Below are 57,404 nucleotides of genomic sequence, written 5' to 3' on the forward strand. Positions count from 1 at the left end.
CCAACGCCTCGCTGGTATGCGGTGCAGCATGCAGGATCGTCAGCAAGGGATGCCTGGAAGAGGAGGCAGGCTGCTCAGGCCCGGAAGCGGCGGGTGTCAGACGGTGCCAGTGCTGCAGGGCTTCAAGAATGTGATCGACGGTTTCGACCAGCACAGCGCCATCGCGGATCAACTGATGACAACCGCGAGCACCCGGGTGATGAATGGAACCGGGAATGGCATACACCTCTCGACCATGCTCGGCCGCAAGTCGCGCCGTAATCAACGACCCACTGCCCACACTGGCTTCCACCACCAGTACCCCCAGAGACAAACCACTGATGATTCGATTGCGGCGCGGGAAGTTGTTGGCCTGTGGGCCGGTATCCAGCGGGAACTCTGAAATCACTGCGCTACCTTGCGCAATCATCTGCGACGCCAAGTGTCGATGGCGCTGTGGATAAAGTTTTTCGAGGCCCGTCCCCAACACGCCGATTGTTGCCCCGCCAACGTCCAGAGCACCTTGATGCGCTGCGCCATCGATCCCCAAAGCCAGGCCACTGGTAATGACAAAACCGGCACCTGCCAGGCTTCGGGCAAAAGCGCTGGCCGTGTCCATCCCCGGCTTCGACGCACGACGACTGCCGACCATTCCCAGTTGGGGCCGCTCAAGAATCGAAGGGTTTCCAGCAATGAATAACAGAGGCGGCGGGTCGGCAATTTCAGCGAGCAACGCCGGGTAGCCAGGGTCGTCCCACATCAATAAATGCTGGCCCGGACACTCAAGCCAGGCCAGTGCGGCGCTGGCCCCATCACGCACCAGCGGGTCGCGACGGGCCTCGGCACAGGCCGTCGGCAACCCCAAGGCTCGCCATGCACTGGCGGGCGCAGAGAGTGCTGCCGAGGCTGAACCGAATGCATCAATGAGTCTGGAAAAGCGTTTGGGTCCTACCTCCGGCAAGCGATGCAAGCGCAGGCGCGCTTCCAGTTCGGCAGGCGAAGGAACAGCTTTTTCAAACAGCGGCATAAGATCGTCCTTGATCCATAGCCCACTTCAAGGAGTGGGCAAACCTGTGGATAACTCTGTTGACAACAATTTGATAAGTGAAAGGCCCGGTGGAAAAACCTGTATCAAACCTGAAACATAGCGTCAGGGATTGCGGACCTTGTCCATAATGGCCAAAGATCTGTTCGCGTGCAGGACCAAGGCGTAACTGAGCTTTTCATAGGTGCGGAAAACCATCAGCAGCCCGGAACGTTCGTCGGGAATTTTCACCTGCTCGCCGGTCACCCGGTCACGGACCATTTCGCCCGTCTTGAAGATCGCCAGCACATTGCCCTCGACCAGACCGTCACGCCTGCCTTTGTTGAGCGTCACCACGTCGTAGACGCCAACCTGGGTCACGCCTCTGGGCACATCGAGAATCAGACCTTCGATGGCGCTCTGTGGAGAACTGGGCAGGAACGTCGAGTTGATTGCCCGCTCTTCACTGCTGAACAGACGGTCACCCAGGCGAACTTCCTGGGTAGAGCGCTGCAACACCAAGGTGGATATATCGCCTTCGGTGGCAACGACTTCACCGCTGCCAATATCGTCGGCATTGATGCCCAGCACTTCCTTGGTGGCCGGATCGGTATAGACCTTGCCCTGACGGAAAATGCCATAGCCCTGCTGATCCTGGTCCAGATTTCCGCGGGCGTAGATGCGGTCGCCCCGGCCACTGAGTACACGCTCGGCATTGCCTGCGACAATGTACGGGGCGTCCTCGAACTGGTCGGCGCTGTCGACGATCCGGTTGCTGATCAGAAACGCATTGATCGCTCCCAGCGGGATGCTCGGGATCGCTTCGATCGTCGGCGTACTGCGCACACGAGGCGACAATTTGATCGTTCCGCGGGACTCTGCACGGTTGAGGACAACACGTGGCTGACCATCGATGTAGACCAGCGACAGCGAATCGCCGGGATAGATGAGGTCCGGATCGCGTACTTGTGGATTAGCCCGCCATAACTCGCGCCATTTCCATGGTTCGCGCAAGAATTTGCCGGAAATGTCCCAAAGTGTGTCACCGGCAACGACGGTGTACGTTTGCGGGTGGCCTTCCTTGAGTTGCACTTGCGCCTGAACAAGACCGCTGGCGGTCAAAAGCAGCAGGGCGAGTAGTGATTTCCTCATGCGGTGAATCCCTTTATCATGTTGTCTCGCGTGAACATAAGTCCCATCAGTCATGGGGCTGCTCGCTTCGACATTCCAAGCCTGGCAGCCAATTTTGACTTTACCCTACAGTGCAGCCCTTACGTATATGGCCATTCTAAACATTCTCGAATTTCCCGATTCGCGCCTGCGCACCATCGCTAAACCCGTGGCGATAGTAGACGACGGCATACGCCAGTTGGTCGACGACATGTTTGAAACCATGTACGAGGCTCCTGGCATCGGTCTGGCAGCGACCCAGGTCAACGTCCACAAGCGTGTGGTCGTGATGGACCTGAGTGAGGATCGCACCGAGCCTCGCGTATTCATCAACCCTGAAATCGAAATGCTGACCGATGAAATGGATCAGTATCAGGAAGGCTGCCTCTCGGTGCCCGGTTTTTATGAAAATGTCGATCGTCCCCAGAAAGTTCGCATCAAGGCTCTGGACCGTGACGGCCAGCCTTACGAACTGATTGCCGAAGGTTTGCTCGCGGTCTGCATCCAGCATGAATGCGATCACCTGAACGGCAAGCTGTTCGTCGACTACCTCTCCAATCTCAAGCGTGACCGGATCAAGAAAAAGCTGGAAAAACAGCATAAGCAAAACGCCTGATCCCTCATCCAAAAAGGCCTGTGAAGGCCTTTTCTTTTTTACAGAACGAGAAGTCCATGACTGAGCCACTGCGCATCGTCTTCGCCGGTACTCCGGAATTTGCCGCCGAACACTTGAAGGCCCTGCTCGACAGCCCTCATCAGATCATCGCGGTCTACACCCAGCCTGATCGCCCGGCCGGTCGTGGACAAAAACTGATGCCAAGCCCGGTCAAGCAACTGGCGTTACAGCATGGCCTGCAAGTACTGCAACCGCCAACGCTGCGTGATGCAACGGCTCAACAGGAGCTGGCAGAACTCAAGCCCGATCTGATGGTGGTGGTCGCTTATGGCCTGATCCTGCCGCAAGTGGTGCTGGATATTCCACGCCTGGGCTGCATCAACAGCCATGCCTCCCTACTGCCACACTGGCGCGGTGCGGCACCAATCCAGCGGGCCGTGCAAGCTGGCGATGCCGAAAGCGGTGTAACCGTCATGCGCATGGAAGCAGGGCTTGATACCGGTCCGATGCTGCTCAAGGTCGTCACGCCGATCACGGCAGAAGATACCGGCGGCACCTTGCACGACCGTCTTGCCGAACTTGGCCCGCCCGCTGTGTTGCAAGCCGTTGCCGGTCTGGCTGATGGCTCGCTGATTGGCGAAGTACAGGACGACAGCCTCGCCACTTATGCTCACAAACTGAACAAGGACGAGGCGCGCATCGACTGGAGCCGCCCGGCAGACGAGCTGGAGCGCCTGATCCGCGCCTTCAATCCATGGCCGATCTGCCACAGCACACTGAACGAAGAAGCCCTCAAGGTTCTGGCCGCCAGCCTTGCCGAAGGGCAGGGAGCGCCGGGCACGATTCTCGGCGCCAGCAAGGACGGCCTGATCGTAGCCTGTGGACAAGGTGCGCTACGCCTCACCCGTCTGCAACTGCCGGGCGGCAAGCCGCTGAACTTCACTGATCTGTTCAACAGCCGTCGCGAGAAATTCGCCACCGGCACGGTATTGGGCCAATGAACCCGCGTCTGGCCGCAGCCAGGGCATTGGCCGCCGTGCTGAGCGGCAAGGCCTCACTGAACAGCTCATTACCGACACAACTGGATAAAGTCGAAGTCCGTGATCGCGGGCTGACTCAGGATCTGGCCTTCGGCACCGCACGCTGGCAGCCGCGCTTGTCGGCGCTGGCGGCCAGGTTGCTGCAAAAACCCTTCAAGGCGGCTGACGCCGATGTCGAGGCGCTTTTGCTGGTCGGGCTTTACCAATTGCTCTACAGCCGCATCCCCGCCCACGCCGCCATCGGTGAAACGGTGGGTTGCGCCGACAAGCTCAAAAAGCCTTGGGCCAAGGCATTGCTCAACGCCGTTCTGCGCCGTGCGCAACGTGAAAGCGAAGCGCTGCTGGCTGAACTGGAACACGACCCGGTGGTGCGCACCGCTCACCCGCGCTGGCTGCAAAAAGCCCTGAAGGCCTCGTGGCCCGAGCAGTGGGAAGCCATCTGCGCCGCCAACAACGCTCATCCGCCCATGATCTTGCGGGTCAATCGTCGGCATAACAGCCGTGCTCAATACCTTGAGCTGTTGAAAGCGGCAGGCATCGAAGCCATTGCCTGCACCTTCAGCCAGGACGGAATCCTGCTCGCCGAGCCGGGTGATGTGCGCTCACTGCCAGGTTTTGCCGAAGGCTGGATCAGCGTGCAGGATGAAGCAGCCCAACTGGCTGCCGATCTGCTGGAACTGGCTCCCGGTCAACGTGTACTCGATGCCTGCTGCGCGCCGGGCGGCAAGACTTGCCACCTGCTGGAAGTACAGCCACAGCTCAGTGGCGTGGTGGCTGTGGATCTGGAAGCCAAGCGACTGGTTCGCGTTCGGGAAAACCTTGACCGCCTTGGCCTGGATGCCGAACTGATCGCCGCCGACGCCCGCGAAACCACGCAATGGTGGGACGGCAAGCCATTCCAGCGCATTCTGCTCGATGCACCGTGCTCGGCAACAGGCGTGATCCGCCGTCACCCGGACATCAAACTGACCCGTCAGGCGGATGACATTGCCGCCCTGGCCACGCTGCAAGGCGAACTGCTGGACGCGCTCTGGCCGACCCTGCAAGTCGGAGGCATTCTGTTGTATGCCACCTGCTCGACGCTGCCAACGGAAAACACGGAAGTGATCGAAGCCTTCCTGGCACGCACCAGCGGTGCTCGTGAACTGGATATCGCCGGGCAGCTCGGCCAGCAACCCGCAGGCATCAAGCAACCGCACGGTCGCCAGTTACTTGCACAGGAAGGCGGGCATGACGGCTTCTATTACGCAAAACTGATCAAGATCGCGGCGTCGGTCTGACAGGGAGATAGCAGTTGAAAATCATCATCCTGGGTGCAGGGCAGGTTGGCGGCACGTTGGCCGAACATCTGGCCAGTGAAGCCAACGACATCACGGTCGTCGACACCGATGGCGACCGTCTGCGTGATCTGGGCGACCGCCTGGATATCCGCACGGTTCAAGGCAAAGGCTCGTTTCCAACAGTGCTGCGCCAGGCCGGGGCCGATGATGCCGACATGCTGGTGGCCGTCACCAACAGCGACGAAACCAATATGGTCGCCTGCCAGGTTGCCTACACGCTGTTCCACACGCCGACCAAGATTGCCCGTGTCCGCGATGCGGCTTATCTGACCCGCGTCGAGCTGTTCGATAACGATGCGATTCCCGTGGATGTACTGATCAGCCCGGAACAGGTGGTAACCAACTACATCAAGCGTCTGGTCGAATACCCCGGCGCCCTCCAGGTGATCGACTTTGCCGAAGGCAAGGCACAACTGGTGGCCGTCAGAGCTTATTACGGCGGGCCGCTGGTGGGCCAAAAACTACGCCAGTTGCGGGCGCACATGCCCAATGTCGATACCCGCGTGGCCGCGATCTTCCGTCGCGACCGCCCCATTACTCCCCATGGCGACACCGTTATCGAAGCCGATGACGAAGTGTTCTTCATCGCGGCAAAGGCCCACATTCGTGCCGTGATGGGCGAGATGCGGCGTCTGGACGAAAGCTACAAACGCATCGTCATCGCAGGCGGTGGCAATATTGGGGAGCGCCTGGCCGAAGCCATCGAAAGCCGCTATCAGGTCAAGATCATCGAGATGAACCCGGCACGCTGCCGTCATCTGTCGGAAACCCTCAACAGTACCGTAGTGCTGCAAGGCAGCTCTTCGGATCGCGACCTGTTGATGGAAGAAAACATCGGCAATACCGACCTGTTCCTGGCACTGACCAATGACGACGAAGCCAACATCATGTCATCGCTGCTGGCCAAGCGGATGGGGGCACGCAAGGTGGTGACTCTGATCAACAACCCCGCGTATGTAGACCTGGTGCAAGGCGGGGAAATCGATATCGCCGTCAGCCCTCAACTGGCAACCATCGGCACCTTGCTGACCCACGTGCGACGCGGCGATATCGTCAGTGTACATTCGTTGCGCAGGGGAGCGGCCGAAGCCATCGAGGCCGTAGCCCACGGCGATGCCAAATCCAGCAAGGTCATCGGCAAGGCCATCAAGGACATCATCCTTCCGCACGGCACCACCATCGGAGCCATTATCCGCGACGAAGAAGTCCTGATCGCCCACGATATCACCGTGATCGAATCAGGCGACCACGTGATCCTGTTCCTTGTGGATAAAAAATACATCCGCGATGTGGAGCGGCTGTTTCAGGTGGGGTTGAGCTTCTTCTGATCAATTAATGCACAAACAAAACCTGTGGGAGGCAGCTTGCTGGCGAAAAGGCCTGAAAACCGGCAGATATTCTGCGTCTGTACGCTGAAGTCGCCAGCAAGCTGCCTCCCACAAAGTGACCTTAACTGATCGGCTACTCCCACACGTTGTTCAATACCAGCGCGCTTCGCCCGCTGGCCGCTTCTTGAAGCGCTTCATGGTCCACATGTACTGGCTCGGGTAAGCCCGCACATATTTCTCGACCACTTTGCTCATGGCTGCCGCCGAGGTTTCGGTGTCAGTGCTGTACATCTCTTCGGGCGCAGCTTCCAGGACCACTTTGTAACCCGAGCCATCCGGCAGGCGCATGGCGTGCAGAAATACGCCAACAGCCTTGCCGCCCGCCAGCATGTTGGGCACGAACTTACTGGTCAGAGCCTGGGTACCGCAGAAAGGCACGAAGATACCGGCCGACTCTGCCGGCTCCGGATCAGCAGGAATCCCTACCGAGCCCCCTTTGCGCACTTCCTTGATGACGCTGAGGATGCCTTCCTTGGTCGAGGCCGCCACACGGTTGCCCAACTGCACCCGCTGCTTGCGCAGCAGTTCGTCCACCGCTTTCAGCTTGGGCGGGCGATAGAAAATGATCGGTTTGCACTGGCTGCAATAGAAGTGGTTGAGCACTTCCCAGTTACCCAGGTGGCTGGTGATGCCGACCACGCCCTTGCCGGAAGCGAGGGCATCCTTGAGCACATCGAGGCCTTCGACTTCACGCACCAGATCGATGGACTTCTGGGCAGGCCAGATCCAGGCGCAGGCGCTTTCCGTCAGGGTCTTGCCGATATCCATCAGGCTGCGGCCTACCAATCGGTCAAGCTCGGCCTTGTTCAACTCAGGAAAGCACTTGGACAGGTTGATCCGCGCCACTTCACGGGAACGGTTAGGAAGCTTCCACATCAACCAGCCAATCGAAGTGCCGACCCATTGCACGGCACGCCAGGGCAACAGAGCAAACAACCGCAACGCCCCGACAATCATGGCACCTTTGAACTTATCCACAGATCACTCCCAAACTCTTGAGGCAGGCATTGTAACCGCCAGCGCCATTGGCTGCGTATTGATCGCAGTAAACCACCCCGAATGCCAATGCTTGCAAGCTCTGAGCACGCATCAGCAGTGCTGCATGTAGCCGATGGCTGTAGTTATCGGCCTACTCATTTCACCTAATCGACTGACAACGTACTTCGGGCCGCTACCCGATGGCGTCCCTCTTTTTTATCCATCCTCTCCCAGACATCCGAATAACCGCATGGAGGCGAATATCGAGCAGGGACAGGCAACGCAATGGAGAAAGGGCATTTCATTGGCCTGGGTGACCAGACCACCTGTGGCGGCAGGGTTCTGGAGGGCGACCATCGTTTGAGCATGTGCGGTCTCGCCCGCTCCCGTACAGGTGATCGGGTGACCTGCGGAGCGAGCGGCAAGACCTATCGCATCACCGGCGGTATCCCGTGGATGCACAGCCAGGGGCTTTTGCTGGCCGGCACATTTCATAGCTCAAGCACTTGCCCCTGCAGCGCCAGGCTGATTCCCTCGGTTCTTACCGCCACCTATGGATGGCCGGACGCTCATGCCCGGCAGGCTTTCCGATCTGTAATCACCCCCCTCTACGGCTTTGACGCATCGGCTACGCAAGACCGTTCTAGCAAGGACAAACCTCTGGAAATAGAGGAAGAAGAGGAGGAGGTCGAGCAGGAACAGTTGATTACCCTGCGACTTGGCGTGTTTTTCGATGGTACCGGCAATAACCAGTCAAACAGCGAAAGCGTTGCCGGATGCATGGCACGCGACGTCAACTTGCAGGACATGGCCGAAGAGGTTCGTCGATTCTGCGCAGAGCATGGTTATGACGGTAACGGCAGCTCGCCTGACAACAGTTACGGCAATGACACCAGCAATATTGCCCGGCTTTATGATTTGTATCGGGATCAGGCGGATATCACCATTGACTCGGACGCCGAAGAGGCGGCCTTGAAGGTTTACATCGAAGGCATCGGCACAATCAGTGGTGGCACTGATTCGCTGTATAGCCAGGGGAGTGGGCGTGGGGAGACGGGGGTTTTGGCGCGGGTTGAACAGACTCAAACGCTAATTTTCTCAAGCATGCGCAGGCTTAAAGAAAAAAACCCGAACCTCAAAATCAGACGCATTGAAGTAGATATTTTCGGTTTCAGCCGAGGTGCAGCAGCAGCCCGACATTTTGCCAATAACGTACTGAAAGGCTCCCAAAGCCTTTTGGCCAAAGCCCTGCCAACAACCATGCTGATCGAAGATTTTGCATGGCGCAGACAGCACGATATAACACTCAACTTCATCGGCCTGTTCGACACCGTGGCCGGGATCGTCTCACCGCTGGCAGGCGATTTCAGCCCGGGCAACGCCCATAACCCTGGCCTGGATCTGGGTTTACCGACCAGCGCCGCACGCAAGATCGTGCAGTTTGTGGCAAGGGATGAATACCGCCTGAACTTTGCCCTGACCCGCACTGGCAACGACATTGTCCTGCCTGGCTCCCACTCGGATATTGGCGGAGGTTACCTGCCTCGCACCCGTGAAAGGCTGCTGCTCAGTAAACCGGTGAGCAGCCTTGAGCGCCTGGATACACCCGACGAAAACTCATCGGCCTACCGCCAGACATTGCGCACCACCGACCCATTGCTCAATCGCCTGATCGAACAGGGCATCAAATTCAAGCCGGCAATCTGGTCAGTAAGGCAACCCCATAGTCGCGATGCGCTATACCCGGAAAAACGGGTCTATGTGGCCGCCAGAATCGACCGGGAAGTGGACGGTGATTTATCGAAGGTTTATCTGCGTGTGATGCGTGAGCTGGGGTTGCGTCACCAAGTCCCCTTCCAAAAGCTGGCAGAAACATCTTCAGTGGCGCTGCCTGCCGAGCTGCTTCCTGTCCTGAAAAAAATCCAGGCGTTTGTCCTGGGAAACGGTTCTGCTCTGAATTTAACCCGATCAGAGGAAGCCATGCTGCTGCATCGTTACATCCATTTTTCCGCCAACTGGAATGCCATGAAAAACTGGAACAGCAGTGATCTGGACGTGGTGTTCATCAACCGGCCCACGGACGACTACAAGCGTGTGGTGCATGCCAATGAATAAGCTTCAGGTATCGGTAGTATTGATTGCTGCTTTGCTGATCAGCAGTTGCAGCGGCAACTATGGGGCCAAGCTGCCGTATGACTCTTGGCGACTCGGTTTTTTTGTTCCCGACTACATGGAGGTCTGGATCGAAACCGCTGACGTAGTGGATATGCAAGACCGCTGGTTCAAACGCGCCATGAGCGGATTGGCAGCAATCCAGACTCCTCCCCATCTGAAAGGAAACCCTAAAGGCTGGCCAATACGCGCCGGTGCGGGATCGGGAAAGCAAGTCACGGGGGCCGATCTGCCGCGCTTTATCTATGTCAGATGGCAGTCCCTGGCAGAACCTCAGACTTATCAGGCCTACATTGAGATTCCAGATGCCATTCGACAAGCCATGCGTGAAGGAGGAAAAACCTACTGCGAGGCAAGCAATGAATGGATCACTGACTATCGGGAAAATTTGGCTATTGGTCTAGCGCCAGGTGGAATCGCCAAAACATGGATCAGCGGGACATGCCTTGGCCCCATTGAAGTCAGCCGCGTACAAGGCACCATAGTCAAAAAAGGCCCACATGGAGGTGCATCAGGGGGCTATTACTATCGCAACCCAAACCCAGAATCCCAAGCCTACATCGACAAGTTCGGCATCCCCTATGAATCGTGGTGAAAGGAATACTCTAGTCGTCCTGGCTCTGGCAATGCTGCTTTTGGGATGCAGCGGCACCAATAGCTATGGGGCCAAACTGCCGTATGACTCTTGGCGACTGGGCTTTTTTGCTCCCGATTACATGGAAGTCTGGATCGAAACCGCTGATGTAGTGGATATGCAAGACCGCTGGTTCAAACGTGCCATGAGCGGGCTGGCAGCAATCCAGACGCCTCCCAACATGAAAGGAAACCCGAACGGCTGGCCTAAACGCGCCGGTGCGGGGTCGGGAAAGCAAGTCACGGGAGCCGATCTGCCGCGTTTTATCTATGTTCGATGGCAGTCTCTGGCAGAACCTCAAACCTATCAGGCCTACATTGAAATTCCGGAGTCTATTCGGCAAGCCATGCGTGAGGGAGGAAAAACCTACTGCAAGGCAAGCAATGAATGGATAACTGATTATCGGGAAAATTTGGCTATTGGTTTAGCGCCCGGTGGAATCGCCAAAACATGGATCAGAGGGACATGCCTTGGCCCGATTGAAGTCAGCCGTGTACAAGGCACGATATTTAAAAAAGGCCCGGATCTGGGACGAACCAACGGGCGTTATGCATTTGAGCTGGAGCCAGAATCCCAAGCCTACATCGACAAGTTCGGTATCCCCTATGACTCGTGGTGAAAGGGGCAGTCTGCTAAAAGCCCTAAGCACCTTGCCCTGACGCGGGAGCGAGCACGGCGTATCGGTCACAATCCACGGTATGGTCCATGACCATGCCGCTCGATTGCATATAGGCGTAGCAAATGGTCGGACCAACGAAGGTGAAGCCGGCTTTCTTCAAGGCCTTGCTCATGGCTTCGGCTTCTGGCGTGATGGCCGGGACCTGGCTGCGGTCCTTGAAGTGGTTGACCTTCTGCTGCCCTCCGACAAACGACCAGAGAAACCCGACCGGGTCGTCCAGTTTCAACCAGGCCTGGGCATTGCGGCGGGCCGCGTTGAGTTTGAGGCGGTTGCGGATGATGCCCGGTTCCTGCATCAACACTTCAATCTCGGCGTCGGTCATCGCGGCGATGCGATGGACGTCAAAGCCGAACATGACTTCGCGATATCGCGCGCGTTTTTTCAAAACCGTGATCCATGACAGACCGGCCTGGAACCCTTCGAGTAAAAGTAACTCGAAGAGCTTCTGCGCATCGCGCAGCGGCACTCCCCATTCCTGATCGTGATAAGCGATGTAAATAGGGTCTTCATTGCACCAAAAGCAGCGAGTCATAGGCCTTCCAAGGGTGGACGTGCAGCCGAATCGGGTATACTCCCGCTCTTTAAATCGCAGCCCAGCACAGGTGAATTTTGTGAGCCAGCCTACGCCAGCCGTGCGTACCTTCCAAGACTTGATCCTCGCCCTCCAGCAATACTGGGCAGAACAAGGTTGCGTGGTACTTCAGCCCTACGATATGGAAGTAGGCGCCGGCACTTTCCACACCGCCACGTTTCTGCGCGCCGTAGGCCCGGAAACCTGGAACGCCGCTTACGTACAACCAAGCCGTCGCCCGACTGACGGCCGTTACGGCGAAAACCCGAACCGCCTGCAGCATTACTATCAGTTCCAGGTCATCCTGAAACCGAACCCGGACAACTTCCAGGAACTGTACCTGGGCTCGCTCAAGCACATCGGCCTCGACCCGCTGGTGCATGACGTCCGTTTCGTCGAAGACAACTGGGAATCGCCAACTCTGGGCGCCTGGGGCCTGGGCTGGGAAATCTGGCTCAACGGCATGGAAGTCTCGCAGTTCACCTACTTCCAGCAAGTCGGTGGTCTTGAGTGCTACCCGGTGACCGGCGAAATCACCTACGGCCTGGAACGTCTGGCCATGTACCAGCAGGGCGTGGACTCGGTCTACGATCTGGTCTGGGCTGACGGTCCGTTCGGCAAAGTGACTTACGGCGATGTGTTCCATCAGAACGAAGTGGAGCAATCGACCTATAACTTCGAGCACGCCAACGTTGAAAAACTGTTCGAGCTGTTCGACTTCTATGAAAGCGAAGCCGCACGCCTGATCGAGCTTGAGCTGCCATTGCCAAGCTATGAAATGGTCCTCAAGGCCTCGCACACCTTCAACCTTCTGGATGCGCGCCGGGCTATTTCCGTGACTGCGCGCCAGCAGTACATCCTGCGTGTGCGCACGCTTGCCCGCTCTGTTGCCCAGAGCTACCTGCAAGCCCGGGCCAAACTTGGCTTCCCGATGGCACCGCCCGATCTACGCGATGAAGTGTTGGCTAAGCTGGAGGCTGCACAATGAGTGCTCAAGATTTTCTGGTCGAACTGGGCACCGAAGAACTGCCACCCAAGACCCTCAGTTCCCTGGGCGATGCATTTCTGGCAGGTATAGAGAAAGGCCTGCAAACCGCTGGCCTGACCTACAGTGCCAAGCAGGTTTACGCTGCGCCGCGTCGTCTGGCTGTGTTGATCACCGGTCTGGCCACGCAACAACCGGATCGCAGCGTCAATCTGGATGGTCCACCTCGTCAGGCCGCTTTCGACGCCGAAGGCAACCCGACTCAGGCAGCACTGGGCTTCGCCAAGAAGTGCGGCGTCGATCTGAGTGAAATAGATCAGAGCGGCCCCAAGCTGCGCTACAGCCAGAGCATCATCGGCAAGCCGACAGCCACGCTGCTGCCGACCATCGTCGAAGACTCGCTGAACGACCTGCCAATCGCCAAACGCATGCGTTGGGGTGCCCGCAAGGAAGAGTTCGTGCGTCCGACCCAATGGCTGGTCATGCTGCTGGGCGAGCAAGTGATCGACTGCACGATCCTGGCTCAGAGCGCAGGCCGTCATTCTCGCGGTCACCGCTTCCATCACCCGGAAGACGTGCGTATTTCTTCGCCTGCCAGCTACCTCAGCGACCTGCGGGCAGCTCATGTACTGGCCGACTTCAACGAACGTCGCCAGATCATCAGCAAGCGCGTCGACGAGCTGGCCGCCCAACAGGAAGGCACCGCTATCGTGCCTCCAAGCCTGCTGGACGAAGTGGCAGGTCTGGTCGAGTGGCCGGTTCCGCTGGTCTGTTCGTTTGAAGAGCGTTTCCTTGAGGTTCCTCAGGAAGCCCTGATCACTACCATGCAGGACAACCAGAAGTATTTCTGCCTGCTGGACAGCGAAGGCAAGTTGCTGCCGCGCTTCATCACGGTTGCCAACATCGAGAGCAAGGACCCGGCACAGATCATCGCCGGTAACGAGAAAGTGGTTCGTCCACGTCTGACCGATGCCGAGTTCTTCTTCAAGCAGGACAAGAAGCAGAAGCTGGAAACCTTCAACGATCGCCTGAAGAATGTTGTATTCCAGGCTCAGTTGGGCAGCGTCTTCGACAAGGCCGAACGTGTTTCCAAGCTGGCGGCATTCATCGCGCCACGCATTGGCGGCGACGCTCAGCGTGCAGCACGTGCCGGTATTCTTTCCAAGTGCGACCTGGCGACCGAGATGGTCGGCGAGTTCCCGGAAATGCAAGGCATTGCCGGTTACTACTACGCCAAGGCTGATGGTGAAGCAGAAGACGTCGCACTGGCACTCAACGAGCAATACATGCCTCGCGGTGCAGGCGCAGAGCTGCCTACCACCTTGACCGGCGCTGCCGTGGCCATTGCCGACAAGCTCGACACTCTGGTCGGTATCTTCGGTATCGGCATGCTGCCAACCGGCAGTAAAGACCCGTACGCATTGCGCCGTGCAGCGCTGGGTATCCTGCGCATCCTGATCGACAAGAAGCTGGATCTGGATCTGATCGAGACCGTCAAGTTCGCGGTCAACCAGTTCGGTGCCAAGGTCAAGGCCGCTGGTCTGTCCGATCAAGTGCTGGAATTCATCTTCGACCGCCTGCGTGCGCGTTATGAAGACGAAGGCGTCGAAGTTGCGGTTTATCTGTCGGTTCGTGCCTTGCAGCCAGGTTCTGCTCTGGACTTCGATCAACGGGTCCAGGCCGTACAGGCATTCCGCAAGTTGCCACAGGCAGCGGCGCTGGCAGCGGTGAACAAGCGCGTATCGAACCTCTTGAGCAAGGCCGAGGGCAACATCGCCCAGACCGTCGAGCCCAAGTATTTCGACAACGCCAACGAGTTCTCCCTGTACTCGGCCATTCAACAGGCAGACCACGCGGTCCAGCCAATGGCAGCCGAGCGTCAGTACAGCGAATCCCTGGCACGCCTGGCAACTCTGCGCGAGCCTGTGGATGCGTTCTTCGAGGCAGTGATGGTCAACGCTGACGACGCCAACGTGCGCGCCAACCGTTATGCATTGCTGGCACGTCTGCGCGGCCTGTTCCTCGGCGTTGCCGATATCTCGCTGCTGGGTTGAGGAATAGAGAGTGAAGCTGCTGATTCTCGATCGGGACGGAGTCATCAACCATGACTCCGACGCTTACATAAAGTCGGTGGAGGAGTGGATTCCCATTCCAGGCTCGATCGAGGCCATCGCAGCATTGAGCAAGGCCGGCTGGACGGTGGCAATTGCCACCAACCAGTCCGGCATTGCCCGAGGTTATTACGATCTGGCGACTCTGGATGCCATGCATGCGCGCTTGCGCGAGCTGGTGGCAGGGCAGGGTGGCGAGGTTGGCTTGATCGTTTATTGCCCGCATGGGCCGGATCAAGGTTGTGACTGCCGCAAGCCCAAACCGGGCATGCTGCAGACCATCGCCAATCATTACGCAGCAGACCTGAAAGGTTTATGGTTCGTGGGCGACAGCAAGGGTGACCTGCAGGCCGCTTTGGCCGTCGATGCTCAACCAGTTCTGGTAATGACCGGTAAAGGCCGCAGGACAATGGACGGTACGGTGCCGGCCGGCACTTTGATTTTTGACGATCTGGCGGCAGTTGCCGCAGAACTTATCCACAATAGCGTTTCGCTGTAATCCCTCAGGTTCAACGGTACGCTGAATGAGCGGGCACCTGCCCGTACGGTAAAAGCAACTATGTCGATCATGCAGGCAATCAGGACCTTTTTCTTTTACCTGTTGCTAGGCACCAGCTCTCTGCTGTGGTGCACACTGAGTTTCTTCATTGCGCCTTTTCTGCCATTCAAGGCTCGCTACCGGTTCATCAATGTCTACTGGTGCCGCTGCGCTATCTGGCTGACCCGCGTGTTTCTGAATATTCACGTGGAAGTGACCGGCGCGCACAACGTTCCAAAGACACCTTGCGTGATCATCTCCAACCACCAGAGCACTTGGGAAACCTTCTTCCTTTCGGCCTACTTCGAGCCCCTGAGCCAGGTGCTCAAGCGTGAGTTGCTGTACGTGCCGTTCTTCGGCTGGGCCATGGCCATGCTGCGTCCTATCGCGATTGATCGCGAAAACCCCAAGGCCGCACTCAAGCAAATCGCCAAGAAGGGTGACGAATTGCTCAAGGACGGCATCTGGGTACTGATCTTCCCGGAAGGCACCCGAGTCCCGTTCGGTCAGGTTGGCAAGTTCTCCCGTGGCGGCACCGCACTGGCCGTCAATGCCGAACTGCCCGTGCTGCCTGTAGCGCATAACGCTGGCAAGTACTGGCCGAAAGAAGGCTGGGCGAAAAAGCCGGGTACTATCCAGGTCGTCATCGGTGAACCCATGTACGCCGAAGGCACCGGCCCTCGCGCCATTGCAGCGCTCAACGACCGCGTCCAGGCCTGGAACGAAGCCACGCAGAAGTCCCTTGGGTCAGACGTTGCACCTGTCTCGAGCACCGAGAAAGCTGAAGTCTGATTTTGTGGATAACCTGTGCACCATTTTTGCGAAACCTTCAAAAAAATCGGCTAAGTCATTAATTTAGCTGCTTATTTCTGAAGCTGATTAATGAGCTAAAAACGTGCATAAGTTTTGCGAGTAGATAGAAAGCCGACCTTGAGGGTCGGCTTTTTAGTGGGCGCAACGCAAGCTCTGACTCACCTCTGAATCGACAAGGACGGCAAATGAAAGAAGTGATGCTTTTAGGCTCTGGAAGCAATTCTCTGTTTTGGGGAGGAGTGCTCGGATATTTATTGATCCTTGTACTGACGCTGATAAAGCAATTGATCCAACTGCACAACTCTCCTGTCATCAAGGAGTTTGCAGAGTATGCCTACTGGATTCTTGCAGGGGGTGCAGTGGTCGCTTTATCCATAGGATATGTCAGCCCCAGTGAACAGGGAGATCGCGTCTTTTCAACCTTGTGCTTTTACACGGGTCTGCTAATTCCCTTCATATGGAGAGCAAGAAAGCCTGGCCACCAATCATTGGATGGCGCTCTTTCAAGTGAGGCGTTATCGAAAGCGGCACTTGTTCTCTGGATAGTTTCGCTGTTTTTTCCGGTAGCAATCAAACATGGTCATAAAATCACCATGGGATGGAACCTACTGACTAGCGGATGGATCGGGCCATTGCGATTTCAATTTGCCTGGTATGCAAACCCTCTCTTTCTCATCAGTTTTCTAAGGCTGCAATCCTCACAAAGCACGACAGGACCCGCTTTTCTGGCGCTAATGCTATCGCTCAATACGATCACTTTCTTTTGGGACAATGCTTTGAGTTATAGCTATGGCTGGGGCTTGCTGCTCTGGTTCATGGCGTTATTCCTCATGGTGGCTGCAGCAGGTGCTTTTGAAATCAGTAAGGGGGAAGAGCGGGAACTGGGAGAGTGGCTACGTTCACTAGGGCTTGTTGCCGCGATACTGATAGTCGGTATCGGTATTTCACTTTAACCAAAGATTCGAGTGGTGAATCGATCACTCGAACGTCTGCTTTATCTGAGTGCTCCTGATTTAAACGTCCGCCTGGGGTCTTCTGTATGCCATCCCCACAGAACGGGGTGCGGTGTGTACAAAACCGAACTGCGCATAGAGGTCTTGTGCCTGACCATCCGCAATGAGACTGACGTAGCCGCTTTCAGGAACGGTGGCTTCAATGTATTTCATAATTTCGGTCATGATGCGTTTCCCTAGACCATTGCCTTGGTGCTCCCTAAGGACGGCAATGTCCACCACTTGAAAGAAACATCCCCCGTCACCAATGACTCGTCCCATCCCAACCGGGAGTGCCCCATGAAGTATCTGCACAGCAAAGAGAGTATTGGGTAAGCCCCGTACCGATGCCTCTTCGGTCTTTGCACTGAGGCCAGAGCCAATACGAAGCGCTTGATAAGTCTGAAGAGAGGGCGTCTTCAGCAGGCATGAATAAGTGGTCAATCGAATCACCGAGGCAAATGGGTTTCTAAGGTAGGGATTCACGGATACGGCAGCAGCAACGGCTCACGCTGTGCAGAAAGTCACGGTTAATTCGTCAACTTACCAGGGCTCATCAGCCACTACGGATAAGTGAAGTTACATCGAGTTGGCGGTATTCTGCAGGAAACCGATCGCGTAATAACAACGCTAATTTTTAGAGTCTCAAGGATCGCTTGGCATGATAGAAGAGCTGTTTGAGTTCGTTTTCCGTGCCATCTTTTACCCCATCGGCTGGCCTGTGGTAAAACTCATCACGCTAGGAAAGTACCCGTCCAAAAACGCCTGGTTTTCCACACGCCCGGAATCCGACTGGACAATGGGTATCGGAATTGCCATTTCGCTAATTGCGATGATGGCGGCATTGGCACAGTTTGAGGCCGTAAGATAAAGATCGAACTGCAGGTATGCTCGATTGAGCAAGCGCACAATCAAATGTAATCCATAAAAAAACCCAGCACTCGGCTGGGTTTTTTACAGGACGATAAAAACACGCCCACTTGCAGCTACAACAACCTTAGAAATCCAGGTTGGAAACTGCCAACGCATTGCTCTCGATGAAGTCGCGACGAGGCTCGACCGCATCACCCATGAGGGTGTTGAAGATCTGGTCGGCTGCGATTGCGTCTTCGATCGTGACCTTCAGCATGCGGCGCACGCTTGGGTCCATGGTGGTTTCCCAGAGCTGATCGGGGTTCATTTCGCCCAGACCTTTATAGCGCTGGATAGTGTGGCGCTTGGTGCTTTCGGCCATCAGCCAGGCGAGGGCGTCCTTGAACTCGGTGACTGGCTTCTTGCGCTCGCCACGTTGCACATAGGCGCCTTCTTCCAGCAGAGAGCTGATTTGTGCGCCCAGGGCAGTGACGGTCTTGTAGTCGTTGCTGCCGAAGAAGTCGCGGTTGAAGGTGACGTAGTTCGACAGGCCGTGAGAGATCAGTTCAACCTCTGGCAGCCATACGTTACGTTCACGATCTTCACGCAGGCTGGCCTTGTACACCAGACCCGACTTCTCACCCGCACGCAGACGCTCATCGAACTTGGCCAGCCAGGCTTGCATGCCGGCATGGTCAGACAGTTGCTCGAGCGTGACAGGTGGCAGGTAAACGAAGTGCTCGGTCAGTTCCTGAGGATACAGACGCGAGAGGCGCTTGAGGGTCTTCATGACCATACGGAAATCGTTTACCAGGCGCTCCAGTGCTTCACCGGAGATACCAGGAGCCGATTCGTTCAGGTGCAGGCTGGCATCTTCCAGAGCCGACTGGGTCATGTACTCTTCCATGGCATCGTCGTCTTTGATGTACTGCTCTTGCTTGCCTTTCTTGACCTTGTACAACGGTGGCTGAGCGATGTAGATGTAGCCACGCTCGACCAGCTCTGGCAACTGACGGAAGAAGAAGGTCAGCAGCAGGGTACGGATGTGCGAACCGTCGACGTCAGCATCGGTCATGATGATGATGTTGTGATAACGCAGTTTGTCGATGTTGTACTCTTCGCGGCCGATGCCACAGCCCAAGGCGGTGATCAAGGTGCCCACTTCCTGGGAAGAGATCATCTTGTCGAAACGTGCTTTCTCGACGTTGAGGATCTTACCCTTCAGAGGCAGGATCGCCTGGGTTTTACGGTTACGCCCCTGCTTGGCTGAACCGCCAGCAGAGTCCCCTTCCACGAGGTACAGTTCGGAAAGGGCAGGGTCTTTTTCCTGGCAGTCGGCGAGTTTGCCCGGCAGGCCAGCAATATCCAGAGCGCCTTTGCGGCGAGTCATCTCACGGGCCTTGCGCGCAGCTTCACGAGCCCGTGCAGCATCGAGCATCTTGCCAACGACAGCCTTGGCTTCGTTCGGGTTTTCCAGCAGGAAGTCAGAGAAGTATTTACCCATCTCTTGCTCGACTGCGGTTTTGACTTCGGACGATACCAGCTTGTCCTTGGTCTGCGAGCTGAACTTGGGATCCGGCACCTTCACCGAAATAATCGCAGTCAGACCTTCACGCGCATCGTCACCGGTTGTGGCGACTTTGTGCTTCTTGGCCAGGCCTTCCTGTTCTATATAGTTGTTCAGGTTACGAGTCAGTGCCGAGCGGAAACCAACAAGGTGAGTACCGCCATCGCGCTGAGGAATGTTGTTGGTGAAGCACAACAGGTTCTCGTTGAAGCTGTCGTTCCACTGCAAGGCAACCTCGACACCCACACCATCGTCACGCTGGACGTTGAAGTGGAAGACCTGGTTGACCGCTGTCTTGTTGGTGTTCAGATACTCAACGAAAGCACGCAGACCACCTTCATACTTGAACAGCTCTTCCTTACCACTGCGCTCATCCTTGAGGAAGATACCTACGCCGGAGTTCAGGAATGAAAGCTCACGAATCCGCTTGGCCAGGATGTCCCAGCTGAAGTGGATGTTCTTGAAGGTGTCGGCGGAAGGCTTGAAGTGAATCTGCGTACCCGTGCTATCGCTCTCACCAACGATTTTCATGGGCTCCTGTGGAACACCGTGAACGTAGGTTTGCTCCCAGATTTTTCCGCTACGACGTACAGTCAGTTGCAGAACTTCCGAGAGGGCGTTAACAACAGAAACACCTACACCGTGCAGGCCGCCGGATACCTTGTAGGAGTTGTCATCAAATTTACCGCCAGCGTGGAGCACGGTCATGATGACCTCTGCCGCCGAAACGCCTTCTTCTTTATGCACGTCAACCGGAATACCGCGGCCGTTGTCGCGCACAGTAATGGATTCGTCTAGATGGATGGTGATGCTGATATCGTCGCAGTGGCCAGCCAAAGCTTCGTCGATCGAGTTATCAACCACCTCGAACACCATATGGTGTAGACCGCTGCCATCGTCTGTATCACCGATGTACATTCCGGGACGCTTGCGTACGGCATCAAGTCCTTTCAGCACTTTAATGCTGGACGAGTCGTACGTTTGGTTTTCGCTCATGCAATCACTCCCGATGGTCGTGGGTCTGGGTGATACGGCCTTGTTCCACGTGGAACAAAGCAACTGGCGTTTCCGTCTGCCAGCCTTCCCTCAAAAATTCTTGATCTACACAGGTGATAAAAACCTGGCAGCGTAATTCTTCCAGCAAGCGACAAAGTGCGCGACGGTGGTTGTCGTCCAGTTCGGAAGGCAAGTCATCCACCAGATAAATACATTGGCCACGGCGAGCCTGGCTAACCAGATGCCCTTGAGCAATGCGCAATGCACAGACCACCAACTTCTGCTGGCCACGGGACAATATATCCGCAGCATTGTGTGCGCCCAGTCTAAGACGCAAATCAGCGCGTTGCGGTCCGGCTTGTGTATGGCCCATCTGCTGATCACGGAGCAAGGATGAAGCGAGCACGGTGCTCAGCTCTTTTTCCTTATCCCAGCCTCGGTAGTAGCTCAGGGTCAGACCTTCAAGCTCAACAAGCTCGCTCAAAGTTTGTTCAAAGACGGGTTTCAAGGCCTTGATGTAGGTGCGACGAAATTCATCGATTTCATCACTGGCCAGGCACAGTTCCCGATCCCATGCCGCTTGCGAAGCGGCGTCAAGTGTACCATGCCGCAGCCATGAGTTCCGCTGCCGCAGGGCCTTCTGCAGGCGCTGCCAAGTGGACATGAAACGAGGTTCCACGTGGAACACTCCCCAGTCCAGAAACTGCCGGCGTATTTTCGGTGCGCCTTCCAGCAACCGGAAACTGTCGGGGTTGATCAGTTGAAGCGGAAGTATCTCGGCCAGTTGCGCAGCGCTACGTGCATTCTGTCCATCTATACGGATCTGAAACTCGCCTTGCCTGTCGCGGGAGATCCCGAGATTACTCTGGCCACTCTCGGCCAGTTGAACCTGACCAAAGACGGTACAAGCAGGCTGTTCATATTGAATGACTGGAAGAAGACGGCTGCTGCGAAACGAACGTGCAATGCCCAGCAAGTGAATGGCTTCCAGCACGCTGGTCTTGCCACTTCCGTTGGCACCATAAAGGATGTTGATACGCGGGGAGGGGGAGAAGGTCACTGGGTGCAGGTTGCGCACCCCAGTGACCGAGATGCGGCTAAGAGACATCTAGATAGCGCTGAACATGGGGTTACAGACGCATCGGCATGACAACGTAGGCGGAATCATCGTTATCCGATTCTTGTACCAGAGCACTGCTGTTGGAGTCCGACAGAATCAAGCGCACTTGTTCTGTTGTCATCACACCCAGCACGTCTAGCAGATAGCTCACGTTGAAACCGATTTCCAGGGAGTCACCGCTGTACTCTACGCTGATCTCTTCTTCTGCTTCTTCCTGCTCAGGGTTGTTCGCCTGAATCTTCAACTGACCACTTGCCAGTTGCAGGCGGATACCACGGTATTTTTCGTTCGACAGAATGGCGGTACGGCTGAAAGCTTCACGCAATGCCTGACGATCACCCAATACCAGCTTGTCACCACCTTTAGGCAGAACACGCTCGTAGTCCGGGAATTTGCCGTCTACCAGTTTGGAGGTAAAGGTGAACTCACCGGTCGTGGCACGAATGTGGTGCTGACCCAATACGATGCTGACGATGCCGTCCTGCTCGGTGAGCAGACGCGCCATTTCCAGAATGCCTTTACGTGGCACGATCACTTGATGACGGTCGGCTTGCTCGATCTGTGCAGACATCGAGCACATGGCCAAGCGGTGGCCGTCAGTGGCGACAGCGCGCAAGATGCCAGCGCTGACTTCAAGCAGCATGCCGTTGAGGTAGTAACGGACATCCTGTTGAGCCATGGCAAAACTGGTGCGCTCAATCAAACGACGCAGCTTGCTTTGCACCAGGTCGAAAGTCAGTGAGCCCGGGCCTTCTTCAACGGTTGGGAAATCGTTGGCAGGTAGCGTGGACAAGGTAAAACGGCTACGACCTGCCTTGACCACCACTTTGGAGTCATCGACCTTGATGTCGATCAGCACGTCGTTCGGCAGGCTCTTGCAGATATCCATCAGCTTGCGCGCAGGGACAGTGATTTCCCCTGGCTCAGCAGGCTCTTCGAGTTGGACACGACCCACCAGCTCCACTTCCAGGTCAGTACCTGTCAGGGAAAGTTGCTGGCCTTCGACGACCATGAGCACATTGGATAGCACCGGCAAGGTCTGACGGCGTTCAACCACGCCGGCGACCAATTGCAGGGGTTTCAACAGGGCTTCGCGTTGAATGGTGAAATGCATGGTCTAGTCCCTTGCCTTAATAAGCTGCACTGGCGTCATCATGTAGTCAGAGTCCGCAGCAGGTTCTTGTAGTCCTCGCGGATATCCGCGTCGGATTCCTTGAGTTCGTTGATCTTGCGACATGCATGCAGAACAGTCGTGTGGTCGCGGCCACCGAATACATCACCGATTTCCGGAAGACTGTGGTTGGTCAGTTCCTTGGAAAGCGCCATCGCCACCTGACGTGGACGTGCGACAGATCGGGAACGACGCTTGGACAACAGGTCGGAGATCTTGATCTTGTAGTACTCGGCGACAGTGCGTTGAATGTTATCCACACTCACCAGCTTGTCCTGCAACGCCAACAAATCTTTAAGCGACTCACGAATCAGTTCGATCGTGATATCACGGCCCATGAAGTGCGAGTGAGCGATGACACGCTTGAGCGCACCTTCGAGTTCACGGACGTTGGAGCGAATGCGTTGCGCAATGAAGAATGCAGCGTCATGGGGTAATTCGACCTTGGCCTGATCAGCTTTCTTCATCAGGATCGCAACGCGGGTTTCCAGCTCTGGCGGCTCGACGGCCACCGTAAGCCCCCAGCCAAACCTGGATTTCAGTCGTTCTTCCAGGCCTTCGATCTCTTTAGGGTAACGGTCACTGGTGAGAATGACCTGCTGCCCACCTTCGAGCAATGCGTTGAAGGTGTGGAAAAACTCTTCCTGAGAACGCTCCTTGCGGGCGAAGAACTGAATGTCATCGATCAGCAACGCATCGACCGAGCGGTAGAAGCGCTTGAACTCATTGATCGCGTTCAGTTGCAGCGCCTTGACCATATCGGCCACGAAGCGCTCCGAGTGCAGATAGACAACCTTCGCGTTCGGGTTCTTCTTGAGCAGATGGTTGCCCACCGCATGCATCAAGTGAGTCTTACCCAGACCGACGCCACCATAAAGGAACAGCGGGTTGTAACCATGCTTGGGGTTATCCGCAACCTGCCAGGCCGCAGCACGGGCCAACTGGTTGGACTTACCTTCGACAAAGTTTTCAAAAGTGAACGTGCGGTTCAGGTAACTGGTGTGCTTGAGCGCACCTTCGACCTGGACAGTACGCTGCTCGGCACGCGCTGGAGCCTGCTGCGAACTGGCACCCGCCATCGGATCGAAACTGTCACGCGAAGGTTCGTCGTGAGTCTCGGGGCTCTGGACCGGAGCTGGAGCAGCAGGCACCACAGGCGCAGCAACAGGTGTTGAAACGCTGCTGACGTTGTTGGCCGACAGCGCCTGCGAAGCAGCAGCGGCCAACGGTGCATTGGGTGCCGCACGCGGTGCCGAGCTGCGCTTGCTTCCTATTAATAAGGAAAGAGCAGGCGCCATTCCCTGGCCGTGCTCGCCCAACAGCTCAAGCAGACGACTCAGGTACTTTTCGTTTACCCAATCGAGAACGAAACGGTTTGGTGCATACACACGCAACTCGTCGCCTTCGGCTTCGACCTGTAGCGGACGGATCCAAGTGTTGAATTGCTGGGCAGGCAGCTCATCGCGCAAAAGCTCCACGCACTGCTGCCAAAGTTCCACTGACACGGATATCCCCTAAGTCGAAAGCCGGTGAGGCAAAAACATCCGCCATTGTAACGATCAGACGCCGACTTATCCACATGTAGGTTGCTCACAAACAAGGAGAAAGCTGGCTTTTATTACTTGAAAAGTCGACAGACGGTAGGTGGATAAGCTCTGTGGATAAACCGGCTTCAGCTCATTGCATAAGTCGGGTCGAAACTCTGTGGATAACGCACCTGTGGATAACATGCCATTCCATACACAGCTTTTCCGAGGTCACAGCACAGGGAGAGCACGGTTTCTCGACAGCCTTATGATCTTCTGTACACATTGATTTTAAAGGGCTTCGATTGGTTATCCACAGACAAGTGCGTCCCTAGTCTTTATAAGCTCTACAAAGAAGCTTTAAATATTCCCTCTTTTTATTTCTATAACTGATTTCTCTCAGGTCACCCCGGATGCGGATGAGGAATGCGTAATGACTCGTAAGGAAGTAAATAAAGGAAAAGCTGGTTGGAAATTGACCTGCACGCCTGCTTTCTCTAGAATCCCCGGTCTCTTAAAACGGGGGCCATTCCGGCCCGTAGTGGACGAACCAGGTAACACGCCATGAAACGTACTTTCCAACCCAGCACTATCAAGCGCGCCCGCACCCACGGTTTCCGTGCCCGTATGGCCACCAAGAACGGCCGTGCAGTCCTGTCGCGTCGTCGCGCCAAAGGCCGTAAGCGTCTGGCAGTTTGATAAATCGGCACTGGTGGTGAGTCGAGACTTCAGTCGGGAAAAGCGTTTGCTGACTCCCCGGCATTTCAAGGCAGTCTTTGACTCCCCTACCGGCAAGGTTCCGGGTAAAAATCTCCTGCTCCTTGCACGCAACAACGACCTTGATCATCCTCGTCTGGGGCTGGTGATAGGTAAAAAGAGCGTAAAGCTCTCCGTTGAGCGAAACCGCTTGAAACGCCTCATGCGCGAATCATTCCGCCAGCACCAGGATAATCTGGTCGGTTGGGATATCGTGATCGTCGCGCGTAAAGGTTTGGGTGATGTAGAAAACCCTGAACTGATTCAGCATTTCGGCAAGCTCTGGAAACGTCTGGCGCGTAGCCGACCCACTCCAGAAGCAAAAACCGAAACTGCAGGGGTAGACAGTCCAGATGCGTAAACTGGCACTCGTTCCGATCCAGTTTTACCGCTACGCCATTAGCCCGCTGATGGCCAGTCACTGTCGTTTCTACCCCAGTTGTTCCTGCTATGCGTATGAAGCCATCGATAATCATGGCCTTTTACGCGGCGGCTGGCTGACACTTCGTCGTTTGGGCCGCTGTCATCCGTGGAATCCCGGTGGTTATGACCCGGTTCCACCTATCCCCACCTCCCGTTCTTCTTCGATGGCCGAGTAATCATGGATATTAAACGCACGATCCTGATCGTCGCCCTGGCAATCGTGACCTACGTCGGGGTTCTGAAATGGAACCAAGACTACGGCCAGGCTGCCATGCCGACCCAGAATGTTGCAGCCAGCACAACCGCACCGGCTATACCGGATACGGCTGCTGGTACTAATGGTTCTGCAAATGCCGATGTTCCAAGCCCGACCGCGAATAATGTCGCAGCGCCTCTGGAAACTCCGGTAGCGCCCAGCAAAGACCTGATTCAGGTCAAGACTGACGTGCTCGATCTGGCGATCGATCCGGTAGGTGGTGACGTAGTCCAACTTCGTTTGCCGCTGTATCCACGTCGCCAGGACCGCCCGGATGTTCCTTTCCAGCTGTTCGACAACGGCAGTGAACGTACCTTTCTGGCACAAAGCGGCCTGACCGGTACCAACGGACCTGATGCCCGTGCTACCGGCCGTCCGGTTTATTCGTCTGCACAAAAGACTTATCAACTGAACGATGGCCAGAATGATCTGGTCGTCGAGCTGAAATTCGCTGATAACGGCGTCAATTACATCAAGCGCTTCACATTCAAGCGCGGTTTGTACGATGTAGTGGTCACCTACGTTGTGGATAACCAGAGCGCTCAGCCTTGGGCGGGCAATCTGTTTGCACAATTGAAGCGCGATGCCAGCTCCGATCCGTCTTCGACCACTGCCACTGGCACTGCAACCTACCTGGGTGCTGCCTTGTGGACAGCTGCAGAGCCGTACAAAAAAGTGTCGATGAAAGATATCGACAAGGCTCCGCTGAAAGAAACAGTACAAGGTGGCTGGGTTGCATGGCTTCAGCATTACTTCGTGACGGCCTGGATTCCAAGCCACAGCGACAGCAATGCTGTTCAGACTCGTAAAGACAACCAAGGCAACTACATCATCGGTTTCACTGGCCCGACACTGGCTGTTGCAGCCGGTGCCAAAGGCGAAACCAGCGCGACGCTGTATGCCGGCCCGAAAAGCCAGGCAGTACTCAAAGAGTTATCCCCAGGGCTGGAACTGACTGTCGACTACGGCATTCTGTGGTTCATTGCCCAACCAATTTTCTGGTTGCTGCAACATATCCACGCCATTGTGGGTAACTGGGGCTGGTCGATCATCTTCCTGACCATGCTGATCAAAGGCTTGTTCTTCCCTCTCTCTGCTGCCAGCTACAAATCCATGGCGCGCATGCGTGCCGTAGGTCCAAAGCTGACCGCCCTGAAAGAGCAATTTGGTGACGATCGTCAGAAGATGTCCCAGGCAATGATGGAGCTGTACAAGAAAGAAAAGATCAACCCGCTGGGTGGATGCTTGCCGATTCTTGTCCAGATGCCGGTTTTCCTCTCGCTGTACTGGGTACTCCTGGAAAGCGTGGAAATGCGTCAGGCTCCGTGGATCCTGTGGATAACCGACCTGTCGATCAAAGACCCGTTCTTTATCCTGCCGATCATCATGGGCGCAACCATGTTCATCCAGCAGCGTCTGAACCCGACTCCGCCGGATCCGATGCAGGCCAAGGTCATGAAAATGATGCCAATCATCTTCACGTTCTTCTTCCTGTGGTTCCCTGCCGGTCTGGTTCTGTACTGGGTTGTGAACAACACCCTGTCGATCGCACAGCAGGCCTACATCACTCGCAAGATCGAAGCCGCTACCAACAAGGCTGCTGCTTGATCTAACCTGTGAACAAGTTTTACAAGACGCCCCCTCGTGGGGCGTTTTGCTATCTGTCAGTTGTCCAGGAGCCGGACCATGAACGTCCCTCGTGAAACCATCGCAGCCATCGCAACCGCCCAAGGTCGCGGGGGTGTTGGCATCGTGCGTATATCCGGGCCTTTGGCGAGCAAGGCTGCTCAAGCGATCATTGGCCGCACGCCAAAACCACGATTTGCTCACTACGGGCCTTTCGAGGATGAAACTGGCCAGGTCATCGATGAAGGGATTGCGCTGTATTTTCCTGGCCCAAACTCCTTTACCGGCGAGGACGTCCTGGAGCTGCAAGGCCACGGCGGCCCTATCGTTCTGGATATGCTGCTGCAACGTTGCCTGCAACTTGGCAGCCGTCTGGCAAGGCCAGGTGAATTCAGCGAACGGGCGTTCCTCAACGATAAGCTCGATCTCGCTCAAGCAGAGGCCATCGCGGATCTGATCGAAGCCAGTTCTGCACAGGCTGCGCGCAACGCATTACGCTCCTTGCAGGGTGTTTTTTCGCAGCGTGTGGATAACTTGACCGAGAAGTTGATCAGCCTGCGGATCTATGTCGAAGCGGCCATCGACTTTCCTGAGGAAGAAATCGACTTTCTTGCTGATGGCCATGTACTGAGCATGCTTGATGAGGTGCGTAACGAGTTATCCACAGTGCTGCGCGAAGCAGGGCAGGGTGCGCTGCTGCGGGACGGCATGACTGTAGTGATTGCTGGTCGTCCCAATGCCGGCAAATCCAGCCTTCTCAATGCCCTGGCAGGTCGAGAGGCTGCGATTGTCACCGAGATAGCCGGCACGACCCGTGATGTGCTGCGCGAACATATCCACATAGACGGCATGCCACTGCATGTTGTGGATACCGCAGGCCTGCGCGATACCGACGATCAGGTGGAAATCATCGGCGTACAACGTGCCCTCAAGGCCATTGGCGAGGCAGATCGCATCTTGCTGGTGGTAGACGCTACGGCGCCTGAAGCAACCGATCCTTTCGCACTATGGCCAGAGTTCCTGGAACAACGCCCTGATGCATCCAAAGTTACGCTAATCCGTAACAAGGCCGATCTCAGTGGTGACCTCATCGCTCTGGAAACCAGCGCTGATGGCCATGTCACGATCAGTCTCAGTGCCAAGGCCGGAGGTGAAGGTCTGGAACTGCTGCGCGAGCACCTCAAAGCCTGCATGGGATACGAGCAGACCTCGGAAAGCAGCTTCAGCGCACGTCGACGCCATCTCGAAGCCCTGCGTCATGCCAGTGACTTTCTGGAGCATGGCCGCGCACAACTGACATTGGCCGGCGCAGGCGAGCTATTGGCGGAAGACCTGCGCCAGGCTCAGCAGGCGTTGGGTGAAATTACCGGGGCTTTCAGCTCCGACGACCTGCTCGGCAGGATCTTCTCAAGCTTCTGCATCGGCAAGTAATCTCGGCAATACAGCCCGACGCAATGTCGGGCTTGCCTTTCTGAACTCCCTTTCTAGTCCCCCAGCAAGCCTCTCTTATTCACAGAGAAAGGCTTTGCCGTGCCTGCTCATTGCCACTGGTCGCACCAAAACACAATTCTGTGGGCTTACGGGCCTGTGAATTGTCCATTCAAAGTGCTTTTCAGCAGAATTAAGCCCTGTGAATAACTGCTTCTGAGCTCAGTTGATAACTGGGGTCGAAAGCTGAAGATAAACCCATCTGTGGACAAGTGGTCATTTAATCCACAGGCTCAAGACGGTTATCCCAAGGCCTCAATGGCACATGAACACAGACTTTTGAAACGCTGTACATATTGATTTATATGGCCTGTAGAACCTTATCCACAGAAAGGATGCTCAGTAAGAATAAACATAAAAACAAGGTTTTATAAGATTTCTTTCCTTTTTAATTTCTTTATTCGCCAGTTTTCCACAGCTGGTTAAATTTTGTGCAACGGGTTTCTTTCAGGTGGGTGTATTCCCTATACTTGTCAGCTATCCCAATTTCCCATCGACAACAGGCACGAGGTGCGTGGTGGATTTCCCTTCCCGTTTTGAAGTGATCGTCATCGGTGGCGGTCATGCCGGTACCGAGGCCGCACTTGCGTCGGCACGCATGGGTGTCAAAACCCTATTGCTGACGCACAACGTGGAAACGCTCGGTCAGATGAGCTGTAACCCGGCCATTGGCGGCATTGGCAAAAGTCATCTGGTCAAGGAAATCGATGCCCTTGGTGGTGCGATGGCAACGGCCACCGATAAAGGCGGTATCCAGTTCCGTGTATTGAACAGCCGCAAGGGGCCAGCAGTACGAGCGACTCGTGCTCAGGCAGACCGTGTCCTGTACAAGGCCGCCATTCGCGAAATCCTGGAAAACCAGCCGAACCTGTGGATATTTCAACAGGCCTGCGATGACCTGATCGTCGAACAGGATCAGGTTCGTGGTGTTGTTACCCAAATGGGTCTGCGTTTCATGGCCGATTCCGTGGTCTTGACCACTGGTACGTTCCTGGGCGGACTTATCCACATCGGTATGCAGAACTATTCCGGTGGCCGTGCAGGAGATCCGCCGTCGATTGCCCTGGCAAAACGGTTACGTGAGTTGCCGCTGCGCGTTGGCCGCCTGAAAACCGGGACGCCACCGCGTATCGATGGCCGTTCGGTCGATTTTTCGGTAATGACAGAACAACCCGGCGATACACCTATACCGGTCATGTCGTTCCTGGGTTCCAAGGAGCAGCATCCAGAGCAAGTCAGTTGCTGGATCACGCATACCAATGCCCGGACCCACGAAATCATTGCCTCCAACCTTGATCGTTCACCCATGTATTCCGGTGTGATCGAAGGTATCGGCCCGCGCTACTGCCCTTCGATCGAAGACAAGATCCATCGCTTTGCCGACAAGGAAAGCCATCAGGTCTTCATCGAGCCTGAAGGCTTGACCACTCACGAGCTGTATCCGAACGGAATTTCCACTTCGCTGCCATTCGATGTGCAGTTGCAGATCGTTCGCTCGATTCGCGGCATGGAGAATGCGCACATCGTCCGTCCTGGTTACGCCATCGAATATGACTACTTCGATCCTCGGGACCTGAAATACAGCCTGGAAACCAAAGTCATCGGCGGCCTGTTTTTCGCTGGCCAGATCAACGGCACCACTGGCTACGAAGAAGCCGGTGCGCAAGGTCTGCTGGCCGGGACCAACGCTGCGCTTCGCGCCCAGGGCAAGGAAAGCTGGTGCCCGCGTCGTGATGAAGCGTACATCGGCGTACTGGTTGACGACCTGATTACACTCGGCACACAAGAGCCTTACCGGATGTTCACATCCCGTGCCGAATATCGTCTGATCCTGCGTGAAGACAACGCCGACCTGCGTCTGACCGAAAAAGGTCGTGAGCTGGGGCTGATCGACGACGCCCGCTGGGCGGCGTTCTGCACCAAGCGTGAAAATATCGCGCTGGAAGAACAGCGTCTGAAAAGTACCTGGGTTCGACCTGGTACAGAGCAGGGCGATGCGATTGCCGCACACTTCGGCACGCCGCTGACTCACGAATACAATCTGCTCAACCTGCTGACTCGCCCGGAAGTCGATTATGCAAGCCTGATTTCCCTTACCGGCGAGGGTTGCAGCGACCCTCAAGTCACCGAGCAGGTCGAGATCAAGACCAAATACGCCGGTTACATCGAACGTCAGCAGGACGAAATTGCCCGTCTGCGGGCCAGTGAAGATACAAAACTGCCGGAAGACATCGATTACACGACGATTTCCGGGTTGTCGAAAGAGATTCAAGGCAAGCTGGGGATAACTCGTCCCGAGACCCTGGGACAGGCATCGCGGATTCCTGGCGTTACGCCGGCGGCGATTTCCCTGTTGATGATTCATTTGAAAAAACGCGGCGCGGGCCGTCAGTTGGAGCAAAGCGCTTGAGTTCTATGGTTACCCCGCAGCATGCTCAGGAATTATCCACAGGTGCCCGGGAACTGGGCGTGAATCTGAGCGAAAAGCAGCATGGCCAGTTACTGGCTTACCTTGAGCTGTTGATAAAGTGGAACAAAGCCTACAACCTGACGGCTGTGCGCAATCCGGACGAGATGGTTTCGCGTCATTTGCTCGACAGCCTGAGTGTCGTTCCTTTCATCGAAGGCCCACGCTGGCTGGACGTTGGTAGTGGTGGCGGGATGCCCGGTATTCCGTTGGCTATCATGTTCCCGGAGATGAAAGTTTCGCTTCTGGACAGCAATGGCAAGAAAACCCGGTTCCAGACTCAGGTCAAACTTGAGCTGAAACTCGACAACCTCGAAGTTATCCACAGCCGTGCAGAGGCTTATCAGCCAGATGCTCCGTTCACGGGGATTGTTTCCCGGGCGTTCAGCAGTCTGGAAGACTTTACTGGGTGGACGCGCCACATGGGCGACACCGATACACGTTGGCTGGCGATGAAAGGGCTGCATCCGACTGATGAACTGGTAGCATTGCCGCCAGATTTTCATCTCGATAGCGCACAAGCCTTGACCGTTCCAGGTTGCCAAGGCCAACGCCATCTGCTGATACTGCGCCGCACGGCATGACTGGGAACACAAGCAAGAATGGCTAAGGTATTCGCGATAGCGAACCAGAAAGGTGGTGTGGGTAAAACCACCACTTGTATCAACCTCGCAGCGTCACTGGTTGCAACCAAGCGCCGCGTGCTGTTGATCGATCTCGACCCTCAGGGCAACGCGACCATGGGTAGCGGTGTGGATAAACACACCCTGGAAAACTCGGTATACGACTTGCTGATCGGTGAATGCGATCTGGCCGAGGCGATACAGTTTTCCGAACATGGCGGTTATCAACTGCTGCCGGCCAACCGTGACCTTACGGCTGCCGAAGTGGTGTTGCTGGAAATGCAGATGAAGGAAAGCCGCTTGCGCAATGCGCTGGCGCCTATCCGGGAAAACTACGATTACATCCTCATTGACTGCCCACCGTCGCTGTCGATGCTGACCCTCAATGCCCTGGTGGCATCCGATGGGGTCATTATCCCCATGCAGTGCGAATATTTTGCGCTCGAAGGTCTCAGCGACCTTGTGGATAACATCAAGCGCATCGCAGAACTGCTCAACCCTCAACTGAAAATCGAAGGGTTGCTGCGCACGATGTATGACCCGCGCCTGAGCCTGATCAACGATGTTTCCGCGCAGCTCAAGGAACACTTTGGCGAACAGCTCTACGACACCGTGATCCCGCGCAACATCAGGCTCGCCGAAGCGCCGAGCTTTGGCATGCCGGTGCTGGCCTATGACAAGGCTTCCCGCGGTGCGCTGGCTTACCTGGCCCTGGCGGGTGAACTGGTACGTCGTCAACGTCGCAGCTCGAAAGCCGCGCAGCCAACCTAAGGAATTCCCATGGCCGTCAAGAAACGAGGTCTCGGACGTGGGTTGGACGCACTTCTGAGCAGTCCAACCGTCAGTTCTCTGGAAGAACAGGCCGTCAAGATCGATCAGCGCGAGCTGCAGCATGTGCCTCTGGATCTGATCCAGCGTGGCAAGTACCAGCCGCGTCGCGATATGGATCCCCAGGCGCTTGAAGAGCTTGCCCTGTCGATCAAGTCCCAGGGCGTCATGCAGCCGATCGTGATTCGTCCCATTGGTGACAATCGCTACGAAATCATTGCAGGTGAGCGTCGCTGGCGTGCCAGCCAGCAGGCAGGCGTAGAGACGATTCCGGCAATGGTCCGCGAAGTCTCGGATGAAAACGCCATCGCCATGGCGTTGATCGAGAACATCCAGCGCGAAGACCTCAACCCCATCGAAGAAGCGATGGCCATGCAGCGGTTGCAGCAAGAGTTTCAACTGACCCAGCAGCAGGTCGCCGATGCAGTCGGCAAGTCACGAGTCAGTGTGGCCAACCTGCTGCGTCTGATTGCATTGCCTGAGGTCATCAAGACCATGCTGTCGCATGGTGATCTGGAAATGGGCCATGCCCGTGCATTGCTCGGTTTACCTGAAGAAAGGCAGATCGAGGGTGCGCGACATGTTGTCGCACGTGGCCTGACTGTGCGTCAGACCGAAGCACTTGTCAGGCAGTGGCTCAGTGGCAAACCGGCTCCAGTGGAGGCGGTAAAAACAGATCCGGACATCAGTCGGCTGGAACAGCGCCTTGCCGAGCGGCTGGGCTCTGCGGTCCAGATCCGTCACGGACAGAAGGGAAAAGGGCAGTTAGTCATCCGTTATAACTCGCTGGATGAGTTGCAAGGTGTGCTTGCCCACATTCGCTGAAACAATTGCTCTGTAGCGTGTAGTCGGAAATCACTACCTTACGGTTGAATAGGGGCTTAACCGCCCCTATACTCTGCGCGCATTTTGTCGGCACAAATTATGCCAAGTTATTGCTTATGGCGACCGACATTCAAGGAGCAGTTGCGATGGAATCACGCATGCCAGACCGCTTGCCGTTCCATCGACTAGCGGTTTTTCCGGTATTGCTGGCTCAATTGATTGTCCTGCTGCTGGCCGCTTTTGCGCTTTGGCAGTTGAAAGGAGTCGTAGCGGGATATTCTGGGCTGTGCGGTGGCCTGATAGCCTGGCTGCCCAATTTGTACTTTGCTCACAAGGCTTTCCGGTTTTCCGGGGCTAGAGCAGCGCAAGCCATCGTCCGGTCATTTTATGCCGGCGAGGCAGGCAAACTGATTTTTACGGCAGTGCTTTTTGCACTGACGTTCGCAGGTGTGAAGCCATTGGCGCCGCTAGCTGTATTCGGCGTGTTCATGTTGATCCAGGTGGTCAACTGGTTCGCTCCCCTGCTAATGAGAACAAGACTTTCGAGACCTTAGGGCGTTTGAGGCAAAAATGGCAGAGCAAACAGCTTCGGGCTATATCCAGCACCACTTGCAGAACCTGACTTTCGGTCAGCTACCCAACGGCAGCTGGGGCTTTGCCCACACCGCAGCAGAAGCAAAAGAAATGGGCTTTTGGGCTTTCCACGTCGATACCCTCGGCTGGTCGGTCGCACTGGGCCTTATTTTCGTTCTTATTTTCCGCATGGCGGCCAAGAAGGTAACTTCCGGTCAGCCTGGCGCTCTGCAGAACTTCGTCGAAGTGCTGGTCGAGTTCGTCGATGGCAGCGTGCGTGACAGCTTCCACGGCCGTAGCGCCGTGATCGCTCCACTGGCTCTGACCATTTTCGTCTGGGTATTCCTGATGAACGCCGTCGACCTGGTTCCTGTCGACTGGATTCCTCAGCTGGCGATGCTGATCTCGGGCGATGAGCACATTCCTTTCCGTGCAGTTCCGACCACTGACCCTAATGCCACTCTGGGCATGGCTCTGTCGGTATTCGCACTGATCATTTTCTACAGCATCAAGGTCAAGGGCATCGGTGGTTTCATCGGCGAACTGACCCTTCACCCGTTCGGCAGCAAGAACATCTTCGTTCAGGCGCTGCTGATTCCGGTGAACTTCCTGCTTGAATTCGTGACCCTGGTAGCCAAGCCGATTTCGCTGGCACTGCGTCTGTTCGGCAACATGTACGCTGGCGAGCTGGTATTCATCCTGATCGCGGTCATGTTCGGCAGTGGCCTGCTCTGGCTCAGTGGCCTGGGTGTGGTGCTGCAATGGGCGTGGGCTGTATTCCACATCCTGATCATCACCCTGCAAGCGTTCATCTTCATGATGCTGACCATCGTTTACCTGTCGATGGCTCACGAAGATAACCATTAAGATTCGCCATTCGGTGCATCTGATGACCCTCTTGCCATTGGTGAGAGGGAGCCGCAAGCGGGAGACCGCAAGGGCTGATGTAACAAACGATTTTGTTTTACCGCTTTAATCTAAGAAAACCTAACCAATACGACGTAAAAGTCGGGAGGAAAGATGGAAACTGTAGTTGGTCTAACCGCTATCGCTGTTGCACTGTTGATCGGCCTGGGCGCACTGGGTACTGCAATCGGTTTCGGCCTGTTGGGCGGTAAGTTCCTGGAAGGCGCTGCGCGTCAACCAGAAATGGTTCCAATGCTGCAAGTTAAAATGTTCATCGTTGCGGGCCTGCTCGACGCCGTTACCATGATCGGTGTTGGTATCGCTCTGTTCTTCACCTTCGCGAACCCCTTCGTTGGTCAACTCGCTGGCTAATCGCTCGATTTTTCGAGTTGATTGGTGTGATGGACAACGAACGAGCGAGGTGTTGGCGTGAATATTAATGCAACCCTGATTGGCCAGTCCGTTGCGTTCTTCATCTTTGTGCTGTTCTGCATGAAGTTCGTGTGGCCTCCGGTCATCGCGGCTTTGCACGAACGTCAGAAGAAGATCGCGGATGGACTGGACGCTGCTACACGAGCAGCTCGCGACCTGGAGCTGGCCCAAGACAAAGTGGGTCAACAACTGCGCGAAGCTAAAGCTCAAGCAGCTGAAATCATTGAGCAGGCCAAGAAACGCGGTACTCAGATTGTCGACGAAGCCCGTGAACAGGCTCGCGTTGAAGCTGACCGTGTGAAGGCTCAGGCTCAGGCCGAGATCGAGCAGGAACTGAACAGTGTCAAAGACGCTCTGCGCGCCCAGTTGGGTAGCCTGGCAGTCAATGGCGCCGAGAAGATCCTGGGTGCCACAATCGATCAAAACGCGCACGCGGAGCTGGTTAACAAACTGGCTGCTGAAATTTAAGCGAGGGCGATCATGGCAGAACTGACCACGTTGGCCCGACCTTACGCTAAGGCGGCCTTCGAGCACGCGCAGGCCCACCAGCAACTGGCCAATTGGTCAGCCATGCTCGGCCTGGCTGCTGCGGTGTCGCAAGACGACACCATGCAGAGCCTGCTCAAGGCCCCGCGACTGACGAGCGCACAGAAGGCCACCACTTTTATTGAAGTGTGTGGCGACAAGTTCGATGCCAAGGCACAGAATTTCATCCATGTCGTTGCTGAAAACGACCGTCTCCCGCTTCTGCCGGAGATCGCCGAACTGTTCGACCTGTACAAGGCCGAGCAGGAAAAATCGGTCGATGTGGATGTCACCAGTGCTTTTGCATTGAACCAAGAACAGCAAGACAAACTCGCCAAGGTTCTCAGTGCACGGCTCGGCCGGGAAGTGCGCCTGCATGCTGCGGAGGATGCCACCCTTATCGGTGGTGTCGTTATCCGCGCCGGCGACCTGGTTATCGATGGCTCAGTTCGCGGCAAGATCGCGCAACTAGCCGAAGCATTGAAATCTTGAGTTTGAAGGGGCAGCAGAGCAATGCAGCAACTCAATCCTTCCGAAATAAGTGAAATCATCAAGGGTCGCATCGAGAAGCTCGATGTAACCTCCCAAGCCCGTAACGAAGGCACCGTCGTCAGCGTGTCTGACGGTATCGTGCGGATTCACGGTCTGGCCGACGTAATGTACGGCGAAATGATCGAGTTTCCGGGCGGCGTCTACGGTATGGCGCTGAACCTTGAGCAAGACTCTGTAGGTGCCGTTGTACTGGGCGCCTACACGACTCTGGCTGAAGGCATGAGCGCCAAGTGTACTGGCCGCATCCTCGAAGTTCCGGTTGGTAAGGAACTGCTGGGTCGCGTAGTCGACGCACTGGGCAACCCTGTTGACGGTAAAGGTCCGCTGAACAACACCGAGACCGATGCGGTCGAGAAAGTTGCTCCAGGCGTGATCTGGCGTAAGTCGGTCGACCAGCCAGTGCAAACTGGTTACAAGGCCGTCGACGCAATGATTCCAGTCGGCCGTGGCCAGCGTGAGCTGATCATCGGTGACCGCCAGATCGGTAAAACCGCTATGGCGATCGACGCGATCATCAACCAGAAAAACAGCGGCATCTTCTGCGTCTACGTTGCAGTTGGTCAGAAACAATCGACCATCGCCAACGTTGTTCGCAAGCTCGAAGAAAACGGTGCACTGGCTAACACCATCATCGTTGCTGCAAGTGCTTCCGAATCCGCTGCGCTGCAATTCCTTGCTCCGTACTCGGGTTGCACCATGGGCGAGTACTTCCGCGACCGCGGTGAAGACGCGCTGATCGTTTATGACGATCTGTCCAAGCAAGCAGTGGCTTACCGCCAGATTTCCCTGCTGCTGCGCCGTCCACCAGGCCGTGAAGCCTACCCGGGTGACGTGTTCTATCTCCACTCCCGTCTGCTGGAGCGCGCATCGCGTGTTTCCGAAGAGTACGTAGAGAAGTTCACCAACGGCGCAGTGACCGGCAAAACCGGTTCCCTGACTGCACTGCCGATCATCGAAACCCAGGCTGGCGACGTTTCCGCGTTCGTTCCGACCAACGTGATTTCCATCACCGACGGTCAGATCTTCCTGGAATCGGCCATGTTCAACTCCGGCATCCGTCCGGCTGTGAACGCCGGTGTTTCGGTATCCCGTGTAGGTGGTGCCGCACAGACCAAGATCATCAAGAAGCTTTCCGGTGGTATCCGTACCGCTCTGGCTCAGTACCGTGAACTGGCAGCATTCGCCCAGTTCGCTTCTGACCTGGACGAAGCCACTCGCAAGCAGCTTGAGCATGGTCAGCGCGTTACCGAGCTGATGAAGCAGAAGCAATACGCGCCGATGTCTATCGCTGATATGTCGCTGTCCCTGTATGCCGCTGAACGTGGCTTCCTGGTGGATATCGAGATTCCAAAAATCGGCAGCTTCGAGCAGGCTCTGATTGCTTACTTCAACCGCGATCACGCCGACTTGATGGCGAAGATCAACGTGAAGGGTGACTTCAATGACGAAATCGACGCTGGCCTCAAAGCCGGTATCGAGAAGTTCAAAGCCACCCAAACCTGGTAAGCCGCAGCGGGAGCCGAAAGGTTCCCGCTTGCTAACCTGATAGGTGTTACATGGCAGGCGCAAAAGAGATTCGCAGCAAGATTGCGAGCATCAAAAGCACGCAAAAGATCACCAGCGCCATGGAAAAAGTGGCGGTCAGCAAAATGCGCAAGGCTCAGTCGCGCATGGCTGCTAGCCGTCCTTACGCGGAGCGCATCCGTCAGGTGATTGGTCATCTTGCCAACGCCAACCCGGAGTATCGCCACCCGTTCATGATCGAGCGCGAAGTAAAGCGTGTCGGTTATGTCGTAGTGAGCAGTGACCGTGGTTTGTGCGGTGGCTTGAACACCAACCTGTTCAAGGCTTTGGTCAAGGACATGGCGGTAAACCGTGAAAACGGCGTAGAGATCGATCTGTGCGTGGTCGGCAGCAAAGGTGCGGCATTTTTCCGCAACTTCGGCGGTAACGTCGTCGCTGCGATCAGCCACCTGGGCGAAGAGCCGTCGATCAATGATCTGATCGGCAGCGTCAAGGTGATGCTGGATGCCTACCTGGATGGTCGAATTGATCGCCTGTCCGTGGTATCCAACAAGTTCATCAACACCATGACCCAGCAGCCAACGGTGGAGCAATTGATTCCGCTGGTGGCAACCCCGGATCAGAAACTCAAGCACCACTGGGACTATCTCTACGAACCCGATGCCAAAGAGCTGCTTGACGGCTTGATGGTTCGCTACGTTGAGTCGCAGGTGTACCAGGCGGTGGTCGAGAACAACGCTGCTGAACAAGCTGCGCGGATGATCGCGATGAAGAACGCCACAGACAACGCCGGTGATTTGATCAGCGATTTGCAGCTGATCTACAACAAGGCGCGTCAGGCAGCGATCACCCAAGAGATCTCGGAAATCGTCGGCGGCGCTGCCGCGGTTTAACGGTTCAAATATTAGAGGAACCAGCTAATGAGTAGCGGACGTATCGTTCAAATCATCGGCGCCGTGATCGACGTGGAATTCCCACGCGATAGCGTACCGAGTATCTATAACGCGCTGAGTGTAGAAGGCGCGCAAACCACTCTCGAAGTTCAGCAGCAGCTGGGCGACGGCGTGGTTCGTACCATTGCAATGGGTTCGACCGAAGGCTTGAAGCGCGGTCTGAACGTCAACGACAGCGGCACAGCCATCTCCGTACCAGTCGGTAAAGCGACTCTGGGCCGGATCATGGACGTCCTTGGCAACCCGATCGACGAAGCCGGTCCTATCGGTGAAGAAGAGCGTTGGGGCATTCACCGTCCTGCGCCGTCCTTCGCTGAACAGGCAGGTGGCAACGATCTGCTGGAAACAGGCATCAAGGTTATCGACCTGGTTTGCCCGTTCGCCAAGGGTGGTAAAGTCGGTCTGTTCGGTGGTGCCGGTGTAGGCAAAACCGTAAACATGATGGAACTGATCCGTAACATCGCCATCGAGCACAGCGGTTATTCCGTGTTCGCCGGTGTGGGTGAGCGTACTCGTGAGGGTAACGACTTCTACCACGAGATGAAGGACTCCAACGTTCTGGACAAAGTGGCACTGGTTTACGGTCAGATGAACGAGCCACCGGGAAACCGTCTGCGCGTTGCTCTGACTGGCCTGACCATGGCCGAGAAGTTCCGTGACGAAGGTAACGACGTTCTGCTGTTCGTCGACAACATCTATCGTTACACCCTGGCCGGTACCGAAGTATCCGCACTGCTGGGCCGTATGCCTTCCGCAGTAGGTTACCAACCGACCCTGGCTGAAGAGATGGGTACTCTGCAAGAGCGCATCACTTCCACCAAAAACGGTTCGATCACCTCGATCCAGGCGGTATACGTACCAGCGGACGACTTGACCGACCCGTCGCCAGCGACCACGTTCGCCCACTTGGACGCAACTGTCGTACTGTCCCGTGACATCGCTTCCCTGGGTATCTACCCAGCGGTAGATCCACTGGATTCGACTTCGCGCCAGCTGGACCCGAACGTCATCGGCCAGGAACACTACGACACCGCTCGCGGCGTTCAGTACGTGTTGCAGCGTTACAAAGAGCTGAAAGACATCATCGCGATCCTGGGTATGGACGAGCTGTCGGAAACCGACAAGCAGTTGGTAAACCGTGCTCGTAAGATCCAGCGCTTCCTGTCGCAGCCGTTCTTCGTGGCTGAAGTCTTCACTGGTGCATCGGGTAAATACGTTTCCCTGAAAGACACCATTGCTGGCTTCAAAGGCATCCTCAACGGTGACTACGACCACCTGCCAGAACAAGCGTTCTACATGGTCGGCGGCATCGAAGAAGCGATCGAGAAAGCCAAGAAACTGTAATCCCGGCGCCCGGCAACGGGCGCTAATCAGGTTGAGGCAAGCAAATGGCTATGACAGTCCATTGCGACATCGTCAGCGCGGAAGGGGAAATCTTCTCCGGTCTGGTCGAGATGGTGATTGCGCACGGTAACCTGGGTGATCTCGGTATCGCTCCAGGCCACGCGCCTCTGATCACCAATCTGGTCCCGGGCCCGATCCGCTTGATCAAGCAGGGTGGGGAAGCCGAGGTGTTCTACATCTCCGGTGGTTTCCTCGAGGTTCAGCCGAACATGGTCAAGGTGCTTGCCGATACTGTGCAACGTGCTGCCGACCTGGACGAAGCTTCTGCTCAGGCCGCCGTCAAGGCTGCCGAGAAGGCCCTGAACGAAAAAGGCGCGGACTTCGATTACGGATCTGCGACTGCTCGTCTGGCCGAGGCTGCAGCTCAGCTGCGCACCGTTCAGCAAATTCGCAAGAAGTTCGGCGGCTAACCCCGCTGGTTTCAATGCGCGATTGAGTAAAAGGGTAGCCTCGGCTACCCTTTTTCTTTTTTCAGGATCAGCCCGTTCCGGGCTGGTTACCGCTCAGTTGGTAGTCCTCATGTCTCTCGATATCGTTATTCTTGCCGCTGGCCAAGGTACCCGGATGCGTTCGGCCTTGCCTAAAGTCCTGCACCCTGTGGCAGGTAATTCCATGCTTGGCCATGTTATCCACAGCGCACGACAGTTATCCCCAAACGGTATTCATGTAGTGATCGGCCATGGCGCCGATGCCGTGCGCGAACGTCTGGCGGCGGATGATCTGAATTTCGTCATGCAGGACAAGCAACTCGGTACTGGCCACGCAGTCGCCCAGGCAGTGCCTGAACTGAGCGCCGACACTGTGCTGATTCTTTACGGCGATGTACCGCTGATTGAAGTCCAGACCCTGCAGCGCTTGCTGGCTCTGGTCACACCCGAGCAGTTGGGCCTGCTGACCGTGACCCTGGACGATCCGACAGGCTACGGCCGTATCGTGCGCGACGAACAGAATCGGGTCTGTGCCATCGTCGAGCACAAGGATGCCAGCGAAGCTCAAAAAGCGATCAATGAAGGCAACACCGGTATTCTTGCGGTGCCCGGCAAGCGCCTGGCTGACTGGCTTGGACGTCTGTCCAACAACAATGCCCAGGGCGAGTATTACCTGACGGATGTGATTGCCATGGCGGTCAGTGACGGCCTGGTGGTTGCCACGGAACAGCCCCACGACGCGATGGAAGTGCAGGGCGCCAATGACCGCAAGCAATTGGCGGAACTGGAGCGTCATTACCAGTTGCGTGAGGCCCGTCGTGTGATGGCTGCCGGCGTGACCCTGCGTGACCCTGCACGTTTCGACGTGCGCGGTGAAGTGACTGTCGGTCGTGATGTGCTGATCGATATCAACGTGATCCTTGAAGGTCGCGTGGTCATTGAAGATGACGTGGTCATCGGCCCGAACTGTGTCATCAAGGACAGCACCCTGCGCAAAGGCGTAGTGGTCAAAGCCAATAGCCATATCGAAGGCGCGATTCTGGGCGAGGGCAGTGATGCCGGTCCATTCGCCCGTCTGCGTCCAGGCAGCGTTCTGGGTGCCAAGGCCCATGTGGGTAACTTTGTCGAACTCAAGAATGCTCACCTCGGGGACGGCGCAAAAGCCGGGCACCTGACGTATCTGGGCGATGCCGAGATCGGAGCGAGAACCAATATCGGTGCAGGCACCATCACCTGTAACTACGATGGCGCCAACAAGCACAAGACCATTCTGGGCGAAGACGTATTCATTGGCTCCAACAACTCGCTGGTCGCGCCTGTGGATATCTCTTCAGGAGCCAGCACTGCCGCAGGTTCCACCATCACTCAGGACATTCCGGCCGAACAGTTGGGCGTTGCTCGCGCACGCCAGCGCAACATCGAAGGCTGGAAGCGCCCGGTGAAGGTCAAGAAACCATAAGGTTATCCACAGGAGCGCATTTATTCGCGAAACAGCTCCATTCGCGAATGAATTCGCTCCTACGGGTTGACCATCTTCCGATAATAGGGTTTTATTGCTTTCGTTATCTTTTGAATCGAAACTTAAAGCCAAAATGTCGAAACGCAATACACCCCAACGTCGCCATAATATCCTCGCCTTGCTCAATGAGCAGGGCGAAGTCAGTGTCGATGATCTGGCCAGGCATTTTGAAACTTCAGAAGTTACGATCCGAAAGGATCTGGCTGCTCTTGAAAGCAACGGTCTGTTGTTACGCCGCTACGGTGGCGCTATCACCTTGCCTCAGGAACTGATTGCCGAGAGCAGTCAGCCTGTTTCCAGATACAAGCAAGCCATTGCCCGTGCGGCAGTGTCGCGGATTCGCGAACATGCGCGGATCATTGTGGACAGTGGCAGCACCACTGCTGCGCTGATTCCCGAGCTTGGGAATCAGCCGGGTCTGGTCGTGATGACCAACTCCCTGAATGTGGCCCGCGCTCTGGCTGAGCTTGAGCATGAACCGGTGCTGTTGATGACCGGTGGAACCTGGGACCCGCACTCCGAATCCTTTCAGGGACAGGTAGCCGAGCAGGTTCTGCGCTCCTACGATTTCGATCAATTGTTCATCGGTGCTGATGGCATCGATCTGGTTCGCGGTACCACGACCTTCAATGAGTTGCTGGGCCTGAGTCGGGTCATGGCTGAAGTCGCCCGCGAAGTGATCGTCATGGTTGAAGCCGATAAAGTCGGTCGCAAGATTCCCAATCTGGAACTGCCCTGGAGCAGTATCCATACCCTTATTACAGATGAGCGCCTGCCCGACGAGGCACGCGAACAGATAAAAGCCCGCGGCATTACCCTGATTTGTGCCGCTGTCAGCTAGGAGAGAACCATGTGTGGAATTGTCGGCGCCGTTGCTGAACGTAGTATCACAGCCATTCTGCTGGAAGGGCTAAAACGTCTTGAATACCGTGGTTATGACAGCGCAGGTGTAGCCGTTTTCAGCAATGAAGGCACCCTTGAGCGTCGTCGCCGTTCGGGCAAGGTCAGTGAGCTGGAGCAAGCACTTGCAGGCGAGCCTCTGAACGGTCGCCTAGGTATCGCTCACACTCGTTGGGCCACCCACGGTGCGCCTTGCGAGCGTAATGCACACCCGCACTTTTCAGCTGACGAACTGGCAGTTGTCCACAACGGTATCATCGAAAACCATGAAGCCCTGCGCGAGCGCCTCAAAGGCCTGGGTTACGTATTCGTTTCCGATACCGACACTGAAGTCATCGTCCACTTGCTGCACCACAAGCTCAAGGACACCCCTGATCTGGCCGACGCCCTGAAAGCGGCAGTCAAGGAACTGCACGGTGCTTATGGCCTGGCGGTTATCAGCGCCAAACAACCGGATCGTCTGCTGGCTGCTCGCAGCGGCAGCCCGCTGGTGATTGGTCTGGGCCTTGGTGAAAACTTCCTGGCATCGGACCAGTTGGCATTGCGTCAGGTAACCGACCGCTTCGTGTATCTGGAAGAAGGCGATATCGCAGAGATCCGTCGCGACAGCGTGCAGATCTGGACTGTGGATGGTCTGCCGGTGGTTCGTGAAACCGTGCAATACCACGAAGGCGCCGAAGCGGCCGACAAGGGCGAATATCGCCACTTCATGCTCAAGGAAATCCACGAGCAGCCCAAGGTTGTGCAGCGCACGCTGGAAGGCCGTCTGGGTCAGCAACAAGTGCTGGTTCATGCTTTTGGCCCGCAAGCTGCCGAACTGTTCGCCAAGGTCCGCAATGTCCAGATCGTGGCCTGTGGCACCAGCTATCATGCCGGTATGGTTGCGCGTTACTGGCTCGAAGGTCTGGCCGGCATTCCTTGCCAGGTCGAAGTGGCCAGCGAGTTCCGCTATCGCAAGGTTGTGGTCCAACCGGACACCCTGTTCGTTTCGATTTCCCAGTCTGGCGAAACAGCCGACACCCTGGCCGCACTGCGTAACGCCAAGGAACTGGGCTTCCTGGCAAGCCTGGCGATCTGCAACGTCGGCATCAGCTCGCTGGTCCGCGAGTCGGACCTGACCCTGCTGACCCAGGCCGGTCCTGAAATCGGTGTGGCCTCCACCAAGGCATTCACCACCCAACTGGTTGCCCTGCTGTTGCTGACCCTGTCCCTTGGGCAAGTCAAAGGCACACTGGATGAAGGTGTCGAAGCCGAACTGGTCGAAGAACTGCGTCGCCTGCCGACCCGTCTGGGTGAGGCACTGGCCATGGACAGCACCGTCGAGAAAGTCGCCGAGCTATTTGCCGAGAAGCACCACACCCTGTTCCTGGGCCGTGGCGCGCAGTTCCCGGTAGCGATGGAAGGAGCCCTCAAGCTCAAGGAAATCTCGTACATCCACGCCGAAGCCTACCCGGCCGGCGAACTCAAGCACGGTCCATTGGCGCTTGTGGATAACGACATGCCGGTAGTCACCGTCGCGCCCAACAACGAACTGCTGGAAAAACTCAAATCCAACCTTCAGGAAGTCCGCGCACGCGGCGGCGAACTGGTGGTGTTCGCTGACGAGCAAGCCGGCATGAAAAACGGCGAAGGCACCCACGTCATTGCCATGCCACACATCATCGATGCCCTGGCCCCGATCCTCTACACCATCCCGCTGCAATTGCTCTCGTACTACGTGGCAGTGTTGAAAGGTACGGATGTTGATCAGCCGCGGAATCTGGCGAAGTCTGTGACTGTGGAGTGAGTTATCCACAGATGGTAAAACCATGATGGGTCCACAGCAATAAAACCATCACAGCCTGGAAGCTCTTTTATAGAGTTTCCAGGCTAAGACCCACAGAGTTGATACACCCCAAGAGTTATCCCCAACCACTCCTCCAGCGGGTGTCGCTGACAGCCGTGTCTTCCATCTCACCATACAAGGTGCGACTCACTGATTCTCAGTGAACCGCCTTCCTGAGACTTTTACTTCTATACAACCCCGGTGGGCAGCCAAACCAGCGATTACAGGCTTTGTGAAAACTGCTGCTGTCGCGAAAGCTCAGTTTTTCAGCGATGGAGATTATCGTTGCCTCTGTAAAGCAAAGAAGCTGGTCCGCCAGTTCCCGTCGGCACTCATCCAGAAGGTTTTGAAAGCCCGTAGACTCATCATCGAGTCGGTTTTGAAGCGTTCGTGTACTTAAGTTCATTTTGAGCGCCACTTGGGCCAATGACATCAAGTTACCCGAAGATAAGGAGACAAAAATATGGTTTCTGACAATGGGGGAAATTCTATATTGGCGCAGAGAAAGCTCTTCATTGGTGTAATTCAAATGATGTATTTTCAATGCCGGATTGGCGGTGCTCAAGGGGCGCGCGCAGTCGGTCAGGGAGTAGCTTATTCTGTTGATGTCGCTGGAGAACGTTAAGTTGTTTCCAAAAAAAGACTCCAGCATTGTGCAGTCTTCCGGTTGCTTGTAACTGAAGGCTGCTGCCACAGGGATGGGTTTGTCCCACGGCAATAACCAATGCGTCAAAGCCACCTGTGTGGACAGACAGCAGTCAATGTACTGTCTGTTAACGTTGACCGATTCCAGGCGAAGAAACTCAATGGTCAGGGTCTCTGCGTCTTCAGTTACGGAGACAGGCATACCATCTGATAGCAGGACGGAGTATTGACCCATCGTCTTTAGCGCTTCGCCCAGGGTTGAGCTGGACATGATTGCGTACAGCTGTGAGTTCAATTGGCCGGGCTGGAATAAACCGTAGGAATACAATCCTGTCTCGGGATCACCGGATTCTTCAGTGATTGCCGCAACCAGGCGGGATGCCTCTGTTACCTTGAGCCTTGACCCTTCCTGAACGCTCATCTCTACGTCCGAATAAAATCGTTGAAACTCCATGGATGGCGCAGACAGGGTGGTAGCCAGGCGTAGGATTACCTGGGCACAAGAGGCAGCGAGAGTAGGCATAGCGAGCTTCTAAGTGAAATCTTTAGTGAGAATGCCAAACATGAAAGATCATGCCAAGCCTTGCCCGATCAACATTGTTGAAATGAGTGATTGAAGAAAGAATTTTAGAATTATCACCCTATTTTACAGGCGTGTGGAGTTGCGGCGCGCACAATGTTTTTAGCGTTCGTGGACACTGCGCCGTGATGAATGAAGTGTTAAGTTTTCTGGCGTGTCTGGAGTCTGCGGACACTGAAATTTGTATTCAGGGACACTATGATTCCTCGGCGAATGTGCTGAAATGCACCCCGTCGATGCCGGGTGAGCCGCTCACGGAACTATGAAAGTATTAAAGTTCGGCAATGGAAAGTGTGACGCTTTAATGTCATGAAAAAACCTGAATATTGACCCGGTTTTAATCGTGATCGAAGAGTTTAAGCAAACAGCGTCCATTGGGCGAATGGGAGCTTTGCACTTCTCCCCTTTGCCTGCCTGCGTTCAGCTCTCTGTCTGACCATGTACTAAATAACCCAATAGCAGTCTGCTGACTCATTGATTGGCAGGCCTGATGCGAGCCCATCATGAACCTTCGTAGTTTTAAAATCGCGACACGTAGTCTTATCTGTTTTGGCGTTCTTGCGGCGCTTGTCGCCGGGCTGGGACTTTTTGGTTTACTCCAGCTTTCCGATATTCGTAAGCAAGGCATCCGGATGGAGACGAATGATGTGCCCAGCATCGTTGAAGCTGACAATATCGCCCTGAAACTTGCCCGTACCCGCATCGAATCATTACGCCTGCTGGCTATCCCCGATGCGGCCACTCTGGCGACGACGCGCAAGAAAATCGAAGAACTGAGCGTTGAGGTCAAGGCAGGTCTGGATCGCTACCAACAGTTGCTGGACTCCGATGCAGAGCGCCAGGCCGTGGACACTCTGCGCCAGATTCATCGTGATTATTTGCGTGATGCCAACCAGGTAGCTGACCTGATCACTGCCGGCCAAATCGAGAATGCCCGCAAGATCATGCAGACGAGCATGGCGCAACTCGGCATTCAGATGAACGAACGCACCGCAACGCTGAGCAAAATCAATCAGGCCAGTATTCAGGCATCTTCCGAGGAGTCAGGTGCTGCTTACAGTCAGGCCAAATCCATCACCTGGATCGCAATCCTGACTGCGCTCGGCATGACTCTTTTGCTGGCCTGGCGTCTGACACTCAGCCTTGTGCGTCCCATCTCCCAGGCCGTTGCCGCCGCGAGCAAGATTGCCGATGGCGACCTCACCCAGCGTCTGGATATCCACGGCCACGATGAAGCTGCGCAGCTTTTGCAGGCGATGCATCAGATGCAAGGCCAGTTGCGCGACACGCTGGAGCATATCGGTCAGTCTGCGACCCAGCTTGCCTCTGCCGCCGAAGAGATGACCACGGTCATGCAGGAAAGCGCTCAGGGCCTGCAACAGCAGAACAGTGAGATCGAGATGGCGGCTACTGCCGTGACCGAAATGAGCCAGGCGGTGGATGAGGTTGCAGGCAACGCGACGACCACGTCTGCCGAGTCGCGTCAGGCAGCGGAGTCGGCACGTCAGGGGCAGCGCCAGTTGGGCGATACCCTTGGGGCTATCGAGGTGCTGACAGAAAATGTCCTCGGTGCCAGCACTCAGGCCCGGCAACTGGCAGAGCAGACCCGCAATATCAGCCAGGTACTGGACGTGATCCGCTCTGTGGCCGATCAGACCAACCTGTTGGCGCTCAATGCTGCTATCGAGGCGGCACGTGCCGGTGATGCAGGTCGTGGCTTTGCCGTTGTCGCCGATGAGGTGCGGGCGTTGGCTCAGCGTACTGGCGAATCCACTCGTGAGATTGAAACCATGATCGGCAGCATCCAGCAAGGCACCGGCCAGACCGTTGAAGCCTTGTTGACCAGCGCCGATCAGGCACAGCAGACCCGGGAACAGGCTCAGGCCGCCAGCACTGCGCTGGAAGCCATTGCCCAGTCCGTCAACGGGATCGATGAGCGCAACCTCGTGATTGCCAGCGCCGCCGAGGAGCAGGCTCAGGTTGCCCGTGAGATTGATCACAACCTGGTGCGTATTCGCGACCTGTCGGTACAGACCGCTACCGGAGCCGAGCAGACGCGCACCGCCAGCCAGCAACTGTCCGAACTTGCTGTGGGGTTGAATGGCCAGCTACGGCGTTTTCGTACCAAGGCCGTCGCTATCTAAAGGGGCGGACGAGGTTCACCCCTGATATCGCAACGCCTCGACTACCAAAGAAAACGCACATGAAGAGTACTGGCGATTCGGGTAATAGAGGTGATAACCGGGGCAGGTCGGGCACCAGTCGTCCAGGACGTTAATCAGTTTTCCTTCGGCGATGAATTGCTCGACCCGGTCTTCTGGCAGGTACGCAAGCCCGAGCCCGGCCAGTACCGCGTCCAGTCGCAGGGCCACGCTGTTGAAGGTCAGTTGCCCGCCAACCTTGACCTTGAGTTCCTGGTCATCTTTGGCGAAGTCCCAGGCAAAGAGGTCGCCGTGGGTAGGAAAGCGGATATTGATGCAGTTATGGGCCGTCAGGTCTTGAGGTATCTGCGGTCGTGGGTGTTTTGCAAAGTAAGACGGCGCCCCGACGACAACCCAGCGCAGGTCAGGGCTCATTCTGACTGCAATCATGTCCTTGGCGACCCGGTCACCGAGTCGTACGCCCATGTCATAGCGCTCGGCAACGATATCGACCAGGCCGGAATCGATGTTCACCTCGACGTTGATCTGCGGATATTGGGGAAGAAGCTTTATCAGCGCCGGCGAGATGATGGTGATCGAGGCGTGTTCGCTGGCCGTGATGCGGACAGTGCCGACCGGGTTCTCGCGATCTTCCGTCAGGATTGCCAACTCGGACTCTATTTCCTCGAAGCGTGGCTTCACCGTGCGCAACAGACGTTCGCCTGCTTCGGTCGGTGAGACGCTGCGGGTCGTACGGGTCAGCAGGCGCAGGCCAAGCCGTGCTTCAAGATTGCGGATGGTATGGCTGAGGGCCGATTGGGATACACCCAGCTTTGCAGCGGCTCTGGTGAAGCTGCGCTCGGTTGCGACAACGGTAAAAGCAGATAGATCGTTGAAGCTTTCCGGTGGCATTCAGTAATCCGTTTTATCGGGAGCGCAAAAAGAGTGAGGAGCCTTGTATCACCTCGAATGTAGGGAAGGTAAACCAGTCGCTTGAGCAGGACTATGTGGTTCCGGCGAATACAGTCATGAGATTTACTCATGAATCTGCGACAGCCCGTTTGCAGGACGACCCAATCCCCTTGAACCGTTGCAGTTTCATGGGCCGGTAACGCCCTTCTTGACGGTTGTTCCGAGCAAATTTTTTCCTTGCCCTTTGGCCGTCATATTCGGCATAACATGCCACTATTCTCACCATCAGATGCCCACCCATGATCAAAGCCAGTCTCCGTAGTCACCTGACCTTATGGTGTGCGGGCTTGTCGTTATTCACGCTCTTGAGTGTCGGTTTCTATGTCGGGCATATCGCTACCGAACAGATGAAACAGGCGAGTGCCAATACTTCATTAAGTACCGCCAAATCGGCTGCTGCATTGCTGGGCGCGCAGCTCTATGAGCGGCAACTGGAAATGCACCTGCTCAGCCAGGAATCCCATTTGATGAGCGGCAATCTGGACGACCCGGCTATCCTGCGGTCGATGGAGCTGCGCAGCCAGTCCCATTCCGAATATGCCTGGATGGGCGTTGCCGATACACAAGGGCGGGTGAGGCAGGCCGTGAATGGGCTTCTGGTCAACCTATCGGTCAAGGAGCGCCCCTGGTTCAAGGCGGGTCTGCAAGGTTCCTACACCGGCGACCCTCATGAGGCGGTCTTGCTGGCAAAGTTGCTGCCCAACCCCAGTGGCGAACCTCTGCGCTTCATCGATTTTGCCTCGCCCATCCGTAATGCCGATGGCGCGGTGGTGGGGGTGCTGAGCGCCCATGCGCACTGGAGCTGGATGGCCAGGATTGTCGAGGCGGCAGTCTTGCGCGAAGACATGCTGAACAATATCGAAGTGCTGATTGTCGATCATGCGGGTGATGTCCTTTATCCACAGCAGCGTGTCGGAGAAAAACACCCTGAACTGCTTCAGTCACCGGAGCCGGGATGGTTTGTGGGCGATGGTTTTCTGACCAGCGTTGTAAAAGTGCCAACCCCGACGATTTCAGGGCTGGCCTGGTATGTTGCGGTTCGCCAGCCCTTGGCTCAGGCTCTGCAACCCGCACATAGCCTGTTTTACAGGTTGCTCGTGCTGGGCTTTATTGCCGCCGTCGCCTTTGGATTGGCGGCTTACTATCTGGCGCTGTACCTCAGCCGGCCGATCGAGCAACTGGCAAAGTCAGCCAGGCAGGTACAGGATCAGCAGCCAGACGTGGTTTTCCCTCTCAGCCATCCCGTGCTGGAAATTGCCCAGCTCGGCCAGTCGATACAGAACATGACTCAGTCCTTGCTGGGCAAGGAGCGCGAACTGCAGGATGCCAACAGTTCGCTGGAAGTCACGGTTGCGCAACGTACGGCAGCCCTCACCGAAGCCAATGCCGAGTTGCTGAAACTGGCGACTCACGATGCGCTGACGGGTGTGTATAACCGGCGTCTGTTCGATGAAAAACTGATCGAGTGCAGCCAGCGCTTTGTATTGACCGGACGCCCGTTCGCCTTGCTGTTCATCGATGCCGACCACTTCAAGCGGATCAATGACACTTATGGCCATGCCATCGGTGATGAAGTCCTGTACCAACTGGCTCAACTCATTGAGAAGAACACTCGCTCCACAGACTTCGTTGCCCGCTACGGCGGCGAGGAGTTTGCGGTGCTGTTGCCGCAGTTCGATAATCAGGGCAGCCCGGACATTGTCGCCGAGAAGATCCGTGCCGCCATCGCCGATGCAGATTTTGCTCTGGTCGGGCAGGTCACTGTCAGCATCGGTATCGGCCTGTCCGAATCAACCGATGCCAATACGACGGCACTTATCAAGCGTGCGGATCAGCAGCTCTACCATGCGAAACTGGCGGGTCGAAACCGGGTTGCCCGCAATGCCAGCATGAATGATGTGCAGATATCCACATAGCACCAGCCGGTGAATTCACGCCGGCTTCTGTCTCCCGTATAGATGCCTGTTCAGTTTTACCTTGTTCAACCGATACACTGCCTTGCCAACTGTCATTTGAAGGTAATAAGACCTTCAAATGCTGACTTTGTTGGCGTGGAGGCGGGGCAATGTTTGCAGCGGTTAACGGGGTTCTGGAAAACATCAGTGTCAGATCAAAACTGACGCTGGGCTTTGGCATGGTGCTGGTACTGACGATATTGATTGCCTTGACTGGCTGGTCGGGGATCACATCGTTAAGTGAGCGCAGTGACAGAATTCTGGATATCGCCAAGCTGAACGAACTGGCCAGGGACATGCGTATCGCACGCTTGTCTTACACCATCACTTTCGATGCCGAACACGCAGCAGCAGTGGTCAAGATGCTGGACAGCCTTGATAGCCACCTTGCCCAAAGCCGCTCGGCCTTCAATTCGCCACACAATGTTCCACATATCGAATCGGCCAACGAGTCGGTGAAACGCTATCGGGCACACTTCAGCGACTTCACCCAGGCCATTCAGGCCCGTGAGGCGACCCGAGCGGTTTTTGGCAATCACTCCGATGCAGCGTTGGCCGAGCTGACAAAGCTTGAAGCCAGCGTTGCTTCCGGCGATCAGGCGCTGCGCGATGCTGTGGATAAAGAGCAGAGGCTGGTTCAACAGGCGCGTTTCCAACTGCGCGGTTACACCTACAGTCTGAGGGCGGATCTTGAACAGCCTGCCAAAGAGGCTATCGATCAGGCGAGTGCCTACGCGAAAACACTCGGTCAGCTTCTGCCTGGTGCCCAGGCCGACAGTGTGCAGCGACTTCAGGCTGCGCTGACGGCTTACCGCTCGGTCGTCGGGATGTTCAGTGATGCCCAGGCGTCGGCTAACAAGGCCCAGTCGGCGCTCAACGAAGATATCAAGGCCTTGTTCGTGGCCAGCAATCAGTTGGCGCAAAATCAGGCCGATCAGCGTGCTGCCGATGTTCTGAGTGCGCGCAATGTGTTGGGCAGTGCTGCGTTGGGTGCCTTGCTGCTTGGCATTCTGGCAGCCTGGGTCATCACCAGGTTGATCGTTGTCCCGCTGATGGAAACCCTGCGCAGTGCCGAGCTGGTTGCCAATGGCGACCTGAGTAACGATCTGAAAGTGGTGCGCCGTGATGAATTGGGCCTGTTGCAGAGCAGCATGCAGCGCATGACGCTTAATCTGCGTGAACTGATCGGCGGCTTGCGCGATGGTGTGGTACAGATTGCCAGTGCTGCCGAGCAGCTTTCGGCAGTTACCGAGCAGACCAGCACCGGCGTCAACAGCCAGAAAGTCGAAACCGATCAGGTGGCGACTGCCATGAACGAAATGACCGCTACCGTTCAGGAGGTGGCGCGCAATGCCGAGCAAGCTTCCGATGCAGCAGTCAACGCCACGCGAGAAGCCCGTGAAGGTGATAGCGTCGTGGGGCAGGCCATCGAACAGATCGAGCGACTGGCCAGCGAGGTCGGTAACTCCACTTCGGCAATGACGAGCCTCAAGCAGGAAAGCGACAAGATTGGCACTGTGCTCGATGTCATCAAGTCCGTGGCGCAACAGACCAACCTGCTGGCGCTCAACGCGGCCATTGAAGCAGCCCGTGCCGGTGAAGCCGGTCGGGGTTTTGCGGTGGTGGCCGATGAAGTGCGCAGCCTGGCGCAACGCACTCAGGCGTCGACCGAAGAAATCGAACAATTGATCATCGGGCTGCAAGGCGGCACGCAGCAGGTCTCCAGTATTCTCGAAAGCAGTCGCTCGTTGACAGACAGCAGCGTCGATCTGGCTCGCCGCGCTGGCGTTTCGCTGGGCAGCATTACCCGTTCGGTGTCGGCCATTGAATCCATGAACCACCAGATTGCTGCTGCCGCCGAGCAACAGAGCGCTGTGGCAGAAGAGATCAATCGCAGCGTGATCAATGTGCGTGAAATCTCCGAGCAGACCTCTGCGGCCAGCGAAGAAACGGCCGCCTCCAGCGTCGAACTGGCACGCCTTGGCGGTTATCTGCAAACACTGGTGCGCAAGTTCAAGCTGTGATCCGGTCCACCTGTGGATAACCTGGCTGTGGGTAACTTTATCCTCAGCGTTCCAGCACCAGTTCTACTCGGCGATTACTTGCACGCCCCTGGGCAGTATGGTTGTCGCCCAGGGGCTGGGTGTCTGCATAGCCCACGGCCGCAAGCCGATTGCCTTTGATGCCGTTGCTCTGCAGGTAACGCACCACGCTGCCTGCGCGGGCGCTGGAGAGTTCCCAGTTGGAAGGGAATCGGGAACTGCGGATGTCCTGCGTGTCGGTGTGGCCCGTAACGATGACTTTGTGCGAGACGCTTTCGAGTACGGGAATCAGGTGTTGCAGAACCTTCAGGCCGCCCAGATTGAGGTCTGACTGGCCGGAAGGAAAAAGGATTTCACTGTTGATGCGAAAGCTGACTGTGCTTTCGTTGGTGACAACCTCAATGTCATCACCCAGTTTGTCCAGAGGCAGTTCCTTGAGCAGGTCATCGACAGTGGGCGCAGGAGAGGGTGGTGGCGGCGGTTCGATTGCAGCGGGTTCGGTGATGGCTTCTGCCGTGGCTGAGGTCGCGACTGGCTCAGGAGCGGGCTCCGGTTCGGCAGGTATTTTTGTCGGGGCCACGAGCAGTAACTGGCCAGGCTGATCCGGCTGATGAACCTGTGTCAGGTTTTTAGTAATCACCAACGGGTTCAGGTCGGCGTCGGCTTACATTCAAAGAAAATCTATCGCCTTCAATGCCGTTGTTCGCGAATGAATTCGCTCCTACAGCGGTTATGTGGAAGCAAATTCGAGCCGCTGAAACCTGAAGCGCGCCTTGCCCCGCCTGCATTCCAGAAATTTTTTTAACCCGACTCCTGACTTTTTGATCAAGTTTGTGGTCGTGCAGGCCGATACGCCTATCGCGCAACTCTGCTGCTTAAAAAAATAAAACCTTCAGCTTTTGCATGGGCGCATCGAAAGAACATCACGGAGAGTTTATGAACAGCAGTTTTGCAAATATAAGCGTCAACATGAAGCTGGCTCTGGGGTTTGGCCTGGTTCTGATTTTTACCGCGTTGCTGGCCCTTGTCGGCTGGAACGGCCTCGACAAGCTGATCTATCGCACCGACAGAATCGGCGATATCACCGAGCTGGGTAACAAGCTGACGGTGCTGCGTGTGGCCCGTTTGCAGTACATGCTCGCCGATGGTGACGATACCGCTGCACAGAATGTTCAGACTCAACTGGATACTTTCAAGAACACTCGGCAGTCCATCCTGAAGAACTTCACCAACCCGGCGAATGCAAAGCTTCTGGAGCGCCTGGGCGATCAGCTCAATGCTTACGAAAAACTTCTGAACCAGATGCGCACGGCCTATCGCAACAGCGCCACTGTGCGTGCGGAAATGGGAGTAACGGCAGCCAGGGCGAGTGACCTCATTTCTGCGATCAATGAGTCCGTAGTCAAGATGGACGCTTCCGATCCTGCGCGTTCCGATCTGCTGCAACTGATTGCAAGCGCTCGTATGGACGTGCAACTGGTGCGTTACGAAGTGCGCGGCTATACCGGCAATACGACGGAAAAGACCGAGCAGGCAGCATTCCAGCAACTGGAGGCGAGCATCGCGGGTGTCGACAGACTCAAGGCTGCGTTCAATGCGACCCATGGCGACAAGGTCGCACAACTGGAAACAACCCTGCGTGCCTACAAGACCTCTGTGCAGGGCTTCAAGGACGCGGACAGCGCCATCAATGCCACGCGCAAGGAAATGACCGCTCTTGGGGATGAGATCTTCAAAGTGGGCACCGAGCTTAACGCCATGCAAAAAACGCTGGTTGAGCGAGACACTTCCCAGGCGCGCAGCCTCCAGCTCATCGGTGCGCTGGTTGCTCTGCTGCTCGGTGTTTTTGCGGCCATCATCATTACTCGCCAGATCACCCGCCCATTGCAGGAAACCCTGGAAGTCGTGAACCGCATTGCTTCGGGCGACCTGAGCCACACCATGGTGGTGACTCGTCGCGACGAACTGGGCGTGCTGCAACAAGGCATCCAGCGCATGGGCACCACGCTGCGTGAGCTGATTACCGGAATTCGTGATGGCGTGACCCAGATTGCCAGCGCTGCCGAAGAGCTTTCAGCCGTGACCGAGCAGACCAGCGCCGGGGTCAACAGCCAGAAAGTCGAGACCGATCAGGTCGCGACGGCCATGCATGAAATGTCGGCAACGGTGCATGAAGTGGCGCGCAACGCCGAGCAAGCCTCGGTTGCAGCTTCGACCGCCGACCAGGAAGCCCGCGAAGGTGACAAGGTGGTGGGCGAAGCCATTCACCAGATCGAAAAACTGGCCGCTGAAGTATTGCGCTCCAGCGATGCCATGACGGTACTGGAGCAGGAAAGCGACAAGATCGGCAAGGTCATGGACGTGATCAAGGCGGTGGCCGAGCAGACCAACCTGCTGGCACTCAACGCGGCTATCGAAGCGGCGCGTGCCGGTGAGGCCGGGCGTGGTTTTGCGGTGGTGGCTGACGAGGTGCGTGGTCTGGCTCAACGTACCCAGCAATCGACTGAGGAAATCGAGACGTTGGTGGCAGGCCTGCAAAACGGCACCCGTCAGGTCTCCGATATCATGCTCGGCAGCCGTAGCCTGACCGACAGCAGCGTCGCTCTGACTCGCAAGGCTGGTACTTCTCTGGAAAGCATCACACGCACGGTCTCCAGCATTCAGGCCATGAACCAGCAGATCGCCGCCGCAGCCGAACAGCAGAGTTCGGTGGCTGACGAAATCAGCCGCAGCATCCTGAACGTTCGCGATGTGTCCGAGCAGACGGCCGAAGCCAGCGAAGAAACCGCAGCCTCCAGCGTAGAGCTGGCGCGGCTGGGCAACCAGTTGCAGATGATGGTGAGCCATTTCCGGGTGTAATAGGCAGGAGCGAATGAATTCGCTCCTGGGCGGGCCTTTACAGGGCTGGCAGGTATGACTGGCGGATTCTCTCCACTTCGCCATTACGTTGCAGGTTGAGGATCGCGGCGTTGATTTGTGGCAGGAGAGCGGCGTGCCTGCGCTGCAACTTGATCGCCAGTGGCGCTTCGCTGAGTTGGGCGCCCTGGCGGAAGTTGGCGGGGTCGATTCGATGGCTGGCGATCAGGTAATCGTATAGCTCATCGATCATGGCCACGGTGTCTACACGCCGGGTTTGCAGCAGTTCGAGCAGTGCCAGGTCCTGCGAGGTTTCCAGCCTGGAAACACGCCTCTGGGCAAAAGCGGTTTCCAGTGCGCGATAGGTATATCCCCGAACCATGCCAATGGTCAGGTCGTGCAGTTTATCCACAGGGGTTGTGGCTGCCGGGTGATCCGTGACGAAGTACAGGTGCTCCTTTACGGTCATGTACGGGATGGAAAACACATAGCGCTTTAAATCTTCGGGGCTGTTCCAACTGGGCGAGTCGGCATAGTTCAGGTCGATCTGGTCCTTGTCCAGCATGGCTTGCAGACGATTGACCGGATAGGAAACGAATTCTGCATCGATATTCGCCATCTCCAGCACGCGCCGCCCGATGTCGATGGATATCCCTTGCAGGTTGCCCTGCTCATCCGCATAGCTGAACGGTCGCCACTCGCTGCCTCCCGCCAGATACGGAGCTGACAGCGCATGCCCTGTCGGTTGCAGCAGTGCCAGAACAAAGCCTGTGACCAGTAGCCCAAATCTCATGCCCGGTTTCCCTGCGAAGTCCTTGCTGAATACTCAATGTAGTCGTTGCGTGTGGCAATGATATGGATAGTTCTTGCCCAATCGGTTTAGAGGACCCTGCACCGATATACCTTGGTATAGGGAAGTTATATGCAAGTTTGTTAATTGGCTACTTTTGCAGGTTTTAAGCATTTCACGGACTTCTATAAACTTGGCCGTGTAATAGAGCACTGTTGTTTTTCATAACTTTCCGCTCAACGCTCACGGCCAGGTCTTTTGATACTTGCCGCCCTTGCCTGTACGCAATTGTTCGAGGTGAGCAATGAACTCTGTCTTTGAATCCGAT

Annotated in this window: 51 protein-coding genes and 1 pseudogene (1 of these 52 running past the window's edge); 39 read left to right on the forward strand and 13 right to left on the reverse strand. The window is 56.1% G+C overall.

The genetic code is table 11. The features are described 5' to 3' along the window. Window positions 1-1,006 carry the 5' portion of a DNA-processing protein DprA gene (gene dprA, locus Q6A51_RS04280; protein ID WP_304574199.1) on the reverse strand. 110 nt of this gene lie to the left of the window's left edge, so the window shows 1,006 of its 1,116 coding nt (coding positions 1-1,006); the start codon lies at window positions 1,004-1,006; its stop codon lies beyond the left edge, outside the window. A 123-nt stretch (window positions 1,007-1,129) separates the two neighbouring features. Then, complete coding sequence (locus tag Q6A51_RS04285) at window positions 1,130-2,155, reverse strand: LysM peptidoglycan-binding domain-containing protein (protein ID WP_201000853.1); 1,026 nt, start codon at window positions 2,153-2,155, stop codon at window positions 1,130-1,132. Window positions 2,156-2,282: 127 nt separating this feature from the next. Here Q6A51_RS04285 and def point away from each other — a divergent pair, with 127 nt between their 5' ends. The 4 genes from def to trkA are packed head-to-tail and all read left to right on the forward strand — an operon-like array spanning window position 2,283 to window position 6,497. Next, window positions 2,283-2,789 (forward strand): peptide deformylase, encoded by a 507-nt coding sequence (gene def, locus Q6A51_RS04290; protein ID WP_201000852.1) that lies wholly within the window; start codon window positions 2,283-2,285, stop codon window positions 2,787-2,789. 56 nt (window positions 2,790-2,845) lie between these two features. Continuing rightward, on the forward strand, window positions 2,846-3,790 hold the full coding sequence (gene fmt, locus Q6A51_RS04295; RefSeq protein WP_304574200.1) for a methionyl-tRNA formyltransferase: 945 nt from the start codon (window positions 2,846-2,848) through the stop codon (window positions 3,788-3,790). Then, window positions 3,787-5,109, forward strand: a complete 1,323-nt coding sequence (gene rsmB / locus Q6A51_RS04300; protein WP_304574201.1) for a 16S rRNA (cytosine(967)-C(5))-methyltransferase RsmB — start codon at window positions 3,787-3,789, stop codon at window positions 5,107-5,109. Before fmt ends, rsmB begins: the two co-directional genes overlap by 4 nt. 14 nt (window positions 5,110-5,123) lie before the next feature. Next, complete coding sequence (trkA, locus tag Q6A51_RS04305) at window positions 5,124-6,497, forward strand: Trk system potassium transporter TrkA (protein WP_201000847.1); 1,374 nt, start codon at window positions 5,124-5,126, stop codon at window positions 6,495-6,497. Between the two features lie 150 nt (window positions 6,498-6,647). Here trkA and Q6A51_RS04310 read toward each other — a convergent pair whose 3' ends face one another. Then, complete coding sequence (locus Q6A51_RS04310) at window positions 6,648-7,535, reverse strand: lysophospholipid acyltransferase (RefSeq protein ID WP_201019671.1); 888 nt, start codon at window positions 7,533-7,535, stop codon at window positions 6,648-6,650. A gap of 285 nt (window positions 7,536-7,820) precedes the next feature. Between Q6A51_RS04310 and Q6A51_RS04315 the strand changes: the two genes are divergently transcribed. From Q6A51_RS04315 to Q6A51_RS04325, 3 genes are read left to right on the forward strand one after another with little or no spacing between them, the layout of a single operon-like run. Continuing rightward, a complete protein-coding gene (locus Q6A51_RS04315) occupies window positions 7,821-9,650 on the forward strand; it encodes a DUF2235 domain-containing protein (RefSeq protein ID WP_304574202.1) in 1,830 nt (609 codons plus the stop codon). Then, a complete protein-coding gene (locus Q6A51_RS04320) occupies window positions 9,643-10,302 on the forward strand; it encodes a DUF2931 family protein (RefSeq protein ID WP_201019669.1) in 660 nt (219 codons plus the stop codon). Before Q6A51_RS04315 ends, Q6A51_RS04320 begins: the two co-directional genes overlap by 8 nt. Continuing rightward, entirely contained in the window at window positions 10,289-10,960 is a 672-nt protein-coding gene (locus Q6A51_RS04325) for a DUF2931 family protein (protein WP_201019668.1), read from the forward strand. The genes Q6A51_RS04320 and Q6A51_RS04325 overlap by 14 nt, the downstream gene beginning before the upstream one ends. 22 nt (window positions 10,961-10,982) lie before the next feature. Here the strand turns inward: Q6A51_RS04325 and Q6A51_RS04330 are convergent, their stop codons facing one another. Continuing rightward, window positions 10,983-11,552 (reverse strand): DNA-3-methyladenine glycosylase I, encoded by a 570-nt coding sequence (locus tag Q6A51_RS04330; protein WP_201019667.1) that lies wholly within the window; start codon window positions 11,550-11,552, stop codon window positions 10,983-10,985. Between the two features lie 79 nt (window positions 11,553-11,631). Here Q6A51_RS04330 and glyQ point away from each other — a divergent pair, with 79 nt between their 5' ends. From glyQ to Q6A51_RS04355, 5 genes are all read left to right on the forward strand, one after another. After that, complete coding sequence (gene glyQ, locus Q6A51_RS04335) at window positions 11,632-12,579, forward strand: glycine--tRNA ligase subunit alpha (RefSeq protein ID WP_122315186.1); 948 nt, start codon at window positions 11,632-11,634, stop codon at window positions 12,577-12,579. Next, window positions 12,576-14,630: a glycine--tRNA ligase subunit beta gene (gene glyS / locus Q6A51_RS04340; RefSeq protein ID WP_201019666.1), complete on the forward strand. Its 2,055-nt coding sequence runs from the start codon at window positions 12,576-12,578 to the stop codon at window positions 14,628-14,630. Before glyQ ends, glyS begins: the two co-directional genes overlap by 4 nt. 10 nt (window positions 14,631-14,640) lie before the next feature. Continuing rightward, on the forward strand, window positions 14,641-15,186 hold the full coding sequence (gene gmhB / locus Q6A51_RS04345; RefSeq protein WP_201019665.1) for a D-glycero-beta-D-manno-heptose 1,7-bisphosphate 7-phosphatase: 546 nt from the start codon (window positions 14,641-14,643) through the stop codon (window positions 15,184-15,186). A 60-nt stretch (window positions 15,187-15,246) separates the two neighbouring features. Further along, window positions 15,247-16,017, forward strand: coding sequence for a lysophospholipid acyltransferase family protein (locus tag Q6A51_RS04350; protein ID WP_304574203.1), 771 nt, complete (start codon window positions 15,247-15,249; stop codon window positions 16,015-16,017). Between the two features lie 206 nt (window positions 16,018-16,223). Continuing rightward, complete coding sequence (locus Q6A51_RS04355) at window positions 16,224-16,991, forward strand: hypothetical protein (RefSeq protein WP_201000829.1); 768 nt, start codon at window positions 16,224-16,226, stop codon at window positions 16,989-16,991. 60 nt (window positions 16,992-17,051) lie between these two features. Here Q6A51_RS04355 and Q6A51_RS27335 read toward each other — a convergent pair whose 3' ends face one another. Further along, window positions 17,052-17,516 (reverse strand): GNAT family N-acetyltransferase, encoded by a 465-nt coding sequence (locus tag Q6A51_RS27335; protein WP_322791242.1) that lies wholly within the window; start codon window positions 17,514-17,516, stop codon window positions 17,052-17,054. A gap of 175 nt (window positions 17,517-17,691) precedes the next feature. Here Q6A51_RS27335 and Q6A51_RS04365 point away from each other — a divergent pair, with 175 nt between their 5' ends. Beyond that, window positions 17,692-17,901 (forward strand): hypothetical protein, encoded by a 210-nt coding sequence (locus Q6A51_RS04365; RefSeq protein ID WP_201000827.1) that lies wholly within the window; start codon window positions 17,692-17,694, stop codon window positions 17,899-17,901. 126 nt (window positions 17,902-18,027) lie between these two features. On the opposite strand, the gene gyrB is transcribed toward Q6A51_RS04365, so the two are convergent. The 4 genes from gyrB to dnaA are packed head-to-tail and all read right to left on the reverse strand — an operon-like array spanning window position 18,028 to window position 24,241. Continuing rightward, a complete protein-coding gene (gene gyrB, locus Q6A51_RS04370; protein WP_201019662.1) occupies window positions 18,028-20,445 on the reverse strand; it encodes a DNA topoisomerase (ATP-hydrolyzing) subunit B in 2,418 nt (805 codons plus the stop codon). 4 nt (window positions 20,446-20,449) lie between these two features. Next, window positions 20,450-21,553 (reverse strand): DNA replication/repair protein RecF, encoded by a 1,104-nt coding sequence (recF, locus tag Q6A51_RS04375; RefSeq protein ID WP_201019661.1) that lies wholly within the window; start codon window positions 21,551-21,553, stop codon window positions 20,450-20,452. 22 nt (window positions 21,554-21,575) lie between these two features. Then, window positions 21,576-22,679 carry a DNA polymerase III subunit beta gene (gene dnaN, locus Q6A51_RS04380; RefSeq protein WP_201000820.1) on the reverse strand — a complete coding sequence of 368 codons (1,104 nt, stop codon included), beginning with the start codon at window positions 22,677-22,679 and terminating at the stop codon, window positions 21,576-21,578. A 38-nt stretch (window positions 22,680-22,717) separates the two neighbouring features. Further along, entirely contained in the window at window positions 22,718-24,241 is a 1,524-nt protein-coding gene (gene dnaA / locus Q6A51_RS04385) for a chromosomal replication initiator protein DnaA (protein WP_304574204.1), read from the reverse strand. A gap of 585 nt (window positions 24,242-24,826) precedes the next feature. Here dnaA and rpmH point away from each other — a divergent pair. The 21 genes from rpmH (at window position 24,827) to glmS (ending at window position 45,056) form a co-directional block, all read left to right on the forward strand. Beyond that, the gene (gene rpmH / locus Q6A51_RS04390; RefSeq protein WP_002551315.1) at window positions 24,827-24,961 is read left to right on the forward strand and encodes a 50S ribosomal protein L34; all 135 of its coding nucleotides are present in this window, start codon (window positions 24,827-24,829) and stop codon (window positions 24,959-24,961) included. Window positions 24,962-24,977: 16 nt separating this feature from the next. Next, entirely contained in the window at window positions 24,978-25,379 is a 402-nt protein-coding gene (gene rnpA, locus Q6A51_RS04395) for a ribonuclease P protein component (protein ID WP_201019775.1), read from the forward strand. Then, complete coding sequence (gene yidD, locus Q6A51_RS04400; protein ID WP_201019769.1) at window positions 25,372-25,617, forward strand: membrane protein insertion efficiency factor YidD; 246 nt, start codon at window positions 25,372-25,374, stop codon at window positions 25,615-25,617. Before rnpA ends, yidD begins: the two co-directional genes overlap by 8 nt. A gap of 2 nt (window positions 25,618-25,619) precedes the next feature. Beyond that, window positions 25,620-27,305, forward strand: coding sequence for a membrane protein insertase YidC (yidC, locus tag Q6A51_RS04405; RefSeq protein ID WP_201019768.1), 1,686 nt, complete (start codon window positions 25,620-25,622; stop codon window positions 27,303-27,305). 78 nt (window positions 27,306-27,383) lie between these two features. After that, the gene (gene mnmE / locus Q6A51_RS04410) at window positions 27,384-28,754 is read left to right on the forward strand and encodes a tRNA uridine-5-carboxymethylaminomethyl(34) synthesis GTPase MnmE (RefSeq protein WP_304574205.1); all 1,371 of its coding nucleotides are present in this window, start codon (window positions 27,384-27,386) and stop codon (window positions 28,752-28,754) included. Window positions 28,755-29,328: 574 nt separating this feature from the next. Next, complete coding sequence (mnmG, locus tag Q6A51_RS04415; RefSeq protein ID WP_201001375.1) at window positions 29,329-31,221, forward strand: tRNA uridine-5-carboxymethylaminomethyl(34) synthesis enzyme MnmG; 1,893 nt, start codon at window positions 29,329-29,331, stop codon at window positions 31,219-31,221. Beyond that, window positions 31,218-31,862 carry a 16S rRNA (guanine(527)-N(7))-methyltransferase RsmG gene (rsmG, locus tag Q6A51_RS04420; RefSeq protein WP_304574206.1) on the forward strand — a complete coding sequence of 215 codons (645 nt, stop codon included), beginning with the start codon at window positions 31,218-31,220 and terminating at the stop codon, window positions 31,860-31,862. Before mnmG ends, rsmG begins: the two co-directional genes overlap by 4 nt. Before the next feature lie 18 nt (window positions 31,863-31,880). Beyond that, window positions 31,881-32,672 carry a ParA family protein gene (locus Q6A51_RS04425; protein ID WP_201001373.1) on the forward strand — a complete coding sequence of 264 codons (792 nt, stop codon included), beginning with the start codon at window positions 31,881-31,883 and terminating at the stop codon, window positions 32,670-32,672. A gap of 9 nt (window positions 32,673-32,681) precedes the next feature. Beyond that, entirely contained in the window at window positions 32,682-33,554 is an 873-nt protein-coding gene (locus Q6A51_RS04430) for a ParB/RepB/Spo0J family partition protein (RefSeq protein WP_304574207.1), read from the forward strand. Window positions 33,555-33,700: 146 nt separating this feature from the next. Continuing rightward, entirely contained in the window at window positions 33,701-34,108 is a 408-nt protein-coding gene (locus Q6A51_RS04435; RefSeq protein ID WP_201019765.1) for a F0F1 ATP synthase subunit I, read from the forward strand. 16 nt (window positions 34,109-34,124) lie between these two features. Then, window positions 34,125-34,994 (forward strand): F0F1 ATP synthase subunit A, encoded by an 870-nt coding sequence (atpB, locus tag Q6A51_RS04440; RefSeq protein ID WP_201001369.1) that lies wholly within the window; start codon window positions 34,125-34,127, stop codon window positions 34,992-34,994. Between the two features lie 153 nt (window positions 34,995-35,147). After that, the gene (gene atpE, locus Q6A51_RS04445; protein ID WP_002555987.1) at window positions 35,148-35,405 is read left to right on the forward strand and encodes a F0F1 ATP synthase subunit C; all 258 of its coding nucleotides are present in this window, start codon (window positions 35,148-35,150) and stop codon (window positions 35,403-35,405) included. A gap of 57 nt (window positions 35,406-35,462) precedes the next feature. Next, window positions 35,463-35,933 carry a F0F1 ATP synthase subunit B gene (locus Q6A51_RS04450; RefSeq protein ID WP_025262618.1) on the forward strand — a complete coding sequence of 157 codons (471 nt, stop codon included), beginning with the start codon at window positions 35,463-35,465 and terminating at the stop codon, window positions 35,931-35,933. Between the two features lie 12 nt (window positions 35,934-35,945). After that, entirely contained in the window at window positions 35,946-36,482 is a 537-nt protein-coding gene (locus Q6A51_RS04455) for a F0F1 ATP synthase subunit delta (protein WP_025262617.1), read from the forward strand. Between the two features lie 21 nt (window positions 36,483-36,503). Continuing rightward, complete coding sequence (gene atpA, locus Q6A51_RS04460) at window positions 36,504-38,048, forward strand: F0F1 ATP synthase subunit alpha (protein WP_201001368.1); 1,545 nt, start codon at window positions 36,504-36,506, stop codon at window positions 38,046-38,048. A gap of 50 nt (window positions 38,049-38,098) precedes the next feature. After that, the gene (gene atpG, locus Q6A51_RS04465) at window positions 38,099-38,959 is read left to right on the forward strand and encodes a F0F1 ATP synthase subunit gamma (RefSeq protein ID WP_025262615.1); all 861 of its coding nucleotides are present in this window, start codon (window positions 38,099-38,101) and stop codon (window positions 38,957-38,959) included. 27 nt (window positions 38,960-38,986) lie between these two features. After that, a complete protein-coding gene (gene atpD / locus Q6A51_RS04470) occupies window positions 38,987-40,363 on the forward strand; it encodes a F0F1 ATP synthase subunit beta (RefSeq protein WP_201001367.1) in 1,377 nt (458 codons plus the stop codon). A gap of 44 nt (window positions 40,364-40,407) precedes the next feature. Beyond that, the gene (locus tag Q6A51_RS04475) at window positions 40,408-40,833 is read left to right on the forward strand and encodes a F0F1 ATP synthase subunit epsilon (RefSeq protein ID WP_025262613.1); all 426 of its coding nucleotides are present in this window, start codon (window positions 40,408-40,410) and stop codon (window positions 40,831-40,833) included. A 109-nt stretch (window positions 40,834-40,942) separates the two neighbouring features. Beyond that, window positions 40,943-42,310, forward strand: coding sequence for a bifunctional UDP-N-acetylglucosamine diphosphorylase/glucosamine-1-phosphate N-acetyltransferase GlmU (gene glmU, locus Q6A51_RS04480; RefSeq protein ID WP_201019764.1), 1,368 nt, complete (start codon window positions 40,943-40,945; stop codon window positions 42,308-42,310). Window positions 42,311-42,443: 133 nt separating this feature from the next. Continuing rightward, window positions 42,444-43,211, forward strand: a complete 768-nt coding sequence (locus tag Q6A51_RS04485) for a DeoR/GlpR family DNA-binding transcription regulator (protein ID WP_201001365.1) — start codon at window positions 42,444-42,446, stop codon at window positions 43,209-43,211. A gap of 9 nt (window positions 43,212-43,220) precedes the next feature. Further along, window positions 43,221-45,056, forward strand: coding sequence for a glutamine--fructose-6-phosphate transaminase (isomerizing) (gene glmS, locus Q6A51_RS04490; protein ID WP_201001364.1), 1,836 nt, complete (start codon window positions 43,221-43,223; stop codon window positions 45,054-45,056). A 196-nt stretch (window positions 45,057-45,252) separates the two neighbouring features. On the opposite strand, the gene Q6A51_RS04495 is transcribed toward glmS, so the two are convergent. Beyond that, entirely contained in the window at window positions 45,253-46,161 is a 909-nt protein-coding gene (locus Q6A51_RS04495; RefSeq protein WP_304574208.1) for an AraC family transcriptional regulator, read from the reverse strand. Between the two features lie 662 nt (window positions 46,162-46,823). Here Q6A51_RS04495 and Q6A51_RS04500 point away from each other — a divergent pair. After that, the gene (locus tag Q6A51_RS04500; protein WP_201019762.1) at window positions 46,824-48,464 is read left to right on the forward strand and encodes a methyl-accepting chemotaxis protein; all 1,641 of its coding nucleotides are present in this window, start codon (window positions 46,824-46,826) and stop codon (window positions 48,462-48,464) included. A 15-nt stretch (window positions 48,465-48,479) separates the two neighbouring features. Here the strand turns inward: Q6A51_RS04500 and Q6A51_RS04505 are convergent, their stop codons facing one another. After that, the gene (locus Q6A51_RS04505; RefSeq protein ID WP_304574209.1) at window positions 48,480-49,373 is read right to left on the reverse strand and encodes a LysR family transcriptional regulator; all 894 of its coding nucleotides are present in this window, start codon (window positions 49,371-49,373) and stop codon (window positions 48,480-48,482) included. A 299-nt stretch (window positions 49,374-49,672) separates the two neighbouring features. On the opposite strand from Q6A51_RS04505, the gene Q6A51_RS04510 reads away from it, so the two are divergent. Next, window positions 49,673-51,349: a sensor domain-containing diguanylate cyclase gene (locus Q6A51_RS04510; RefSeq protein ID WP_201019760.1), complete on the forward strand. Its 1,677-nt coding sequence runs from the start codon at window positions 49,673-49,675 to the stop codon at window positions 51,347-51,349. A gap of 149 nt (window positions 51,350-51,498) precedes the next feature. Further along, the gene (locus Q6A51_RS04515; RefSeq protein ID WP_304574210.1) at window positions 51,499-53,412 is read left to right on the forward strand and encodes a HAMP domain-containing methyl-accepting chemotaxis protein; all 1,914 of its coding nucleotides are present in this window, start codon (window positions 51,499-51,501) and stop codon (window positions 53,410-53,412) included. Between the two features lie 43 nt (window positions 53,413-53,455). Here the strand turns inward: Q6A51_RS04515 and Q6A51_RS04520 are convergent, their stop codons facing one another. Continuing rightward, window positions 53,456-54,070 carry an OmpA/MotB family protein gene (locus tag Q6A51_RS04520; RefSeq protein WP_304574211.1) on the reverse strand — a complete coding sequence of 205 codons (615 nt, stop codon included), beginning with the start codon at window positions 54,068-54,070 and terminating at the stop codon, window positions 53,456-53,458. A 329-nt stretch (window positions 54,071-54,399) separates the two neighbouring features. On the opposite strand from Q6A51_RS04520, the pseudogene Q6A51_RS27420 reads away from it, so the two are divergent. Together Q6A51_RS27420 and Q6A51_RS27425 are read left to right on the forward strand one after the other, a co-directional pair. Beyond that, window positions 54,400-55,386 (forward strand): annotated as a pseudogene (locus Q6A51_RS27420) (methyl-accepting chemotaxis protein); the annotation flags it as partial. A 198-nt stretch (window positions 55,387-55,584) separates the two neighbouring features. Next, window positions 55,585-56,289: a methyl-accepting chemotaxis protein gene (locus Q6A51_RS27425; RefSeq protein WP_405046121.1), complete on the forward strand. Its 705-nt coding sequence runs from the start codon at window positions 55,585-55,587 to the stop codon at window positions 56,287-56,289. 37 nt (window positions 56,290-56,326) lie between these two features. On the opposite strand, the gene Q6A51_RS04530 is transcribed toward Q6A51_RS27425, so the two are convergent. Continuing rightward, window positions 56,327-57,079 (reverse strand): substrate-binding periplasmic protein, encoded by a 753-nt coding sequence (locus Q6A51_RS04530; protein WP_201019757.1) that lies wholly within the window; start codon window positions 57,077-57,079, stop codon window positions 56,327-56,329. Window positions 57,080-57,404 lie beyond the last annotated feature (325 nt).

The organism is Pseudomonas serbiensis (assembly GCF_030580745.1).
In the GTDB taxonomy this organism is placed as follows: Bacteria; Pseudomonadota; Gammaproteobacteria; order Pseudomonadales; family Pseudomonadaceae; genus Aquipseudomonas; species Aquipseudomonas serbiensis.

What these genes read in the sequence shown, in the direction of transcription:
- atpA (WP_201001368.1), top strand. Translation starts at nt 36,504, where the DNA reads ATGCAGCAACTCAATCCTTCCGAAATAAGTGAAATCATCAAGGGTCGC.
- Q6A51_RS04485 (WP_201001365.1), top strand. Translation starts at nt 42,444, where the DNA reads ATGTCGAAACGCAATACACCCCAACGTCGCCATAATATCCTCGCCTTG.
- Q6A51_RS04505 (WP_304574209.1), bottom strand. Translation starts at nt 49,373, where the DNA reads ATGCCACCGGAAAGCTTCAACGATCTATCTGCTTTTACCGTTGTCGCA.
- Q6A51_RS04355 (WP_201000829.1), top strand. Translation starts at nt 16,224, where the DNA reads ATGAAAGAAGTGATGCTTTTAGGCTCTGGAAGCAATTCTCTGTTTTGG.
- fmt (WP_304574200.1), top strand. Translation starts at nt 2,846, where the DNA reads ATGACTGAGCCACTGCGCATCGTCTTCGCCGGTACTCCGGAATTTGCC.
- glmS (WP_201001364.1), top strand. Translation starts at nt 43,221, where the DNA reads ATGTGTGGAATTGTCGGCGCCGTTGCTGAACGTAGTATCACAGCCATT.
- recF (WP_201019661.1), bottom strand. Translation starts at nt 21,553, where the DNA reads ATGTCTCTTAGCCGCATCTCGGTCACTGGGGTGCGCAACCTGCACCCA.
- Q6A51_RS04365 (WP_201000827.1), top strand. Translation starts at nt 17,692, where the DNA reads ATGATAGAAGAGCTGTTTGAGTTCGTTTTCCGTGCCATCTTTTACCCC.
- Q6A51_RS04455 (WP_025262617.1), top strand. Translation starts at nt 35,946, where the DNA reads ATGGCAGAACTGACCACGTTGGCCCGACCTTACGCTAAGGCGGCCTTC.
- rpmH (WP_002551315.1), top strand. Translation starts at nt 24,827, where the DNA reads ATGAAACGTACTTTCCAACCCAGCACTATCAAGCGCGCCCGCACCCAC.
- atpE (WP_002555987.1), top strand. Translation starts at nt 35,148, where the DNA reads ATGGAAACTGTAGTTGGTCTAACCGCTATCGCTGTTGCACTGTTGATC.
- glmU (WP_201019764.1), top strand. Translation starts at nt 40,943, where the DNA reads ATGTCTCTCGATATCGTTATTCTTGCCGCTGGCCAAGGTACCCGGATG.
- Q6A51_RS04330 (WP_201019667.1), bottom strand. Translation starts at nt 11,552, where the DNA reads ATGACTCGCTGCTTTTGGTGCAATGAAGACCCTATTTACATCGCTTAT.
- Q6A51_RS04475 (WP_025262613.1), top strand. Translation starts at nt 40,408, where the DNA reads ATGGCTATGACAGTCCATTGCGACATCGTCAGCGCGGAAGGGGAAATC.
- Q6A51_RS04315 (WP_304574202.1), top strand. Translation starts at nt 7,821, where the DNA reads ATGGAGAAAGGGCATTTCATTGGCCTGGGTGACCAGACCACCTGTGGC.
- Q6A51_RS04530 (WP_201019757.1), bottom strand. Translation starts at nt 57,079, where the DNA reads ATGAGATTTGGGCTACTGGTCACAGGCTTTGTTCTGGCACTGCTGCAA.
- glyS (WP_201019666.1), top strand. Translation starts at nt 12,576, where the DNA reads ATGAGTGCTCAAGATTTTCTGGTCGAACTGGGCACCGAAGAACTGCCA.
- yidD (WP_201019769.1), top strand. Translation starts at nt 25,372, where the DNA reads ATGCGTAAACTGGCACTCGTTCCGATCCAGTTTTACCGCTACGCCATT.
- gyrB (WP_201019662.1), bottom strand. Translation starts at nt 20,445, where the DNA reads ATGAGCGAAAACCAAACGTACGACTCGTCCAGCATTAAAGTGCTGAAA.
- Q6A51_RS04350 (WP_304574203.1), top strand. Translation starts at nt 15,247, where the DNA reads ATGTCGATCATGCAGGCAATCAGGACCTTTTTCTTTTACCTGTTGCTA.
- yidC (WP_201019768.1), top strand. Translation starts at nt 25,620, where the DNA reads ATGGATATTAAACGCACGATCCTGATCGTCGCCCTGGCAATCGTGACC.
- atpG (WP_025262615.1), top strand. Translation starts at nt 38,099, where the DNA reads ATGGCAGGCGCAAAAGAGATTCGCAGCAAGATTGCGAGCATCAAAAGC.
- dnaN (WP_201000820.1), bottom strand. Translation starts at nt 22,679, where the DNA reads ATGCATTTCACCATTCAACGCGAAGCCCTGTTGAAACCCCTGCAATTG.
- Q6A51_RS04425 (WP_201001373.1), top strand. Translation starts at nt 31,881, where the DNA reads ATGGCTAAGGTATTCGCGATAGCGAACCAGAAAGGTGGTGTGGGTAAA.
- Q6A51_RS04515 (WP_304574210.1), top strand. Translation starts at nt 51,499, where the DNA reads ATGTTTGCAGCGGTTAACGGGGTTCTGGAAAACATCAGTGTCAGATCA.
- Q6A51_RS04510 (WP_201019760.1), top strand. Translation starts at nt 49,673, where the DNA reads ATGATCAAAGCCAGTCTCCGTAGTCACCTGACCTTATGGTGTGCGGGC.
- Q6A51_RS04430 (WP_304574207.1), top strand. Translation starts at nt 32,682, where the DNA reads ATGGCCGTCAAGAAACGAGGTCTCGGACGTGGGTTGGACGCACTTCTG.
- Q6A51_RS04285 (WP_201000853.1), bottom strand. Translation starts at nt 2,155, where the DNA reads ATGAGGAAATCACTACTCGCCCTGCTGCTTTTGACCGCCAGCGGTCTT.
- Q6A51_RS04325 (WP_201019668.1), top strand. Translation starts at nt 10,289, where the DNA reads ATGAATCGTGGTGAAAGGAATACTCTAGTCGTCCTGGCTCTGGCAATG.
- Q6A51_RS27425 (WP_405046121.1), top strand. Translation starts at nt 55,585, where the DNA reads ATGTCGGCAACGGTGCATGAAGTGGCGCGCAACGCCGAGCAAGCCTCG.
- atpB (WP_201001369.1), top strand. Translation starts at nt 34,125, where the DNA reads ATGGCAGAGCAAACAGCTTCGGGCTATATCCAGCACCACTTGCAGAAC.
- Q6A51_RS04495 (WP_304574208.1), bottom strand. Translation starts at nt 46,161, where the DNA reads ATGAGCGTTCAGGAAGGGTCAAGGCTCAAGGTAACAGAGGCATCCCGC.
- def (WP_201000852.1), top strand. Translation starts at nt 2,283, where the DNA reads ATGGCCATTCTAAACATTCTCGAATTTCCCGATTCGCGCCTGCGCACC.
- rsmB (WP_304574201.1), top strand. Translation starts at nt 3,787, where the DNA reads ATGAACCCGCGTCTGGCCGCAGCCAGGGCATTGGCCGCCGTGCTGAGC.
- atpD (WP_201001367.1), top strand. Translation starts at nt 38,987, where the DNA reads ATGAGTAGCGGACGTATCGTTCAAATCATCGGCGCCGTGATCGACGTG.
- Q6A51_RS04500 (WP_201019762.1), top strand. Translation starts at nt 46,824, where the DNA reads ATGAACCTTCGTAGTTTTAAAATCGCGACACGTAGTCTTATCTGTTTT.
- mnmE (WP_304574205.1), top strand. Translation starts at nt 27,384, where the DNA reads ATGAACGTCCCTCGTGAAACCATCGCAGCCATCGCAACCGCCCAAGGT.
- Q6A51_RS04435 (WP_201019765.1), top strand. Translation starts at nt 33,701, where the DNA reads ATGGAATCACGCATGCCAGACCGCTTGCCGTTCCATCGACTAGCGGTT.
- Q6A51_RS04320 (WP_201019669.1), top strand. Translation starts at nt 9,643, where the DNA reads ATGAATAAGCTTCAGGTATCGGTAGTATTGATTGCTGCTTTGCTGATC.